The organism is Alicyclobacillus sp. SP_1, from assembly GCF_024706985.1.
Taxonomy (GTDB): Bacteria; Bacillota; Bacilli; order Alicyclobacillales; family Alicyclobacillaceae; genus Alicyclobacillus_I.
On the sequence record NZ_JAMCCX010000015.1, the window covers coordinates 1 to 57,671 of the forward strand.

Consider the following 57,671-nt stretch of genomic DNA (forward strand, 5'->3'; position numbering starts at 1 on the left):
ATGAATGGGTTGTTGCAAGGCGGTATTTCAGCCGAGAGTCTATGGCTAAACTAACCGGCAACGACGAACAACAATTGCTGGCGCTAACGTCAGTTTTGCATAAATAGCAGACACTGAGTAGTTGCACTCAATTTACACCACTTGACGGGACACTACCCTGGTGAACCGTGTGCGCAAGTCCCTTCAAGCCATCGACTCTGACATCGTTTCCATGGCAGAGCAGGCAGTCACCGACATCATTGCGAAAGTCGGGTGGAACCCTTATCCGACGGTCCGCTATACGGAACGCCCGGACGTAGCAGCCACGGCATTGGTGGATGGACACATTGTGATTGTCGTAGACACGAGTCCGGAAGTCATCATTGCACCCATCACGCTCTTTCAGTTGCTGCAACATCCTGAAGAATATCACTCTTATCCGACGGTTGGAACGTACATGCGCTGGGTCAGCATCATTGCCTGCTTGGTCAGCGTTCTCCTCCCAGGTATCTTTTTATTGGCAAATTTACACCCTAATGTGGTGCCTCCACAGTTCGGTTTCCTAAAAATCAAAAATAACGGGCCCATGCCACTGTGGGCAGAACTGTTTATCGCGGAGATTGCATTGGACATTTTGCGTATGGCGGTGCTCAACACCCCCGTCAACATTGCCGCGATGGTCAGTATCATTGCCGCTTTCGCATTTGGAGAATTAGCTCCGAACGTCAACTTTTTACCGCCGCAGGTACTTCTCTATGTGGCGCTTGTACTGGTGGCTCAATTGGCTCTCCCTTCCTACGAGCTGGCAACGGCCAATCAAATTAGCCGATTTTGGATTATTTTTTGGACGCAGGTAGGGCATTGGGTACATCTTCATGCATGGGGATTCGTCTTCTCTGTGGTCACTTGGATTGTTTTTTTGGCCACACGAAAATCGTTCGGTGTTCCCTACCTATGGCCCTTAATGCCGTTCAAATGGACCAACGGCATGCACGAGATTTTATTGAGACGACCGATGACTCGAGTTCAGGGCCGTCCAGAGGCACTTGGCCCGAAGATGCAGAACCGAAAGTGAGCATACGAGGAGGGCGCATAGGTGGATAACTTGCATCAACGAATGCAGGAGCTTAATCGCCAGATTGAACAGCAGCAAGCCGCTGCCAAACAGCAACAGTTCCTCTCCGAACTTCACACCAAGCGGACCACAGAGGCTGTCGCACATTGGTTCGAAAATGTCGCCAAGGAATACATCAAAACCGGGAAACATCTGTCGTTGGAAGAGGCACCACCAGGCACCACCGGATTTACGATTTCGTACAACAAACGGACCAACTCCGTCCGCCCAAATTTCGCCGTATCTGCCACGTGCAAAGGAGACAACGTCGACATTCACGTAACCGACGATGAGTGGGAACAAATACACGGTCAACTGGGGGGGTGGGCGGATTGGACGGACGATAAGTCCATTTACTCTGGTCCGGTTGAAGAAAGTGCACTCCGCAAGGTACTCGATAAAGCATTTCTTGAGTGGTACGAGCGGTCTGCCAAGGCCCCCGATGAAAATCCACAGTAGTTCCGGCGCTAGCGTGGACTGACGTAGTGACCGTGGTATGACGCAGGCAGTCGCACTGGTCATCGCAGCACACAACGAGAGACTATTGCCGCTGCGCGCGCAAGTGAGACTGGCGCACAATACTTCGGTAACGCAGTAACATCACAATTCGCCAGGGAAGAAGCATGCCAAACGCAAGTATGAAAAACATACCTCCGGTTTGAGGAAGAGTGACATACTTCGAAATGACGTTGTCTAAAATAAGTCGAACAATCAACAGGCCAATCAACACGAGAATAAAGGCTGGTGACCGTCTGAGATACACCTTGTCTCCCTCGACTCGCATCTGCGAAGTCCAAATCAACGGAGGCGACAACAGCCACCCTGCAGCAAAAGCAATCAGGGCATAGAGCCAGGGAACACGAAGAATGGGAATGACAAACATGAGAAACCCAGATATCATCCCCATCGCTGGAATCATAATTTTGCGCGCAGAAGTCGGCCGCTTGGCTGCCTGCCACCGCACGGCAATCACGACCAAGGCACCGATGATCAGAACAACCGTGCTAATCACCTGGACCGCTTGATTAGAAAGATGCATGACTGGCCTACTCCCTTTCGAATAATCTTCCGGGTTGTCTGCAATTGCCGAAGGCAATCCTCGTCCAATTTTAGCACGAATGAACGCCCAATGAAGAACGAATGAATTGTGCTTGCGCGTGCCTGCCAAGGCCTTCACCTGAGTCTCCCTCTCAAGCGCTCTACTTCAAGCTGAATTTTCTCAAGTTCCCCGCTTTTTGATTTCCACCAATTCCGACTCCATACCCGGTGAATTGACCATCCTTGCTGTTCAAGAAACCGTTGGCGATATAAATCCCGTTCCCGGGCGACTTTTGAAGAGTGATACATGGCACCATCGCACTCGATACCCAAGATAAATCGTTGCGGATCGTCAGGATGTACAATCGCTAGGTCGATTCGATACCCTGAAAATCCGATTTGACTCTGAACTTGATATCCAAGATTGCGAAGCCCTATCGCAACCTCTTCTTCAAACGGACTGTCGTAAATCGACACATTTTCAATGGATTGAACTGCTGTGGCATCCAAAACACCTTCAAGAACGGTATTCACTCGACGATAATCACCATCAGAAACGGCTTTGGCATACTCAAGATAACGTTTCAAAAGGCGTGGACCGCGAGAATATGTTTCAACCCGAGTCCACTCACTTGGCTCAAACGAGCATACAATATATATTTTGAACCTGGCCCGCGTTATTGCAACATTCAAGCGGTTTTCACCCATGTCTTTCGATAAAGCTCCAAACTGACTGACCATTTTCCCATCCTGATCGTTGGCGTACGCGACTGAGAACAAGATGATGTCTCGTTCATCACCTTGAACATTTTCTATATTTTTCACAAAAAGTCCAACATATTGGTCGCCATCTTTGCGGGAACGCGCTCGATCAATCAAGTCTTGAACAGATGGGTCGCTCTGTCCCCTTGCATCCAAGACGTCATGGATGAGTTCGGTCTGATCTGCATTGAATGTGATAATCCCTAGCGTTGGATGTTGTTGGTCGTATTTCAAGATGTCAATGACAACATCTGCAATTCTCTCTGCCTCTTTCTGATTCCGACGACCCATCCATTTTCCATCCACGCGAATGAACTCAATCGGTTTTTCCTTACCAAATCCGACGATTGGAGCCGTCTGCATCCGCTTTCCGTAAAAAGCATAGTTAGAAAAATTTATGAGGCCATCATTGACAGAGCGGTAATGCCAGGTCAGCCATTGGTCTGCCATCTTCGGCTTACTCCAATCGAGCAAATGCTGCGCCTTCCTGTGGTGGTCGCGGGCAAAATCCTCTATCTCATCATCGAGATCATCTTCGTCATCCGTGATGCGAAACAAATTAGTTGGTGGGAGTTGTTTTTCATCCCCTGCAACCACAACCTGCTTTCCTCGATAAATCGCAGGAAGGGCATTTTCAACAGGGCACTGGGAAGCCTCATCAAAAATAACGAGATCAAACAATCCATTCTCTGGTGGAAATATTGCGCTTACAGCTTCGGGAGTGCAAAGCCAGCATGGTACGAGCCTTAAAACGTCAGGCGTATACTCACGTAAGACTTTGCGCAGCGGTTTTAATTGACGTTTCTTACCGGCTTCGTGTTTTAAAGTTGTTCTTGCTTGACCACGCACGTTTGAAACCTCGAGTGCTAATTGTTGGTCAATCCACTCTGGAACCAATTTGCGCTTCTCTTGTAACAGCGAACCGTAGCGGCTTCGGGCTTGCTCGAACAGTCCTGTCGATACTTCCGACACATGTTTCTCCACCTGTTCAATGGCATCGATCCAAGCATGAATAAAACTGTTTTCGATCATTTGTGTCCATAGATCAACGACACTGGGCGTTGATTCTATAGGGGCTCGTTCGCGACATCGATTCATCAAGACTCGATTGAAGCCGTCGAGTTCGTCCTTCATTTGATCGAGACGCTGTAAACTGTCAAAGTCTCGAACTGCTTGATGTAAATCATCAAAACGTTTCGCATCGAAAATTCCCTGACGAATCATCTCATGGAGCTCGGTCAGGGCATCGCCATCTAGATACGGATTGAGGTCTTCAATATCAATGCTCGCCTGTTCAGTTAAGGATATCACTTGGAGAAGCCTGTCTACCGTTAAAGTGAAGCGAGGGTCTGTCAGTCGCGTTAAGTCCTCCTTCGTCATTAAATCAGGCAGCCAATCTTTAAAGCAAGTTTGCGCCTCAACGTATTTATCCAAAATTTCAAGTGCATGTTGTTTTCTTCGCGCCCAAGCTTCCCACTCTTCAATGGAATTTGTCATAGGTACATCGGAGAAAAAATGAACTTCGGCTAAATCTTCACGCATTTCTTGGAACAAAAGAAAACTTTTAATTGAATCGAGCTGCTTCTGTAGAGCTTTGCTAGTGAACTGAACTCCGAATTTGACGCAATATGCCTGTACCTCTTTTTTTAGTCCATACCAAGATGTTGAGACAAAGCGCGTCAGTTTTTGCTGATAGCCAAGAAAGTCAGCAATCTTTTTCGCACATTCCTTTGCTTCCAACACAGAGAGGTGATCCACAGAATCCGTCGACTCTTTCATGCGATTCAATTTTGGGCTAATTGTTTGGTGTTTCTGTTTTACTTTTCCGATTTGTTCCTTGGATTCAAATGACTTACCACCGCCCGCGTAAAACATAGACACATGTTCGTGAAGATTTGTACGCTGCAATCTCTGTACCGCACTCTTCAATTTAACCAATGCTATTTTGTTTTGCAGTAAAAACTGAGGCGTATAAGGCAATTCCACCTGCATCCATATCTCACTTGCTTGATGAACAGCACTAGATAGCCGTTTCGTTGTTCCCTCCAATTGCATGTGTTGCTGATTTCCAAAAGAGACAAATGATTTTCGCTTTGCCCAAGGATGTTTTGAATTATCAAACTTCTGCATCATCACGGTGATCGATCGAATCTCCAACAGACGCTTTTGCAATTCATCATAAGTCATGCTGCTTGCCAAGTCAGACACGTCAATGATCAAATTCTGATCCCATTTGGCATGGCCGTATAAATATTGAAGCGTCTTTCCGAATGGTCGTTCAACATGCAGCGAGTGAGCAATCATGTTAAGACTGTTAGCCAACGTATCCATTTCGGTGGATATGCGTTCAAGAGCCGTAACCCCAGCGGGTATATTCCTCTGCAAAATAGACCCGATTTTCCCGTAAACAACCGCTTTATCGCGATTGACATCGTGCACGAGCACCACTTGGTGATTTAAGTTAATTGCGGCAAGACGATTGTAGACGACTTCGAGCGCAACTGGTTTTTGACACACAACAAGAACCCGTTGGCCGCGAGCCAGCCGGTCTGCAATGAGATTGACGATCACTTGAGACTTTCCTGTACCCGGTGGTCCATGGACGATAAGTCCATCTCGCCCCCGCGAGGCGACTACTGCTGCTTCTTGACTCGCGTCCGTGTTCAGTACGAAAAATGCTTCCTCTTCCTTCTGCTGGTTCAAAAGTTCTGTCTTCACTTCCGACAACTGCTCATCGATTGGCTCTTTATCAAAGAGCCGGTATAACAAGCCATGCGTCGGCGGATTCTTCAATAATGCTTCATAATCGACGAGCAAGTTACTGGTCGATTGACGAAACTTACCGAAAATCATGAACGGCTGAATCCGAAATGGCACTGATTCTACTATAATATCGGACTTCGTTAACGACTGAAACGGAGCTAGTGATTCTTCGCCTCTCGTGACTTTCATATTTGCAGCTGAGAAAATCGAATCCACCCACGACCATACATCGTAGGTTGGGACTTCTTCACCCACTTGTTTCATGGCTTCACCCAAGTTAACGCCGAGAAACCTATTTAAAGCCAAATCCAACACAGGATTTAGGAAAGGCGGATTTTCAGATTCCAAGTCAATGACCCAATGAGGAACGCCACGGATTTTCTTTTTAAGCAAATGCCCAGGATACATTAGAATGGGGCTGCGGAGAAAAAAGTCTTCTACCAAGGTCCCCTCCAAAAAACCATACGCCACATGGAATGTATTCGCACCTGTCTCTTGTTCGATTAAATCCAACTCGCGCCTCAGCGTCGTTAACCGGCGATTCAAAAGAAGCTCTTCATCGGACTGCCCTAGCGCCGTCATCAGAACAATCTCCTGCTTCTGCTCCACGACTGCTTGAGCGATTCGAATGGAATGACCCTCTTCAGCAAACTCCATGGAACACATGTCCGCGTGATTTTTATTCGTTAATTTGAGTAATCGTAAACTGGGATTTCGCTTACTTAAATCGATAAGTCGATCACGATACAATTCAAAAATATCCTGCACAAACCCACCTCATTCTACAGCACAAAATAACATGTTATTCATAACTACACGACAAACTGGGCATTCAGAACGGGCATGTTGAACGAAACGGTGGCTCTTCACTAGCACTCAAGACGGACATTGAATCTGTTTTTGGTATTGCCTCGGACTCTTCTTTGCAAACGCTGTGCGAAAATTAATTCTCGAGGTAATCTGTAAGACCCTCAAAGAGTCTAAAAAAACCTTGTAATACGCTAGTTTTGCGCATTACAAGGTTCCCACGAATGTCATTCTGCGGTCATAGACGGACGCATACATTGACTACAGGATGTTCTCTGTCTTGTGCCATCGACACAACCAACCCTGGTGTCCTGTTCAACTACTCTACTGTCACCGATTTGGCCAAATTACGCGGCTTATCCACGTCATTGCCACGCGAAACTGCTGCATAGTAGGCCAACAGTTGTAACGGAATGACATGAAGAATGGGGGCAACATCGGGCGCTGTAAGAGGCAGGTAAATCACCGCATCGACCGATTTGGCCAAATCCTCATTGCCTACCCACGTAAGTCCAAGCACGAATGCTCCGCGCGCCTTGACTTCTTTGATATTGCTGACCGTCTTTTCATAAAGACTCGGCTGTGTGGCAAGGGCAATCACTGGGACACCCTCGGTGATGAGCGCAAGAGTCCCGTGCTTCAGTTCACCTGCTGCATAGGCTTCTGCATGGATATAGGAAATTTCTTTTAATTTTAATGCACCTTCTAGAGCGACAGAGTAGTCCAGTCCGCGACCGATAAAGAAGGTATGCTCGGCGTGAACCCATTCCTTTGCAAACTGTTCCATATGCGGCGCCGTATCCACAACCTGTTCCGCCAACTGTGGCAAACTGTCCAGGGCGACAAGAACATCTCGCGCCTGTGCCAGTGTCAATTCTGCACGAATCTGTCCAAGGTGCACCGCGAGTAGATAGAGCGCTATCAATTGAGTGGTGTAAGCTTTCGTCGAAGCAACAGCAATTTCCGGCCCAGCCCAAGTGACCAAAACATCGTTGGCTTCGCGTGCCGCAGAGCTTCCGACAACATTCGTGATGGCCAGCACGTGGAGCCCCCGCGCTTTACATTCGCGTAAAGCGGCTAACGTGTCCGCCGTTTCTCCAGATTGCGAGATGACCACAATCAACGTATTGTCCGTCCTGACCGCGTCCCGGTAACGATATTCACTGGCAATCTCTACATCCACCGGGATGCGCGCGTACTTTTCCAGAACTACCTTTCCTACGAGTCCCGCGTGCCAAGACGTACCACAGGCGACAATATGGATCCGATCTATCGCGCGGATTTTGTCGTCTGACAGGGTCAAATCCGGCAAAACGACTCTAGATAAATCTTCTGAAATACGTCCCGTCAACGTGTCGCGAATGGCCTTCGGCTGTTCGTGAATCTCTTTCAACATGAAGTGATCATATCCGCCGCGCTCCGCCGCCACTGCATCCCAGGTGACTTGATAGACGTCTTTCAGCACCGGTATTCCATCCAGAGTAAAACAGTCCACACGGTCCTTTCTAACCACGGCCATTTCACCATCGTCGAGCACGTAAACATTGCGCGTATACTCGAGAATGGCGGGAATGTCCGACGCGATAAAGTTTTCCTCTTGGCCCAATCCGACAATAAGCGGACTGGATTTGCGCATGGCGAATATGGTATCTGGATGGTCTTTGGCCAATACGACGAGAGCATACGCTCCGTGAATTCGTTCCCCCACAGCTATCATCGTTTGAAACAAATCGCCATTATATACTTCCTCTATCAAATGAGCCACCACTTCCGTATCGGTTTCCGAACGAAACGTGTGCCCAGCAGCCTCAAGTTCTTCCCTTAACTGCAGATAGTTTTCGACAATTCCGTTGTGCACAATCGCAAACCTACCACTGCAGTCCTGGTGGGGATGAGCATTGTCGTCGGACGGGCGTCCATGCGTCGCCCAACGCGTATGACCAATCCCAAGATGTCCATCCAAACTCTCCGTAACAAGCTTATCCTCCAAATTCACAAGTCGTCCAACCGATTTAATGACTTTAAGTTTGCCATCCTCTAAAGTGGCAATTCCAGCAGAGTCGTATCCTCGATACTCCAATTTGCGCAGCCCACCAACGACGACTTCTTTCACATTTCTCGATCCGATATAGCCCACAATCCCACACATTCACTTTTCCTCCTTGAGGTCTACTCACCCTTGTCTCGCGAGTCACCTCGCGACTTTCGGGTTTTGTTTACGGCGTGACCAACACCGGGAGGCATCCGCCGAATGCTTCGCCAACCTCCTCCGCGTCAACTGTTCATAGTGCACAGTCCGGGCGCTTTCCCATCGTCACGGTCAGATTTGCGACGACAGTCTTTCTCTGCTCGCATCTTATGACAAACCTCTGCATCCGCTCTCTTGACAGCATCACTCCTCTCCAACACGCATCCCATCGTCTGCGTACTTCTTTTCCTGCTTCGACAAAACGCGCATTGTCCCAGCATCCATCTCGATGGTCTGGATTCATTCTCGATGGTCTGGATTCATTCAGGATATTTAGTATGATTCATACATTTGTACGAGATGAACCTCTTGCGTGTGCATCAATCCGTTAGGATATTAGGCGACACCCAACTCTTCCCGCACGACAGCCACAAGCCTACTCACACAAGCCTGCAACAACAGTTCGTCTGGCCCCTCTGCCATGACACGCACAATCGGTTCTGTGCCTGACTCACGGACCAAGATTCGCCCCTCTTCACCTAGGTGAGCTACCTCTACCTCAAGCGCTGCTTGAATACGAGGATTGTTCCGCCATGCAGTCTTATCCGACACCCGCACATTTTCGAGCAACTGAGGATAACGACGCATCATCTGACGCAACTCTGCCAGCTGTCGCTGCGTGTCCTGCATGACATCCACCAACTGTAAGGCAGTTAAAATCCCATCTCCGGTCGTTGTGTGATTGAGAAAAATGATGTGTCCTGACTGCTCTCCGCCGAGAATCGCGGACGTCTCCCGCATCCGTTCCATCACATAGCGATCTCCCACCGATGTCACATCAACATGAATTTGTTCATCGGCCATCGCTTTTAAAAATCCTAAATTGCTCATGACTGTAGAGACCACTCGGTCTCCCACGAGTTGCCCTCGAGATTTGAGTGCTTTCGCGCAAATAGCAAGAATAAAGTCGCCATCCACCACTTCACCGCTTTGGTCAACTGCAATGAGTCTATCCGCATCTCCATCAAATGCCAGGCCAACATCAGCCCCTGTCGACAAAACAGCGCGCTGAACGACGTGCGGATGCGTTGAACCGCACGCCACATTGATGTTCACCCCATCTGGAGCAGCATGAATCACTGTCAGCTTTGCACCCAATCGCTCAAACAGGGCGGGCGCAATCTCTGAAGCAGCTCCGTTCGCACAGTCCAGAACAATGTGCAACCCCGTCATCGAATGCTGCACGGTACTGCTGAGAAAATCGATATAAGTTCCGAGAGCAGGCTCGTCGTACAAGCGTCCAACCGCCGCCCCAGTGGGTCTGGGCAGTTCATCCACGGCGAGGGACATCCATCGTTCCATCTCATCTTCGATGTGGTCCGGCAATTTGAATCCGTCTCCAGCAAAAAACTTTATTCCATTATCCTCTACCGGATTGTGCGAAGCGGAGATCATGACCCCCGCATCCGCTCTCAGATGCTTTGTCAAATAGGCCACACCAGGTGTCGGAATGACTCCCAGACGCATGGCATCCACTCCGACAGACAAAATACCACTGATCAGCGCAGTTTCCAGCAAATCTCCAGAAATGCGTGTGTCTTTACCGATAACAATCCGTGAAGATGGCTGACGGGCAGTCAACACGTACGCGCCAACGCGCCCTAATTTATAGGCCAACTCGGGAGTCAAGTCGCAATTGGCGACCCCCCGAACTCCATCTGTACCAAACCATTTGCCCACAGAGCAAATCCCCCTTTAAGCACCCACCCATTTTGCCACAAGTTGATTCCACAAGACAATGGATAGACTTTACGTCACTTTGACTGGCACCGATGTTGCAGACACGCCAGTCACCACAAGCCACTGTGGCACATGAACGGCCACCGTAGCCTCGTCGTCTCCAGCAGGTAGGTTCGCAGCATTGAGCGTCACCTGTATGTCGTCTGCCTGTAAATTGTCAACCAAGGAAACAGGTCCGTAGACATGGACGTCTTCCTTCTGAACCCTCAATAGCGTCACCGATTCTCCACTTGGAACATTGATAACTTGAATGGGTAGGTTCACAAAGCTACGCGTAGCTGCGGGCTCAATGTTGACCTGCACGACCACTTTCGCAGGATTGGCTCTCTCCACGCCCCTCGAGAGCGGGACAGCCAAGTGCAATGTGGTGCTGGAAGACAGTCCCTCTAATGAGACTGGAAGAGTCCAGTCGTCTACCGAGATCGCCGTTGGCATCCCAAACAGTTGCACATGACCTGGATTTAAGGACACGCCTGCAACCGCATAGCCTGCTGCCGGATTTCCTGACAACTGCGGAACCAAGGTCACGTGGTCATGCTGAGAGACAATCGGCACGGTGACCATGACTCGACTGGGAGACACCGCCACGCCCTGCACCGGATGACCGTCGCCGTCGACGGCCACGACGGGCACGGTTTCTGTTATGGTATGCGTAGCATGGTCGACCGAGACGTCTGCAATAACGGCCGCCACCTGCTTTACTTGAGGGTCTGGTCCAGTCACAGACACCACCGCCGGATTGACGGTCACGGTACCCAGCAGACCGCCGCTCGCCGGGTGTCCCGAAGTCTGCACTTGAACCGTTTCAGATGCAGACGCTTTTCCAGCCAGAACCACCTGCACGACTTTGGGCGACACACTGTACGCCTGCACCGAAGGCATTCCCTGCAAACTGACTCGCAGTTCATGCGTTCCGGCTGCCAAGCCAACCGCACTGACGGTGGCATCCACGTTCTGCATTTGCGAGGAAAGTAAGACAGCATTAGCTGCGCTGACGGTAACCGACACACTGACTTCACTCGGATGAATCGCTGCGAGCGTCATCGACGGGCCAATGGCCACGTGAATCGGGCGGTGGAATGTCTCCATCACGCTGGCAGCTCCGGTTGGGCTCGACGCAGGTGCATGGACAATCACCCACACGATGCAGGCCATCACGAGTGCCAAAATCTTTAGCACGGTGTTGTTCTGGAGGAACTTGTTCATATTCATCGCGCCACTCTCTTTCGAAAGAATGGGATGTTTCGCGCGCTCTTCGTCACCAGCAAATCTTTGAGCAGTTGACGCAGTGAGTTCTCACTCAAAAAGCGAACCAAACTGCCGTCCACTCCGACAGAAATTCCTCCCGTTTCTTCCGACACCACGATGGATACGGCATCCGACTGCTCGCTTACGCCAAGCGCCGCACGGTGCCTGGTCCCCAACTGCTTGTCCAACTCGCGATTTTCGGTCAGTGGGAGAAAGCATCCAGCCGCGAGAATTTCGTCCCCTCGAACCATCACGGCACCATCATGCAAAGGCGTATTGGGAACAAAAAGATTCAGTAGCAAAGCAGAACTGACGCGCGCTCCAAGAGCAGTGCCCGTCTCGACGTACTCGCTGAGACCTGTCTTTCGCTCCACGACAATTAACGCTCCCGTTCGCGTCTTCGCCAATTGAACGGCGGCAAAAACGATTTCGTCAATGGTCTTGGCAACGCCCTCCGTCGTCTGATGCTCTGAAAAGGAAAAGAAACCCCCTCTGCCCAATTGATCGAGTGCCCGCCGTAGCTCCGGTTGAAAGACGACTGGTATAGCGAAGAACCCGACCGTAATAATTTTGTTCAGCAACCAATTGAGCGCCTGCAAGTGCAAAGCACTGGAGAGCGCGGTGGCAATCAAAATAACGATGACTCCCTTGAGCAACTGGACAGCCCGCGTACCGCGAACAATCAACAGAACTCGATAGAGAACAAAAGCCACAATCAAGATGTCCAAAATGTTCAAGACATTAAAATTGCGGAGAATTTGAAGCCACGCACTCACTGTATTTCACCCATCTCTCTCACGTCACCCAAGTCTTCGAACTCTCCTTCGGTGTGTCGGCAGTGTACGGCGGTTAGACGGAGCACCAGTCTTTTGTTTTTGATTGTTGTGATATGCGCGATACGCATTCAACCACGCTTTCGCAATGGCAGCGTGGCCCGCGTCATTCGGATGAATGGGGTTTCCCTTCCATTTAAAATCACTGACCACGCCCCGGCGATACCCTTTAATATACTTGTCCTCGGCTTTGAAGAACAGTTTGTGTAGGTCGAGCAGAATAAGATTCTCCCGCCGCGCCACAAGGCGGATGGATTTGTTGATGAGCGAAGTGCACTCCTCCGCAACGAGAGAGTTCGGAAAGGGATTATAAATGGTGCCAATATAAATCTCCGAGCCAGGACGCTTTACAGTCCGCACAATGTCGGTCAAGTTGACCCTCAATTTCTCGGCAACACGCATCGAAGCTGCACTGTTTCCTTGAATGAGCCATGGCAGTGCCCATATAATATCATTTCCGCCGACCAGAATTGTGATGACTTTGGCTTCTTCCCACACGCAGTCAGGAACCGATTTTAGAGAGCGAAGAAGGTGCTTCGAGGTCCAGCCAGGCCGAGCTTGAACATGGAGAGAGACGCGCCTGCGGTTGCGGGAAAGCTCCCGTTGAATCCGCGCGACGAACCGCTTGCTGTCTGCGGTCGATTCGTATCCATGAGTGATGGAATCTCCGAGTGCCACGTAAAGCATGCCCAACTGGTCCCCCTTCATCGCTTTGGTTTTGGAGAAAGTGGAATTCGAGCGGGACCAGCGAGAAACAGTGTGGTCCCGAAGACTCGTGTGCTTTCCTCAAAACAAATAGCCCGCACCTTACATCACGGTCTTGCCAAAAAGAGATTCGAGCAATTCTACCGCCATGTTGGCTGTTTGATTATGACTGTCGAGGATTGGGTTCACTTCGACAACATCTACGGAACGAACTTTCTCCGAAGAGGACAGTATCTCCATCGCCAAGTGACCTTCTCTATAAGTCACACCCCCATTGACCGGAGTACCCACACCCGGAGCAAAGGTCGGGTCGAGAGAATCGAGATCGAGACTGAGATGGATGCCATCTGTTCCCGCAGATGCGATGCGAATGGCTTCTTCCATGACGGGGCCCATTCCGACGCGATCGATCTCGGCCATGGTGTAGACACGAATTCCCGACTTGCGAATCAATGTGGCTTCCCCTTCGTCAATAGAGCGAATGCCCACGAGCACCACATTCTCAGGCTTTACCTTGGGAGAGAAACCTCCCAAATGGACGAGTTGCTCATTGCCGATGCCCACATTCACGGCAAGCGGCATTCCATGAATGTTTCCAGACGGTGTCGTGTCTTCCGTATTCATATCGCCATGTGCATCAAACCAGATGACGCCGAAAGAGCGATTGGCGGACGCAATACCAGCAATGCTGCCAATCGAAATACTGTGGTCCCCGCCGAGAATGATGGGTATATGGCCCTCTTTCATAGCACTGCCGACTTGGTGAAACAAATTTTCGCAAACGGTTTTGACTTCATCGAAATACTTGAGTTTCTCATGCTTCACTGTATGCATCTCAGGTGTGGGCACGGCGACGTCCCCCAAGTCTTGGACGTGATGCCCCAGTCGTTTAAGGCGCTCTGTCAATCCGGCATACCGAATGGCACTAGGACCCATGTCTACACCACGGCGTCCTTGCCCAAAATCTGAAGGTGCACCTATAATCCGTAAATTTGCCATGACCAATCTCCTCCCAACATCCTTCTGAAAAATAGTACTACAAATACCCTGTAAACTCTCGTTGTACCTAACGGATCGAGTGGCCTATCCCGATTTGAATGAGAATTGGCGTAATCCGCGACTCAATAAAGGCAGCTACGAGTAAAAGTGCGACCAAAATCGGCAAGACGTGCAAGTTGTAGTCCAGAACTTCGCGAAAGTGTTGGACTGGCGTACTCTGACTTTGTTCGACGCCTCTGACCGCAACCGCCTTTCGTGGCAGCAGCACGCGACGGGCCAGACCGGCAATCACACGCAACACAGCCCACCCGTTCAGTAGTCCTACTGACGATGCCCAAAACACCGCCGTCAATTCAAAAATTCCGTGCGGAGCCAGTCCAAAGACAATCAGCCGCCATGGTGCGATGCCGTGCAATACGGCGTCGCTATGGAGAAGATAGCCAATAACCAACCCATTCAGACATAGATTCCACGCAGGATAAATACCGAGCACAAAGCCAAGCAACATCACCAGCGCGATGCTGACCGTATTGTGGACAAAAATCAACCAGAACAACCGGAGCCAGGCACCTTTTGCATAGACGTTTCCAAACGAATGCCGCATCTCGTGCAGTATTGGAAGTGCCAAGTGTCCGACATCTGCAGATGCAAAATAACCCAGTAGTGCACCTATGAGTAAAAACCCTAAGGATGCCAGAAACAGCGTACGGATTCCTTGCGGTCGAACTTTGGCCATCGGTGGTCCTCCCAGCAACGTGTGTCAACAAGCATTCATCCAGTGAATAGAGATTGGTCTGGAGGAGAACACTTCGCGTTGAGATGTTCTTGAAAACCAGAGCCAATCCCCTCAAAAAGGAGCGAACCAACCATGCCCAGTGGTCGAAAACACCCATCACTGTCCCGAGCACTCATTGCTGCAGTCTCTGCAGCCTGTTTCTTTGCACTCTCTGTTTCGAGTCCCGAAGCTCGCACCCAGAGCAGTCCAGGAGGCTCTGGAAAGCCCTCCGCCATCTACAAGGTAGACACCGACAAAAAAATCGTGGCGCTGACGTTCGACATCTCTTGGGGAAACAAGGTGCCGGAACCGGTTCTCGACATTCTGAGAAAAGAGAACGTCACAAAGGCTACTTTTTTCCTTAGTGGTCCTTGGACACTGCGACATCCCAAAATAGCCAAACGGATTCAGACCATGGGATATGAAATCGGGAATCACGGAAATCTGCACAAAGACTTCTCCAACTATCCAGACAGTTGGATACGAGAACAAGTCGCACAGTCGCAAAAGGCCATTCAGCAGACCACAGGAGTAAGAACTACGCTCATCCGCACACCCAACGGAGACTTTAATCCGCGCGTCTTAAGAACACTGCAAGGTATGGGATATAAAGTCATTCAGTGGAACACCGATTCGCTGGATTGGAAAAATCCAGGTGTCGACAACATCGTTCACCGGGTGGTCACTCGCGCCGTTCCGGGGGATATCATCCTGATGCACGCCAGCGATTCGTCGAAACAAATCACCCAGGCTCTTCCGCAAATCCTCCACCAACTAAGAAGCAAGGGATATCAATTTGTCACGGTCTCCGAGTTGCTGAGCAACGCCAAAGTCTCCACCAAGGTCCAGCAATGACTTGAAAATGCTGGGGAACGCGCCGCTTTCCTCATCATACCTCAGATACAGGATGGATGGTACCGGAATAGGGGGCGTGCGACAAAGCCATACTTTACTCGACACGCGTAGACAGAACGGGGGATGCACATGTCACAGCAGAGAGTATGGCTGGCGCTCGCCGTTACCTCCATCTTGGTTGCAGGATGTGGCGAAAATACGATGGGGATGGGCGCAGAAAACGGCGCTCAAACTTCCAGCAACACGCAGGACTACGGTACAACCAAGCAAATGGTCATTGATATTTTGCATTCATCCGAAGGCAAAGCGGCCCTTCTTGACATTTTGAAGGAACCGACCTTTAAACAGCAGTTAGCTGTGTCGAATACCGATGTGAGTAAGGCCGTCGCAGCCACGCTACAATCGTCTAAAAACAAGTCCTTTCTCGCTTCCGAGGCAGCCAATCCAGAATTTGCGGCAGCCTTAGCCAAAGCAACCCAACCAGAAATGATGTCTACCATGAAACAGCTTTTGAGAGATCCCGACTCGCAAAAGGATATCCTCGTGCTCCTCAAATCCAATGACTTTACGACGCACCTGCAGGACCAAATGAAAACTCCTGAGTTTCGCAAGAGTATGATGTCCGTGATGACTCAAGCTCTGGACAATCCGGCCTTTCGCATGAAGTTTCAGGATGCGTTGAAAAAAGCAGTCGCAGACGCCATCAAGAACGACTCAGGAAGTGGCGGAAAGAGTGGAGGCGGTAGCGGCGGAGATAGCGGGAAGAGCTCGGGTGGGGATTCACAATCGGGATCGGATAAAGAGGAAGGCGGTAGTGGAGGCGGCGGTAGTTAAAACAAGGTCCCACCCGAGGCGAGATGCTCAGTGGTGGGACCTTGTCTTTGACTGGTGAGGTGAATCGCGCGGGTTCCATCATGCTGAGCCATCAGTGCTTGCACCTCAGCCACCGGACGAGACCATAATGTCCTTCACCCTCGAAAGGTACTGCTCACGCCATCAGCTATCCGACTCAACCGTCACTCTGCACCTGTGCTTCCGAATTATCTTACGGATACAGGATTCGGTGTCTTTAATTGAAGTTTTTGGGCAACACGTTCTGCGAGTACTCGATATTCACTGCCTTGATCAGTCTCATTCTGGAACAGAGACTGCGCCTGCTGGTCCATGCTGGCGATGGGTATGTGTGCAATGACCTCGGTCTGCAGTGCCGCCGCAACCCGGTCGCCACCGCCACGTCCAAATAGATAATGGCGATCCCCGCAACCTCCACATTCAAAATATGCCATATTTTCTACAACACCAATAATTTCATGATGAGTACGAATCCCCATGATGCCCGCCCGCATTGCGACATCCGAAGCTGCCTCTTGTGGTGTCGTTACAATCAATTCCTTGCTCTGTGGCAGGAGAGTATGCACGTCGAGAGCCATATCTCCTGTACCGGGTGGCAGGTCGAGCAACACAATGTCAACCGAGCCCCAGTGCACTTCCCCAAAGAAGTTCCGTAGCATCTTCCCGAGCATGGGCCCACGCCACACGACTGGACTTTTATCTGGCACGAAATAATGCATGGAAATGAGTTTTACTCCGTCCACCTCGACCGGGATGATCAAGTTGTCAATCATCGTGGGTCGCTTCTCCTGCACGCCGAAAATTCCAGGCAAACTGAACCCATAGATATCGGCATCGATGACTCCTACGGAGTATCCAAGTTGCGCCAACTGACGAGCGAGATTCGCGGTGACAGTCGACTTTCCAACGCCACCTTTGCCCGAGGCTATCGCCAAAAACGTCACTCCTGCATCCGGAGCGAGCAAGGCTGGTGTAGCCATCGCAGCCTCAGGTGACTGTCCGCGGACTTTCGCAGCGAATGCAGCTCGCTCCTCGTCCGTCATGTGACCAATGGAGACGTCGACCTGAGTGACTCCGGGAACTTCGGACAAAGCGGACCGAACGTCCGCTTCAATGACTGAGTGCAGAGGGCACCCGCGAATCGTGAGCACAATTTCGAGAGATACTTTCCCGCCGCGGACCTCAATATTCCGGACCATGTCCAAATCGACGATGCTTTGATGGACCTCTGGGTCTTCCACCGGCCGCAGTGCGTCGAGTATTTGTTCCTTTGTAACCACCGAGACTCCCCCACTCTACCCAGTCTAATACCGTTACTAGTGTAACGCAGGAGGCACCTCTGTGCCAGCGTGTATGTTCTCGTATTCTTCTACCCCGGCTGCATCCCAGAGTACCGTGAAAGATGAAGCATCATGCCCAACTCCAGCTGGCGCTGCAAAGAGTATGGCATCGCCAGGTGACAAGTCGTAAGGGCCGTGGTCTTGCACGCGCAGTGGGGACGATGTCGCTCCTTGGGCCACGAACTGACCTTCGGTGGGGGTCGTCAAAAAAGGCAACAAACTTCCGCTCCAGGACTCCAAAATGAGGTGGTGCAGCGTGACTCGAGATTCATTGGCAAGGAGATACACAGGCTGCCCGTGCCACGTCTGTGCCATTTTAGTTGCTTCGAGGCGCGGTGGATGGTGCGCATTACTTCTTAAGACGACGGTCGCTGCCTTCGTCTCCGGATGCAGTACCAAGATACCCACCGCAACCACCGATGCCGCCACGAGCCACTTACCCCACCCGATGGGCCGATCCGTTTTCTGGCGCAACTTCATGATGGGATGCCCCCTCAAAATATCGAATCAATCCCGTATAGACGGAGAAGGCGATCAGCTCCTGGTAACGGGCGGTCTGCAGACGATGAAGCTCGGTTGGATGGGTGATAAAGCCTACCTCCACGAGAACTGCTGGTTCAGGAATTCTCTTCAATAAGTACAGTGTTTGGTTGGACTGAACGCTACGAACGCCATGCATCCCATTGGTCCGAAAAGCCTCTGTGACCGTCTCCGCCAACTCTTTTCCCTTTGGATTACGAGAAAAATACAGCACCTGTGCTCCGTACCAGGTAGGAGACGGATCGGCATTGCAGTGAATCGACACAAATCCGTCAATCGACTGTTTTCGAACCACCCGAAGTCTTCCTTGCAAGTCTCCCATATGTCGATGTCGCCGGCGTTCATCCGCATCGCTTGCCAAGTCGACGTCCTCTGTTCGGGTCATAACCACAAAGGCCCCGGCCTCTCTCAAATCCGTTGCCAGTCGCTTTGCGATGGCTAGATTCAAGCTCTTTTCGGTCGATCCGTCCGATGCCCGCGCACCAGTATCCTTGCCTCCGTGCCCCGCATCCACGACGATGGTCTTTCCGAACAAACCGTTCCAATTGTTTCCTTTCGACACTGCAAGCGGCTGTGCCGAGACAACATGACACGCAGACTGTGCGACAACCAAGGCACAAGAAACCAAGCCAAACAAACGGCTGCTCCAACGTTGCAACGTGCTACCCGTTCTCTTCGTGGCACTCACCCCACTTATCGCTCTGCGGTTTAAAACGGATGTCCTGGTATTCCATGCCGCTCAATGAATCCTATCCATGGAACTTAATCCATTTTCAATATCCCTGCGCCTAGCCTGCCACGTCTACGTCATTTTATTCGTGGTCATAAAAAAAATAGACAAAGCCATGAACTAGTATGTTCATGGCTTTGTCTATTATGAACAGTTTGTGCCAACCCTGCCGACGTGAAGGAAGAAACTCTTCCCCAAAATCGCGTGAAACTATCTCTTTGAAAATTGTGGGGCACGACGAGCAGCTTTCAAGCCATACTTCTTCCGTTCCTTCATTCGAGCATCTCGAGTCAACAAGCCAGCTTTTTTCAATGTTGGCCGAAGCTCTGGGTCCACGCGAAGTAAGGCTCTGGCAATGCCATGCCTAATGGCGCCAGCCTGACCAGATACGCCACCACCATAGACATTCGCAACCACGTTATAACGGCCCAAAGTATCCGTCAGCATCATAGGCTGCTTCACAATCAACTTCAGCGTCTCTAACCCGAAATAATCGTCCATATTTCGTTGGTTAATCTGAATGGTACCGTCACCCGGCAACAACCGGACTCTCGCCACGGACTGTTTCCGACGCCCGGTTCCCCAATACTGTAATTGAGCCACCTAGTGTCCCTCCTTCATCACTTCGTAGCCGGTGTAAAAGGCTCAGGTTTCTGCGCTGCATGCGGATGCTCCGGCCCAACGTATAATTTTAACTTCATGAACTGCTTACGGCCCAACGAGTTGTGAGGCAACATTCCGCGCACAGCCGCCTCCAGCACCCGCTCAGGATGTTTCTGAAGCATATCTACTGCCTTCACTTCTTTCAATCCACCAGGATATCCAGAATGCCGACGATACAATTTTTGTTGTAGTTTTCTCCCGGTAAAGACGACTTTTTCAACGTTGGTGACGATGACAAAGTCACCCGTATCCACATGAGGAGTAAACTCAGGCTTGTGTTTGCCCCGCAAGAGCGAAGCAATTTCCGTTGCTAAACGACCTACACGCCACCCTGTGGCATCTATGTGCAGCCATTTACGTTCCACGGCGTTCGGTTTCGCCATGTACGTCGTTGTCATAGGAGTCCCTCCCGAATCGATTCATTCTACATCCATTGTAACGGGGCTTACGATGGACAGAATGCACTAATCTTCATGATACGTCATGCGATTCGAAATAGCAAGCTTCAAGTCGGTCTCATCATAGTAGACGTTCCACAGACTCAAACCCCGAGCCGCCGCTGTCGGGCCAGCAAGTTTTCGGTCCCTCTCGTACAAAATGTGTTCCACTGCACCCGGGGCTATTCTCCCTCGTCCCACTTCCAATAAGGTGCCAACCATGATGCGAACCATGTGCTGAAGGAACCCACTTCCAGTAATGAAGAAATCGAGGTAACCACCAGAGGGTGCGATGTCAATCTCGTAGACCGTCCGCTCTTTGGTTTGACTTTGACTTGAAGTCGCGCAAAACGACGTAAAGTCATGCCGACCAAGAAGTGCGCGCGCTGCTTCCTCCATTCGTGACACATCCAGAGCGTACGGAGTGTGCTCCGCAAACCGATAGCCAAAAATGTCGGGAACACGACGGGTATCAACGCGGTAGCGATAGGTCTTGCCGATGGCCGAGTATTGGGCATGAAAAGCATCGTCCACAACCGTCGCGTCCAGAGCGATGATATCGCCTGGCAAACAGCGACGCAGGACATAGGTAAACCGCTCAGCTGGCGGCCCTACGTCCTGTTCCCAGTTCACAACCTGAGCTCGCGCGTGAACACCCGCATCAGTTCGGCCTGACCCATAAATTTCAATGGGGTGTCCAACCAATCTCTGTACAACCGCCTCGAGCGTGCCTTGTACCGTTCGGAGACCGTTTTGACGCGCAAATCCGTGAAAGTCCGTGCCATCGTATGCCACGACCAACTTGATGTTCGCCATGGTCCATCATCCCAGCGGTTCACTGAACCAGTTCTAACAGTACCATCGGTGCAGCATCCCCTCGACGGGGACCAATTTTGGTGATACGAGTATAGCCACCATTCCTTTCGGAATACCGCGGGCCAAGCTCAGAAAACAGTTTTTGAATGGCGTCGGGATTGCCTTCTTCCGCAGTGAGAAATTCGCGACGGACATAGCTCGCAACCTGACGGCGCGCATGAAGATCTCCACGTTTCGCCAGAGTAATCATTTTTTCCGCAATGGAGCGAAGTTCTTTCGCTTTCGCTTCCGTCGTCTGAATACGTTCGTAAAGGAATAAATCCGTCACCATGCTGCGAAACAACGCTTTTCGCGCAGACGAAGTGCGACCTAACTTACGATAAGGCACCGAGAGTCCTCCTTTTGCAGTAAATTGTTCTGTCGACCACTATCCAGAGCGCGGCCTTCCAGCCACGTCTCACGAAAGGGTTTGGGCCGACATTAATTCTCAGTCTTCCGGACGAAGGGACAGGCCCATCCCAATCAACTTCTCCATCACTTCTTCAAGGGACTTGCGACCAAGATTTCGGACTTTCATCATTTCATCTTCTGACTTTGCACACAGCTCCGCAACCGTGTTAATTCCAGCGCGTTTCAGGCAATTGTAAGAACGCACGGAGAGGTCCAGTTCTTCAATCGGCATATCTAAAACGCGCTCCGCGCCGCTGTCTTCTTTTTCAATCAACAGCTCCGCCCGCCGACCACTATCCGATAAAGCGGAAAAGAGCGACAGGTGGTCCGCTAAAATACGAGACGCCATCGAGACCGCCTCTTCAGGGCTCACACTACCATCCGTCCAAATCTCCAGGGTCAATTTATCGTAATCCGTGACCTGGCCAACGCGAGTGTTCTCAACAGAAAAATTCACCCGCGTTATCGGGGAATAGAGGGAGTCGATAGGAATAACTCCAATCTCTTGCTCCTCCAACTTATTTCGATTGGCCGGTTGATAGCCGCGTCCCTGACCTGCGCGTAATTCCGCATAAATGCGTCCGCCTTCTGTCAAAGTGGCGATGTGCATTTCCGGATCGATAATATCCACATCAGAGTCGGCCCGAATGTCGCTCGCCGTCACGGGACCTGGTTGGTCCGCATCGATGACCAGCAACTTCTCTTCGTCGGAGTGTATCTTCAACGAGAGGCGCTTCAGATTCAGAATAATTTCGGTCGTGTCTTCGACCACTCCAGGCACTGTGGAGAATTCATGCAACACGCCTTCAATCTTTACCGAGCGCACGGCGGCACCAGGTATAGACGAGAGAAGAATTCTTCGCAACGAGTTGCCGAGTGTCGTCCCGTATCCTCGTTCAAGCGGCTCCACAATGAACTTACCATAGACAGGAGTGTGCTCGACCGTCTGAATGCTGGGCTTCTCCATTTCGATCATCCGTTACCCTCCTCTTCGACGCTACGGACCGACCGCCAGACGCATCGTCGCCCGCTTAGCGCGAATAGTACTCAACTATCATCTGTTCAGCCACCGGCGTATCAATCTCTTCGCGTGCTGGCTTGCGAACGACTTTCGCGGTAGCTTTTTCTGCATCCAATTCCAGCCACTGCGGTATGGTTTTGCTAGCCGACAACTCAATAAGTTCTTTCATTCGAGCCAGTCCCTGACTCTTCTCGCGCACGGCGATGACATCGCCGACTTTGACCATGAAGGATGGGATGTCCACTCGTTTTCCATTGACCGTAAGATGACCATGGCGTACGATTTGCCGTGCTTCCGCGCGCGATGCACCAAAGCCCAGACGGTGAGCCACATTGTCCAATCGGCTTTCCAAAATTTGAAGAAGATTTTCGCCTGTGACGCCGCGATGCTTGGCTGCTTCTTCGTAATAGTGCTCAAATTGCTTTTCTAGCACACCGTAGAAGCGACGAGCTTTTTGCTTCTCACGCAACTGAGAACCATATTCTGAACTGCGCTTCCGGCCTTGACCATGCTGTCCCGGTGGAAATGGGCGCTTGTCAACCCCGCACTTTTCGCTATAGCACCGCTCTCCCTTGAGGTACAACTTGATTCCCTCGCGACGGCAGAGACGGCAAACAGGTCCCGTGTATCTCGCCATTCTAGTGTTGACACCTCCAATATTACTTATACCAATTTGTGCATAGTTTCCGCGGATTTATGGAACAATCTTGAGTCGGCGCCTGAAGGACTTGATGCATCGCGTCAGACGCGGCGACGTTTCGGTGGACGGCATCCATTATGCGGAATGGGTGTCACATCGCGAATTCCGCTGACTTCCAACCCCGCAGCCTGCAAGGAGCGAATGGCCGCTTCGCGCCCAGCTCCAGGTCCTTTTACCGACACCTCGACCTGCTTCATCCCATGTTCCATCGCCGCGCGTGCGGCTGCCTCTGCTGCCATCTGTGCCGCAAAAGGCGTGCTTTTGCGAGAACCTTTAAAACCGACATTCCCGGCACTCGACCACGAGATGACGTTACCGGTCAAATCCGTGATGGAAACAATCGTGTTATTAAAAGTTGAGCGGACATGCGCAACGCCAATCTCGACATTTTTTCTGTCGCGACGCTTTGTGCGCGGCGCTGGTCCGCCTTTTCGTTGTTGTTTGACCTTCGCCATCAGTCACACTCCCTCCTATTTCTTCTTGCCAGCAACCGTACGGCGTGGCCCTTTGCGTGTACGAGCGTTCGTCTTCGTGCGCTGCCCACGAACTGGCAAGCCGCGGCGATGACGATATCCACGATAACAACCAATCTCCACAAGACGCTTGATGTTCAGCGCAATTTCTCGGCGCAAATCGCCTTCTACCTTGCAATTCTTGTCAATGTAGTCACGAAGACGAATGACCTCTTCTTCAGTCAAATCTTTGACACGGCGATTTGGGTCGATCTCCGTCGCCTTCAACACCTTATTCGATGTGGTCCGACCTATCCCAAAGATATACGTCAGGCCGATTTCTACGCGCTTATCGCGCGGCAAGTCTACGCCAGCGATACGGGCCATGCTGAATATCCACCTCCAAGGACTTTTCAATCTATAGAAACATGGATACAGCTCCGTAGATACGGCAGCCGCGCTGCATTCCATGGCGGAAACAAGAGACAAAAAGGGATGCGGTCATAGGACGCGCTATCCTCAACCTTGACGTTGCTTGTGTTTCGGGTTTTCACAAATCACCATGACATTGCCCTTGCGTCGAATCACCTTACACTTTTCACACATTGGTTTCACCGACGGACGCACCTTCACGGAAATCCCTCCTCACTCGCCAAATGATACCCTAGTCCAATCGACCATGCCAGTCTAGCTTATTTGAAACGATAGGTAATCCTACCACGACTCAAGTCGTAGGGAGAAAGTTCTACTGTAACGCGATCACCTGGCAAAATTTTAATGTAATGCATTCTGATTTTTCCAGAGACATGGGCCAATATCTTATGCCCATTCTCCAACTCCACTCGAAACATGGCATTGGGGAGTGGTTCTATCACTTTGCCCTCGACTTCGATGACATCATCTTTCGCCATGGTCGCTATCTCCTTCCCGCCCGTATGCCGCGTGGAATCGCCGCATGTCATAGCGCAGCACTGCATTCGTCAACCGCTGTCCATTTTGAAGCAGAGACTCTGTATCCAGTCCGACATACCCAGTACTGCGCACATGGAGAACATTTTTTCTCTTCGGCTGTTCGACTCGACGAACCTCTCCATCCGCCAAATAGACGAATCTCTCCTGCGCGTGAGCGATAACCACGAAATACAGACCAGTGTCTCTGCCTCTCATGACTTCGACGACGCTTCCCAGCTTCGGCAACTCTCGCTTCATCCTCAAGTCCATTCCTACTTTCGCAGGCCATTCAGGATGACGCAAACCTGATGAAAGACTTCGTCAATAGGCAACAGTCCATCGACTTCATACAATAGACTCCTGTCGCGATAGTAGTTCACCAGTGGCGCCGTCTGGGCGTACTGTTCTAATCGCGTGCTTACCGCCTCAACTGTATCGTCCGGGCGCTGGTAGAGAGTCGCTCCACAGACGTCACAGATGCCCTCCCGGCTGGGCGGATTGTACTCCAGATGATAAGTCGCACCACAGGACGAGCATATCCGCCGGCCAGTCAATCGCCGCATCAGTACGTCTTCTGGAACATGAAGATACAGGACAGCATCGAGTCGTTTTTGAAGGTTCTCGAGGAGTTCACCGAGAGCATCTGCCTGTGCAAGAGTCCTCGGAAAGCCATCCAACAGAAACCCAGACTGGACATCCTCTTCGATGAGACGACTACGAACCACTTCAATGGTCAGTTCGTCGGGAACGAGTCGACCACTATCCAGGTATTCCTGGACAGTGTTACCGAGTGAGCTGCCGCTCGCAATCGCCCGACGAAACATGTCTCCCGTAGAGATATGCGCTATTCCGTATTCGCTCTGAATGCGAGCTGCCTGCGTGCCTTTTCCAGCACCGGGTAGCCCGAGCAACATGATCTGCACGCTTTGGCCCCCTCGCACTTAGCGGATGAATCCGCGATACTTTCTCTGTAGCACTTGGCCTTCCAATTGCTGCAGCGTCTGAAGAGACACACCGACGATAATCAGCAGGGAAGTACCGGTAATCGCAAACGACTGTAGTCCCATGCCCTCCAACAGAACAAAGGGCAACACGGCGATAATGCCCAGGAACAGTGAGCCAAACACCGTAATACGATTGACAACCCCTATAATGTACTCCTCTGTCTCAGCACCCGGTCGCACTCCTGGAATATATCCCGCATGCTTTTGCAACTGCTCCGCTAACTGCTGTGGGTTGATTTGGATGTGCGTATAGAAGAACGTAAAGGCAATAATCAACAGCACTTCCAGCCCCACAAACCACCACGATGACGGATACAGGTACCGCAGCACAAGGGTCGACCACTCGTGGCCGGGAAAATAAGACGCGATGGTGTACGGCAAAATCAACAGGGAGATTGCGAAAATAACAGGAATAACGCCCGCCGCATTGACCTTGAGCGGAATATGCGTCTGTTGCCCACTATACACTGTGCGCCCTACCACGCGTTTGGCATATTGCACTGGAATCCGGCGCTCTGCCTGCTGAACATAGACAATCACAGCGAACAGAATCACCGCTCCCACGAGCAAAATGACGACGCGCAGAATGCTCAAGAACAAGTGCTGATGTTGGCCAACAAACCACTTCTCATAGACGGCCTGGCCAAACTGCCCGAACTGAGAAATGATGCTGACAAAGATGAGAATGGAAATACCGTTTCCCACGCCTTTTTCAGTAATCATCTCTCCAAACCACATCAGCAACGTCTCACCAGCGGCTAAAGAAATGACGATGACCGCGTATTCCCACCAACTATTGGAGAGCAACACGCCACTTCTGTGAAAGGTGAATGTCAAGCCAGCCGCTTGTAGAATACCGAACGAGACCGCCAGATAACGAGTGACTTGAGTCAATTTCTGGCGCCCCGACTCCCCCTCTTTTTGCCACTCCTCAAATCGTGTAACTACACCCGATTGAAGTAGTTGCATGATGATGGAGGCCGTGATGTAGGGCGTCACGCTCATCGCGAAAATGGAGAACCGATAAAACGCACCGCCAGAGAACATGTTCAAAAGGTTGAACAAAGCATTGTGATCACCGGACGTCAGCGTGCTCGTATTAATCCCAGGAACGGGGATATAGGTGCCGATACGATAGACTGCTATCACAAACAAGGTGAACAAAATGCGATTTCGCAGATGCTTTAGTCGCCACAGGTTCGCGATGGTTTGCCCCACTTTAAATCACCTCGACCGTGCCACCCGCCGCCTCAATTTTTTCCTTGGCGGAATTCGAGAAGGCATGCGCATGCACCGTCAACTTCACCGTAAGTTCTCCGGTGCCAAGAATCTTGACCCCATCCAGGACCTTCCGGACGATCCGATGCTGACGAAGCAATTCCGGCGTAATAATGGTACCCTCTGCGAAATCATTCAAAGACTCCAAGTTGACCACAGCATATTCCTTCTTGAAAGGCTCATTGCTGAAGCCGCGTTTGGGAAGGCGTTTGAAGAGCGGATTTTGACCACCTTCAAAACCTGGACGCACGCCGCCTCCAGACCTGGCCCACTGTCCCTTATGTCCACGTGTCGAGGTTTTACCGTGTCCGGAACTGGTACCGCGCCCCACCCGTTTCGGTGACTTACGAGAGCCCGGATTGCCTTTCAACTCGTGCAATTGCACCACACACACCTCCTATTCTGTGACAACTTCCTGTTCTATCTCTTCGACGGTCACGAGATGGCGAATACGATTCACCATGCCGCGAATCGTCTCCGTATCCGCATGTACAGCGGTCTTGTGCATCTTTCTCAGGCCAAGAGCGTAAGCCGTGCGTCGCTGATTTTCCGGACGACCGACCGTGCTGCGCGTCAGTGTGATAGCCAAGAACCTCGCCATGTGGCACCCTCCTTAACCTTGAATTTCCTCCACCGTCTTACCGCGCAAACGCGCTACCTCTTCTGCTCGTTTCAATTGGCGCAGCGCCTGCAATGTGGCGTGCACCATGTTGATTGGGTTTGCGGACCCAAGCGATTTGGTGACAATATCTTTCACTCCGGCCAACTCCAAAACGGCGCGAGCAGGCCCACCGGCAATCACGCCGCTTCCTTCCGGAGCGGGTTTAATCAAAACTTGCCCTGCACCAAAGTGACCGAGAGACTCATGCGGAATACTCGTACGCTTCATCGGCACATGAATTAAATTCTTCTTGGCGTCTTCGACGCCTTTTCGAATAGCATCTGGAACCTCTTGTGCTTTACCTAGACCGGCGCCCACATGTCCATTCCCATCGCCGACTACAACAAGTGCGGAGAACGAAAACCGACGACCACCTTTGACGACTTTTGCCACACGGTTGACGGAAACCACGCGTTCCGACAGTTCTAACTGACTTGGATCGATTCGCACACTGGCACCTACCTTTCTTTTAGAATTCCAGCCCTGCTTCTCTCGCTGCATCTGCGAGCGCTTGAACGCGGCCATGATAGAGATATCCGCCGCGGTCGAAAACAACCGCCGTTACTCCCTTTGCCTTTGCACGCTCCGCCACTAAGCGACCGATTTTCTTCGCAGCTTCAACCGTTCCACCATTCGCTTGACCATCGCGCAATTCTTTATCCAAGCTGGACGCACTCACCAGCGTGACACCCGTCACGTCGTCGATCACTTGTGCGTAGATGTGCTTGTTGGACCGAAACACGTTCAAGCGCGGCCGCTGAGTTGTCCCAGACACTTTCGCTCGAACTCGAATGTGCCGCCGTTGGCGTGCCTCATTGCGATTTTCCTTTGTAATCAAAGGAACCCCTCCTTCCAATCAGGACATTACTTCTTACCAGTCTTACCAACCTTGCGGCGAACAACCTCGTTCTCATAGCGGATACCCTTACCCTTGTACGGCTCAGGACGACGCAAGTCACGAACCTTTGCCGCATACTCGCCAACCAATTCTTTATTGATACCCCGAACAAGAAGCTTTGTTTGGGTAGGAACCTCTACTTCGATACCCTCTACCGTCGGCAATTCGACAGGATGGGAGAAACCGAGGGAAAGCGTTACTTTGTTGCCTGACTTGGCGGCGCGATATCCGACACCGACTAAGTCGAGCCCCTTAGTGTATCCTTCCGTCACACCTTGTATCATATTGTAGACCACACTGCGCGTCGTGCCATGCAGACTGCGATGCACTTTTTCATCGGATGGTCTTTCCACTACAACCTGCCCGTCCGAAACCACTAATTTCATGTCCGGATGAATATTGCGGGACAACGTCCCCTTTGGTCCGCTCACGCTCACCAAAGTGCCATTCACGGTGAATTCTACACCTTGCGGCAGCGGAATTGGTTTTCTACCGATACGAGACATCCGTCTCAACCTCCTCTCCTTGCGACATTACCAAATGTAGCACAGCACTTCGCCGCCAACACCGTTTCTACGCGCCTCTTTGTCGGTCATGACACCACGGGATGTCGACAAAATGGCGATTCCAAGTCCGCCCAGGACGCGCGGTATATTGTCATGATTCACGTACACACGAAGGCCCGGCTTGGAAATACGCTTCAAACCAGTAATCACTCGTTCTTGCGCTTTGCCGTACTTTAAAAAGACACGAATAACACCCTGCTTTTCGTCACTGATAAACTCGGCGTCGCGAATGAAACCCTCATTTTTCAAGATTTCAGCGATGGACCGTTTAATGTTTGAACCTGGGACTTCCACTTTTTCATGACCGACCTGATTCGCATTACGAATGCGAGTGAGCATGTCGGCGATTGGATCGCTCACAACCATCTTTCGTAAACCTCCTTCCTGTTCAACAACTTACCAGCTAGCCTTGCGAACACCAGGCAACTGACCCTTATGCGCAAGATTTCGGAAGCAAATCCGGCAGACACCGAATTTGCGAAGTACTGAATGCGGACGACCACAGACGCGACACCGTGTATACGCCTGAGTACTAAACTTGGGTTTGCGTTGAGATTTCACAATCATGGACGTCTTCGCCATGAACTCGCCCTCCTCTCCGTGTGAATCGACTTATGACTGACGGAACGGCATTCCCAACACTGTCAACAAAGCTCTGGCTTCCTCATCAGAAGGTGCAGTGGTTACAACCACAATTTCCAGACCGCGCACTTTATCGACTTTGTCGTAGTCAATTTCCGGAAAGATCAACTGTTCGCGGAGTCCCAAAGTATAGTTACCGCGACCATCAAATGCGCGTGGTGATACTCCACGGAAGTCTCGAACGCGAGGTAAGGCCACGTTCACCAGCTTGTCTAGGAACTCGTACATCCGATCTCCGCGCAGCGTCACCTTCGTACCAATCGGCATCCCTTGGCGCAAGCGAAACTGAGCAATGGACTTTTTCGCCCGCGTCACAACTGGCTTCTGCCCTGAGATGAGCGTTAAATCTCCCACGGCAGCGTCAATGATTTTTGGGTTCTGAGTGGCTTCACCCAAGCCCATATTAATAACGACTTTCTCTACACGAGGCACTTGCATGATGGTCGTGTAATTGAATTGCTTCATGAGTTCCGGTACAGCTTGACTTGTATATCGATCCCGCAGACGGGCCATCTTGAAACCTCCCTTCACCTGGCTACTCAGTCAATCACTTCGCCAGACTTTTTCGCATATCTTACTTTCGTTCCGTCTTCCAAAAACTTGTGTCCTATCCGGGTCGCTTTGCCACTTTTCGGGTCAACCAATGCGACATTCGACGCGTGAATGGACGCCTCTTTTTCAATAATCCCGCCGTCCGGGTTATTCTGATTGGGCTTCGTATGGCGTTTGACCACCTGAACGCCCTCCACAATCACGCGGTTTTCTTTGGGTAGTACAGCCAATACCTGCCCCACCGACCCTTTGTTCTTACCCGCAATGACTATGACTTTATCGCCTTTCTTGACAAACATTTTCGGCAATCTTGCCACCTCCTCTTCGCGTCACTCCGACTCACAGCACTTCGGGCGCCAGGGAGATGATTTTCATGAAATCACGCTCGCGCAATTCCCGCGCCACAGGGCCAAAGATACGAGTACCACGTGGACTTTTGTCATCACGAATGATGACTGCTGCATTCTCATCAAAACGAATGTGCGATCCGTCATTTCGGCGCAACCCTCGGCGGGTACGGACCACCACCGCCTTGACTACATCGCCTTTCTTGACAACGCCTCCTGGTGTTGCACTCTTGACAGAGGCTACGATGACGTCACCAATATTGGCAGTCTTGCGATTCGATCCTCCGAGCACACGAAAGCACATGATCTCCTTCGCTCCGGAGTTGTCAGCGACCAACAGCCGCGTTTGCGGTTGAATCACAACTTTCCCCTCCTCTCAAAAGCAATTCGCTCAAATAACGACAGCCTTCTCGACAATCTCGACGAGTCTCCAGCGTTTTTCTTTAGAAAGCGGGCGAGTCTCCATAATCCGGACTGTGTCGCCGATTTTTGCCTCATTGTGTTCGTCATGCGCTTTGAATTTCTTCGTGCGGCGAATGGTCTTTCCATAGAGACGATGCTTGATGTTCTCCTCTACGGCTACAACGATGGTCTTCTCCATTTTGTCACTGACAACCTTGCCAACTCGCACCTTGCGATAATTCCGTTCCAACCAGGATTCCTCCTCTCTCAGCTGATGCCGAGCTCCCGCTGCCGCAATATGGTCTTCGCGCGAGCAATGTCCTTTCGAACCTGACGAATCCGCGTCGGATTCTCCAATTGCCCTGTGGCGTGCTGGAAGCGCAGGTTGAACAATTCATCTTTCAATTGATCGACGCGACCGACAATCTCATCACTGCTCAGTTCACGGAAATCCTTAGCTTTCATCAGATTCACCACCCTCTTGACCACGAACAATAAATTTCGTCTTGATAGGCAGCTTATGTGCGGCCAGACGCATAGCTTCACGCGCTGTTTCCTCTGAAACGCCAGCAATCTCGAAAAGAATGCGGCCAGGCTTAACCACTGCAACCCACTTTTCTGGCGAACCTTTGCCGCTACCCATACGGGTCTCCGCTGGCTTTTGGGTTACGGGCTTACTCGGAAAGATCTTTATCCAAACCTTTCCGCCACGACGCATGTAACGGGTCATCGCGATACGAGCGGACTCGATTTGCCGGTTGGTGATCCAAGCTGGCTCGAGAGCCTGTAACCCGAATTCGCCAAACGCGACCTCGTTGCCACCTTTTGAAGCACCCGTCATGCGCCCGCGATGTTCTTTGCGGTGCTTGACCCGCTTTGGCATCAACATGATTAGTTACCCCCTTCTTCGGCGCCCTTTCTCGTCCGTTGCGGGAGAATTTCGCCACGGTATATCCACACTTTTACTCCAATGCGACCATAGGTCGTGTGCGCCTCAGACAGAGCGTAGTCAATGTCCGCACGCAGGGTGTGCAACGGAACAGTACCTTCCGCATAGCCCTCCGTGCGGGCAATTTCCGCGCCTCCCAAGCGACCGGACACCTGAACACGGATCCCTTTGGCCCCAGAGCGCATACTGCGCTGGATGGCTTGCTTCAGCGCGCGGCGAAATGAAACTCTTCGAACGAGTTGGCTAGCAATGTTGTCAGCCACCAATTGAGCGAATAGGTCTGGATTTTTGATTTCCGAAATCGAGATGTGAACACGTTTACCAGTGAGATGACTCAACTGATTTCGCAAATTATCGACTTCCGTGCCGCCCTTGCCAATCACCATGCCTGGTTTCGCTGTGTGAACAGTCACATTCAAGCGATTTGCGGCGCGTTCAATGTCAACACTCGCCACAGCTGCGTCGCGGAGGCGACGGAACACATATTTGCGAATCTCAATGTCTTCATGAAGCAAATCCTGGTAGTCTTTCTTATTCGCAAACCATTTGGACTCCCAGTCGCGAATGATGCCAATACGCATTCCTACGGGGTTGATCTTTTGACCCATGAACTCTTATCCCTCCCTTTCGGCAACCACGACAGTGACATGGCTCGTGCGCTTCAAGATACTGTAGGCGCGGCCTTGAGCGCGTGGATGGAAACGTTTCAATGTGGGGCCTTCGTCAACATAGATTTCCTTCACGAACAATCGCTCGCTGTCCATGTTGTGATTGTTCTCAGCGTTTGCCACGGCCGATTTGACCACTTTAGCCACCACCGGAGACGCACCTCGTGGCGTGAACTCGAGAATCGCCAGAGCTTCGCGAATGTTCTTCCCCCGAATCAGGTCGACTACAAGACGAACTTTACGCGGCGCAATACGAATATACTTAGCAACCGCTCGTGTCTGTGTCATTTCCACGGAACTCCCTCCTTTCTTGTGCCATTCAATTACCTCGAACGAGAAGCCTTCTCGTCGCCAGCGTGACCCTTAAACGTGCGTGTTGGCGCAAATTCACCCAACTTGTGGCCCACCATGTCCTCAGACACATACACCGGCACATGCTTACGACCATCGTGCACAGCAAAGGTATGTCCTACAAACTGTGGAAAAATCGTCGAACGGCGCGACCAAGTCTTAATGACTTTCTTCTCGCCACTACTGTTCTGAGTCTCCACCTTCTTCATCAGGTGACCGTCACAGAAAGGACCTTTTTTTAAAGAACGTCCCATAAAACTCGAACCTCCTTCCAAACTCCGGCCCCCATACAGCCGGTCGATGGCACTTTACTTCTTGCGGCGGCGCACAATATACTTGTCCGTCCGGTGATTCTTTTTGCGAGTTTTCTTACCCAGCGTTGGCTTTCCCCAAGGAGACATAGGCGACTTGCGTCCAATCGGCGCTCGGCCTTCGCCACCACCATGAGGATGGTCTACCGGGTTCATGACCAAGCCGCGAACCGTAGGACGTTTGCCCATCCAGCGCGACCGCCCAGCCTTACCGATGTTGATATTTTCATGGTCTAAGTTCCCGACCTGCCCAATCGTAGCTCGGCACTCCATGCGTACCAAACGGACCTCGCCGGACGTAAGACGAATTTGAGCATAGGCACCTTCTTTGGCCATCAACTGCGCCGAAGCTCCGGCAGCACGCACCAGTTGCCCGCCTTTGCCCGGTTTCAATTCGACGTTATGAATGACCGTTCCGACCGGAATGTTAGCAATCGGCAAAGCATTACCCACTCGAATATCCGCACCCGGACCAGAAACGACAACATCACCGACTTTTATACCGTGCGGGGCGATAATGTAGCGCTTCTCTCCATCCGCATAGTGCAACAGAGCAATGCGAGACGAGCGATTCGGGTCGTATTCAATCGTTGCTACCTTTGCGGGTATACCGTCTTTTAATCGCTTGAAGTCGATAATTCGGTACTGGCGTTTATGTCCGCCCCCTTGATGCCGAACCGTTATCTTTCCCTGATGATTGCGCCCGGCCCGCCGATGCAGCGGAGCCAACAATGATTTTTCAGGTTTGTCCGTTGTCAACTCCTCGAACGTGGAAACGGACATGAAACGGCGGCCCGGGGAGGTTGGACGATACTTTTTAATAGCCATTGACCAACATCCTCCTACCTAAATTGCCAAAATCAGTTCTCGCCAAATATCTCAATACCCTTAGATTCCGGAGTCAATGCGACGATTGCTTTTTTCTTTTCAGGCGTCATGCCGACATAGCGACCCACACGCTTCTTCTTACCAGGCGTACGCATCGTGTGAACAGATGCGACTTTAACGCCGAAAATTTTTTCAACAGCTTGACGAATCTCAATTTTATTGGCGCGCTTATCGACTTCGAACACGTATTTATTGTCCTCCATCATCGCGGTAGACGCCTCTGTGATAATTGGGCGCTTGATGACATCACGCGGATCCACTACGCGAACACCTCCTGAACTTTAAGCACGGCGTCCTTGGTCAACACAACATGATCGTAGTGAAGAAGGTCGTACACATTGACCCCATTGGCACCTACGTATTTGACACCTTGGAGGTTACGCGCCGACAACATGACGTCCTCTTCGCGCTCAGCATCGACTACCAAAACTCGATTGAGGTCGAATTTCTGTAACAACGTGACCATGTGTTTCGTCTTGATGTTCGGAACGGAAAGTTGATCAAGCAACACCACTTTACCTTCGCCCACTTTCGTCGACAAGGCACTGTACAGCGCCAAGCGGCGAACCTTCTTAGGTAGGCGGTAGTGGTAATCCCGCGGCTTGGGGCCGAAGACCACGCCCCCACCCTTCCACTGTGGAGCGCGGATACTGCCTTGACGGGCGCGACCCGTACCTTTTTGACGCCACGGCTTCCGACCGCCGCCAGATACTTCAGAACGCCCTTTGACTTTATGAGTACCGCGGCGCTGACCCGCCAAGTACATAAGAACGACGTCATGCATCAAATCGGGTCGTACCGACGCAGCAAACACGCGGTCGCTCAATTCCATTTCGTCCACTTGTTCGCCGGACATATTGTAAACAGGTAACTTCGGCACAGAGTTTCCTCCTTTCTAATTGATTATTTCCCGTCGGACTTAATCGCGGAACGCACTGTCACGTAGGAGTTTTTCGGGCCTGGTACCGAACCCTTGATAAGCAGCAAATTGCGCTCGGCATCTACTTTGACCACTTCGAGATTTTGAACTGTAACTCTTTCAGCACCCATGCGGCCAGCCATGGTTTGACCTTTGAACACGCGGTTGGCAGCAATCGAACCTAGCGAACCGACTCCCCGGTGATATTTGCTACCATGAGCCATCGGGCCGCGGGATTGATTGTGACGCTTTACTGGACCTGCAGTACCTTTGCCCTTGGAGACACCAATGACATCTACGAGTTCGCCCGACTGAAAGACATCCGCCTTTAACTGCTGGCCGAGTTGATACCCAGAGATATCCACCCCGCGAAATTCGCGAACATAACGCTTCGCAGCCGTATTTGCTTTTTGCGCGTGCCCCTGTTCAGCTTTCGTGGAGCGGCTCAGCTTCTTGTCTGAAAAGCCAAGTTGCACTGCTTCATAACCGTCAGTTCCCTTGTTCTTGACCTGCAACACCGCACACGGCCCAGCCTCAATGACAGTGACCGGCACGACTGTGCCATCTTCCGTAAAGACCTGAGTCATACCAAGCTTACGGCCTAAAATACCTTTCACGCGCGCACCTCCTCCGAAAACCATCGTTAACCATTTCCCTGAACAGAAAATCAAAGTTTGATCTCGATATCAACACCGGACGGCAAGTCCAATCTCATCAAGGAATCGACCGTTTGTGATGTCGGATTCAAAATATCAATGAGGCGCTTGTGAGTGCGCATCTCGAACTGCTCCCGTGAATCTTTGTACTTATGCGGAGCTCGCAGAATTGTAAAGACTGACCGCTCCGTCGGAAGCGGAATAGGCCCGGCTACGTGTGCACCAGAACGCTTGGCCGTCTCCACAATTCGCTCAGCGGACTGGTCAAGAATCTGATGGTCATACGCTTTCAAACGGATACGGATCTTTTGATTCGCCATATGTTTCCCCCCTCGCTGTACGGGCTTTGACAGTGTCTCGCGGACACCAGTCGACAGTCGCCCAATGAATTGGACATACTCTGCAGAAATTTCCTCAGCGGTGCCTCATATGGCGAAAGCACATAAGCAACCTTCTGCCTCATCGCTGTCAGAGACCAACGTTCGATATTATACTAGAAGAGTCGGCAAAGCACAAGAAAATCTTTTCGGCAGCATGTATGACGACAGCCAAGGGTGTCGGGAAAGTCGGGAAGGCACTAAAAAAGCAGAGGAACCACAGTGGTTCCTCTGCTAACGGGACTTCAAGCGACGGGCAGCACGCTTCCTAAACGCTAGCTAACTCCGTCTTGTCAACTCACTTCTTAATGGAAGCCACGACGCCCGCGCCGACCGTGCGACCACCTTCGCGAATAGCGAAGCGGGTTCCATCTTCCAAAGCAATCGGAGCAATCAATTCCACTTCCATGGTGATGTTGTCGCCAGGCATGACCATCTCTGTTCCTTCTGGCAATTCGCAAACACCCGTGACATCGGTTGTCCGGAAGTAGAACTGCGGACGATAGCCGTTGAAGAACGGCGTATGACGTCCACCTTCTTCTTTGGTCAACACGTACACTTCAGCCTGAAATTTGGTGTGTGGCTTGATGGAGCCCGGCTTAACCAAAACCTGGCCGCGTTCTACATCCTTACGCTCAACACCGCGAAGCAAGGCACCGATGTTGTCACCAGCTTGCGCCTGGTCGAGCAATTTACGGAACATCTCAATACCGGTCGCGACAGTTTTGCGGCTGTCTTCAACCAAGCCGACAATCTCGACCTCGTCGCCAACCTTCAACACACCACGCTCCACGCGACCCGTAGCAACTGTACCGCGTCCGGTAATGGTGAACACGTCCTCCACCGGCATCAAGAAGGGCTTGTCAGTGTCGCGCTCTGGCGTTGGGATGTAGCTGTCGACCGCTTCCATCAATTCTTCAATTTTAGCCACATACGCAGCATCGCCTTCCAAAGCCTTTAACGCAGAGCCGCGAATCACCGGGATGTCGTCGCCAGGGAAGTCATACTCGCTCAGCAACTCGCGCACTTCCATCTCAACTAATTCCAGAAGTTCCTCGTCATCAACCATGTCGCACTTGTTCAAAAACACAACCAAATGTGGAACGCCCACTTGACGAGAGAGCAAAATATGCTCGCGAGTCTGCGGCATGGGGCCGTCAGCTGCAGACACCACCAAAATGGCACCATCCATCTGGGCGGCTCCCGTAATCATGTTCTTCACGTAGTCGGCATGACCCGGGCAATCGACGTGCGCATAGTGACGAGCATTCGTCTCATACTCGACGTGCGCTGTGTTAATCGTGATACCACGCTCACGCTCTTCTGGAGCCTTGTCAATCTCGTCGTACTTCTGAGCTTGTGCCTGGCCTTTCGACGCTTGAACACTAGTAATAGCAGCCGTTAAAGTCGTCTTGCCGTGGTCAACGTGTCCGATGGTACCAACATTCACATGCGGTTTCGAACGATCAAATTTAGCCTTTCCCATTACGCTTCACTCCCTGTTCTCATTCGCCCTTACTTTTGGCGATAATCTCTTGCGCAATTGACTTCGGAACTTCCTCGTAAGCCGCAAGTTCCATTGAATATGTTCCTCGGCCTTGCGTCCTGGAACGCAAGGACGTCGAGTACCCAAACATCTCGGACAACGGTACGAAGCCCCGAATGACGCGAGCATTTGCACGTTGTTCCATGCCCTCAATTCTTCCGCGACGAGAGTTGATGTCGCCCATGATATCACCCATGTACTCTTCGGGCACTGTCACTTCCACTTTCATGACAGGCTCGAGTAGAACGGGACCAGCTTTCACCGCGCCAGCTTTGAGCGCCATGGAACCGGCAATTTTGAACGCCATTTCAGAAGAGTCGACGTCGTGGTAAGAACCATCAAACAACGTGACCTTGACGTCCAACATCGGATAACCAGCAATAACACCGTTTCGAAGCGCCTCTTGAATTCCTTCATCGACAGGTGCGATGTATTCCTTCGGCACCACGCCACCGACAATTTTGTTCTCGAATTGGTAGCCTTGACCACGTTCGAGTGGTTCGAGAATGATTTTAACATGGCCATACTGCCCACGACCACCCGATTGGCGAACGAACTTCCCTTCTTGCTCAACCCGTTGAGTAATCGTTTCTTTGTAAGCAACCTGCGGACGGCCAACGTTACACTCGACTTTGAACTCACGTTGCAGGCGGTCGACGATGATTTCAAGGTGCAATTCACCCATGCCCGAAATAATGGTTTGACCCGTCTCTTGGTCCGTATACGTGCGGAAAGTCGGGTCTTCCTCGGTGAGTTTTCCCAGGGCGACGCCTAGTTTGTCTTGGTCAGCCTTCGTCTTCGGCTCAATCGATACGGAAATAACCGGGTCCGGAAATTCCATCGATTCCAGGACGACCACTTGCTTCTCATCACAGAGTGTGTCACCAGTGGTCGTGTCTTTCAGACCGACCGCCGCCGCAATGTCCCCGGCGTACACCTGAGCAATCTCTTCTCGGTGATTTGCATGCATTTGCAGAATGCGGCCAATACGCTCTCGTTTGCCTTTGGTCGAGTTCAAAACGTACGATCCGCTGCCCAAGACTCCGGAATACACTCGGAAGAATGCGAGCTTCCCAACAAATGGGTCGGTCATAATTTTAAAGGCAAGTGCGGAGAACGGTTCTTCGTCACTGGAGTGCCGTTCAATTTCCTGCCCTTCCGCCGTCACACCCTTAATCGCCGGCACATCTGTAGGCGAAGGGAGGTAGTCAACCACCGCATCCAGCATCGGCTGTACACCCTTATTGCGATAGGAGGAACCACACAGGACAGGGAAAAGTTGCACAGAGCATGTACCCTTGCGCAGTGCGCGTTTAATTTCAGGAACCGAGACCTCTTCGCCATCCAAATACTTGACCATCAATTCCTCATCGACCTCAGCACACGCCTCAATGAGTTCTACGCGGTATTTTTCCGCAAGTTCTCGCATGTCATCGGGGATGGCAGCCTGCTCAGAAGTTGTACCGAGATCATCCGTATAGAGGATGGCTCGATTTTCGACCAAATCCACCATGCCTTTAAAATGGTCCTCCGCGCCGATAGGAAGCTGAATGGGCACCGCCTTGGCACCAAGACGAGTCCTCATTTGCTCCACACACATAAGGAAGTCGGCACCAATGATGTCCATTTTGTTCACGTAAGCGATTCGAGGAACGTGGTATTTGTCCGCTTGACGCCACACAGTCTCAGACTGCGGCTCGACGCCACCTTTTGCATCGAATACGCCACAGGCACCGTCCAGAACACGGAGAGAGCGCTCAACCTCGACGGTAAAATCCACGTGCCCTGGTGTATCGATGATATTGATGCGATGTCCGTTCCACTGAGCTGTGGTTGCTGCCGAAGTAATGGTGATGCCACGTTCTTGCTCCTGCACCATCCAGTCCATTGTGGCCGCACCGTCGTGAACTTCGCCGATTTTGTGAACACGACCCGTATAGAACAAAATTCGTTCTGTCGTCGTCGTTTTTCCGGCGTCTATGTGCGCAATAATGCCGATATTGCGCGTCTTTTCCAAAGGAAACTGACGGCTCACAGGGCAACCTCCTTGTCTACTTCTAATGTCCTAGCGATGCTCCTACCAGCGATAATGAGCGAAGGCTTTATTCGCCTCGGCCATGCGGTGTGTGTCTTCCCGCTTCTTCACGGCACCACCTGTATTGTTGAACGCGTCCATCAATTCATTCGCCAGTTTTTGCTCCATCGTCTTTTCGCCACGGAGGCGGGCGTAATTCACGAGCCAGCGAAGGCCCAAGGTAGAGCGCCGGTCGGGACGAACCTCGATGGGCACTTGGTAGTTGGAGCCACCCACACGACGAGCTTTGACTTCAAGCACTGGCATGATGTTTCTCATTGCAGCTTCAAACACTTCCATCGGGTCTTTCCCGGAGCGCTCGCGCACTGTGTCGAGCGCAGAGTAAACAATTTTCTGGGCAGTCCCGCGTTTGCCATCTAACATCACCTTGTTAATCAGGCGAGTCACCATTTTGTTACTGTAGATTGGATCAGGCATCACATCGCGCCTCGGTACTGGTCCTTTACGCGGCATGACTGTCCCCCCCTTCAAATTTCTCGAAAATATGATTGATGTTCACAGCGTATACTGGCCTGCTCGCCAGTTACTTCTTGACCTTCGGACGCTTAGCCCCATATTTCGACCGTGCTTGCTGACGGTCTTTTACTCCAGCCGTGTCCAAGGCCCCACGGACAATGTGATAGCGCACACCAGGAAGGTCCTTGACACGCCCACCGCGAACAAGCACAACAGAGTGCTCCTGAAGATTATGGCCGATACCAGGAATATAGGCAGTCACTTCGATGGTGTTCGTCAGGCGGACACGCGCGTACTTCCGAAGCGCCGAGTTCGGCTTCTTTGGGGTCATAGTACCCACGCGCGTACAGACACCGCGCTTTTGTGGTGCTGGCAAGTCCGTCTGTTCCTTGTCAAAACTGTTGTAGCCTTTTTGCAGCGCTGGAGCCGTCGACTTGTACGTCACTGGCTTGCGACCTTTGCGTACTAACTGATTAATGGTCGGCATCGCTGCACCTCCCTCCACATATTTTTAAGTCCACAGTGCCTGGTGATTCATACAAACACAAGAAAAATCGTCGCATGAGACCGACTTGAATGAACTCGCGTCCGTTCTTCCGTCTCCACGAGTGATTAATCAAGAATCGCTGCAGTTGCTGCACCAACTTCTATGCCGCACGCCTTACCGAGCATCCGCATAGAGTCGACCCAGACCAAAGACAATCCTTGTTGTTCGGCCAATTGAAGTACGGGCTGTAGGACTCTGGGTTCTGCATCCCGTGCAACGTAAACTTCTCTCGCCGCCAACTGTTGCATTGCCTTTAGAGTCTGATTCAAGCCGATGGTACGGTTCTTCGCAAGGCGGATGCGATCTAAAGACACCGCAGTAGCCTCCTTTTACACAGCTACTTGGCGAACCGCGCTTTGGCGCACCCTGAGATTCTATCATCCGGAATTTATGCCTGTCAACCGCCCATGCGCGAGCGAGTCGACAGGCATCGTCCAGATTCCCTGTTACTCTCCGACAGGTACCGCAGCTTCTGCAGAAGTCAGATTTGGCTCCTCGACATCAGCGCCATCTACGAGCCGAATATTCCGGTAGCGAGCCATTCCGGTTCCGGCGGGAATGAGCTTGCCAATGATGACATTTTCCTTCAGTCCAAGAAGTCTGTCGACTTTGCCCTTGATGGCGGCCTCTGTAAGAACGCGCGTAGTTTCCTGGAAAGAGGCCGCGGAAAGGAAGGAATCCGTTTCAAGCGACGCTTTGGTGATACCGAGCAGTGCTGGACGAGCAACTGCCGGCTCCCCTCCGGAAAGCAATGCACGCCGGTTCGCTTCCTCGTAGTCGAAGAGGTCCACATATGTGCCAGGCAAGAGATCCGTATCGCCAGCATCCAAAATACGCACTTTACGAAGCATCTGCCGTACCATCACTTCGACGTGTTTATCATTGATGTCCACGCCTTGCAGACGGTAGACGCGCTGCACTTCGCGGAGGAGGTAGTTCTGTACGCCTTGAAGCCCGCGAACACGGAGCATTTCTTTCGGATCGACCGAGCCCTCCGTCAACTCGTCACCAGCCTCAACCATCTGCCCGACGTGTACCCGAATTCTCGAACCATACGGAATAGGATAGACCTTCGTCTCGCTCTCACCGTTCAGTTCGACTTCCCGCTTGTCTTTACCATCCCGAATATCGGTGATTTCTCCTTCAAACTCGGCAATAACGGCCTGGCCTTTCGGATTGCGTGCCTCGAACAACTCTTGAATCCGAGGTAGACCTTGCGTGATGTCATCGCCCGCCACGCCACCGGTATGAAACGTACGCATGGTTAGCTGAGTGCCCGGCTCGCCAATCGACTGCGCAGCGATAATACCTACTGCTTCGCCAATCTCCACCATTTTCCCGGTCGCCAAATTCCGTCCGTAACAGTTGATGCAAACGCCATGGCGAGAACGACATGTTAGGACAGACCGAATATAAATTTCCTTAATGTCCGCTTGAAGAATGGCAGCAGCTTTTTCTTCATCGATCAACTCATTCTTAGCGACAAGAACCTGACCAGTCTTCGGATGCAGGATGTCTTGGAATGCGACACGACCTTCCAGACGGTCCGCAAATTCTTCGATGACTTCTTTACCGTCCCGAATTTCCGCAATTCGCAGCCCTTTATCCGTACCACAATCCACTTCACGGACGATAGTATCTTGCGCTACATCCACTAGGCGACGCGTCAGGTATCCTGAGTCCGCCGTGCGAAGCGCTGTGTCTGCAAGTCCCTTCCGCGCACCATGGGTGGAAATGAAGTATTCCAAGACCGTGAGGCCTTCTCGGAAGTTCGACTTGATGGCCAACTGGATGATCTCGCCAGCAGGATTGGCCATCAGTCCTCGCATGCCTGCCAACTGTGTAATCTGCGAGTTGGAACCGCGCGCACCGGAGGTCGCCATCATGTAAATCGGATTGAACTCATCCATGCTGGTCATCAGCGTGTGCGAAATATGTTCTTTGGCTTCCGACCAGATTTGGCTGAAGGTCATGTACTGCTCTTCCTCCGTGATGAGCCCACGCCGATACTGTTGCTTCAGCTTGTGCTCGCGCTCATTCGCCTCCTCCGTAATGCGGTACTTCTCTTCCGGAACAATGATATCGGCCACAGAAATAGTGATACCTGCGCGCGTGGAGTAGTTGAATCCGAGACGCTTGACGCGGTCAAGGATTTCCGCAGTGACGGTAGTTCCGTAACGGCGGAAGCACTCTCCTAGAATATTCCCCAAGTCTTTCTTGATAATCGCTTTAGGAATCGGTCGATTTGCCACGCACTCTCGCAAGTGCAACCCTTTTTCCAAGACGAACGTCTCGTCTGGCGCACCCTCCAGCAGGTTCTTGCGAGACCCGGAGTGTAAGTACGGGAAGTCCGCTGGAAAGACTTCATTGAATATTAACTTCCCGAGTGTTGTAATTAAAAATCCGTTTTGCTGTGCAGCAGTGAGCGATGTCTTGCCAAGCGCTTTGGCGGGCAAAGCGATGCGAGAATGTAGGGTGATAAGGTTTTGCTGATAGGCGAAGTGGGCCTCGGCAACGTCCGCAAAGACTGACCCTTCCCCTACTGCGCCTTCTTTTTCAACCGTTAAATAGTACGGTCCGAGCACCATGTCTTGCGTCGGCGTGACGACTGGTTTGCCGTCCTTCGGATTGAGAATGTTGTGAGCCGCCAACATCAAGAGTCTCGCTTCAGCCTGTGCCTCAGCAGAGAGCGGTACGTGCACGGCCATCTGGTCACCGTCAAAGTCGGCGTTGTAGGCCGTGCAGACGAGCGGGTGCAATTTGATAGCGCGGCCCTCCACGAGAATGGGCTCGAACGCTTGAATACCCAGTCGATGCAATGTGGGTGCTCGGTTCAGTAAAACAGGGTGCTCGCGAATGACGTCTTCGACCACATCCCAAACCTCAGGCGAAACGCGCTCGACTTTGCGTTTAGCACTCTTGATATTGTGAGCAAGCCCGCGCGCCACCAACTCTTTCATGACAAACGGCTTGAACAACTCAAGCGCCATCTCTTTCGGTAGTCCGCATTGATACATGCGGAGTTCAGGCCCGACGACAATGACGGATCGGCCAGAGTAATCCACACGCTTGCCAAGGAGATTCTGGCGGAACCGCCCCTGCTTTCCCTTGAGCATATGAGACAGCGACTTGAGCGGTCGGTTGCCAGGCCCCGTTACGGGTCGACCCCGGCGCCCATTGTCGATGAGCGCATCCACCGCCTCTTGGAGCATGCGTTTTTCATTCTGGACAATGATGTCCGGCGCCCCGAGGTCAAGCAGGCGTTTGAGACGGTTGTTTCGGTTGATGACGCGTCGATACAGGTCATTCAAATCAGACGTTGCAAAACGCCCACCATCCAATTGCACCATTGGGCGCAAATCCGGCGGAATGACTGGGAGCGCGTCAAGAATCATCCAACTCGGATGGTTCCCCGATGCGCGAAACGCTTCCAAGACTTCCAGCCTCTTGATTGCGCGATTCCGACGCTGTCCTTGAGCCGTCCGCAATTCTTCTTTCAACTGCTCGACTTCACGGTCCAAGTCAATTTCGAGAAGTAACCGCCGAACCGCTTCCGCCCCCATGCCCGCTTGAAACGCGTAGCCATACTTCTCACGATAAGAACGGTACTCTTTCTCACTCAGCAACTGCTTCTTGTCGAGCGGAGTATCTCCAGGGTCTGTCACCACGTAGGACGCAAAATAGATGACCTCTTCGAGCGACCTCGGTGACATGTCCAGAACAAGCCCCATGCGGCTGGGAATACCCTTGAAGTACCATATGTGTGACACTGGTGCAGCCAGTTCAATGTGACCCATGCGCTCCCGGCGAACTTTCGCCCGCGTGACTTCTACGCCACACCGGTCACACACCACGCCCTTGTAGCGGATGCGCTTGTACTTACCGCAGTGACACTCCCAGTCCCGCTGCGGGCCAAAGATTTTTTCGCAAAACAGACCCTCTTTTTCCGGACGCAAAGTACGATAATTGATGGTTTCCGGTTTCTTTACCTCGCCATGCGACCAAGACCGAATTTTTTCCGGTGAGGCCAGGCCAATTTTCATGAACTCGAAGTTGTTGACGTCCAGCAACCGCACACCCTCCGTTTCGATGAATGGCTAGTACACAATACAGCGGCAGATTCGGGCGGCACTACTCGCCAATTTCGTGATATTCCAAATTGAGGTTGAGCTTTTCTCCCGTATCCTCTTCTTCGTCGCTCTCGCGCATGACAATTTCTTGCTCGTCACCCGTCAATATCTTGACGTCCATACCTAAGCTTTGAAGCTCCTTGATGAGGACCTTGAACGACTCTGGCACGCCGGGTTCAGGGACATTTTCACCCTTCACAACCGCCTCATACGTCTTGACACGTCCCACTACGTCATCTGACTTAACCGTCAAAATTTCTTGGAGGGTATACGCTGCCCCGTAGGCTTCGAGCGCCCACACCTCCATCTCTCCAAACCGCTGTCCACCGAACTGAGCCTTGCCGCCGAGAGGCTGCTGAGTGACGAGAGAGTAGGGGCCCGTGGAACGAGCGTGAATCTTGTCGTCCACCAAATGGTGAAGCTTCAACATATAGACATACCCGACCGTGACGCGATTATCAAATGGCTCGCCGCTACGACCGTCATATAGCACGTGCTTTCCGTCGCGAGAGAAATTGGCTTCTTCGAGTGTTTCGAAGACGTCCTCAGCGTGCGCGCCATCAAACACAGGTGTAGCGATGCGAATCCCGAGAGCAGCAGCAGCCATCCCCAAATGCGTCTCCAGCACCTGTCCGATGTTCATACGGGAAGGCACCCCAAGTGGATTGAGCACAATCTGAACGGGCGTTCCATCCTCTAAAAATGGCATGTCCTCTTCCGGTAAGATGCGTGCGACCACGCCCTTATTACCGTGACGACCAGCCATTTTATCACCCTCTGAAATCTTCCGTTTTTGGGCGATATAGACTCGGACCAACTGATTGACGCCGGCAGGTAGCTCGTCGCCATTTTCACGCGTAAAGACTTTGACATCAACGACAATCCCCGCTCCACCGTGAGGTACCCGCAAGGACGTATCGCGAACTTCACGCGCTTTTTCACCAAAAATCGCATGGAGCAATCGCTCTTCAGCAGTCAACTCCGTGACACCTTTCGGAGTGACTTTCCCAACCAAGATATCGCCAGTACGAATTTCCGCACCAATTCGAATGACTCCGCGGTCATCCAAGTTTTTGAGCGCATCTTCGCCGACGTTCGGAATGTCCCTCGTGATTTCTTCAGGCCCAAGTTTGGTGTCACGAGACTCCAACTCGTACTCCTCAATGTGAATTGAAGTGTACACATCTTCCTTAACCATTTTCTCGGAGAGGAGGATGGCATCTTCGTAGTTGTACCCTTCCCATGTCATGAAAGCCACGAGCACATTCCGCCCCAAGGCCAATTCGCCATGGTCTGTCGCTGGTCCATCGGCAAGAATGGTGCCGGCAGTCACTTGCATTCCTTCACGGACAATCGGCCGCTGGTTAATACAAGTATTCTGGTTCGACCTCGTAAACTTCTGCAGCTTGTATTTGTCGAGATCGCCACGCACCAGTTTCCCGTCCACCATCTGCTGATGGCGTACCCAGATTTCTCTAGCAGTCACACGTTCCACCACACCAGCACGGCGCGCTACAACACACACACCAGAGTCTCGAGCCGCCTGGTGTTCCATGCCAGTCCCGACATAAGGTGAATCAGGAACGAGGAGCGGTACCGCCTGCCTCTGCATGTTCGACCCCATCAGTGCTCGGTTCGCATCGTCATTTTCGAGAAATGGAATCATCGCCGTTGCAACTGAGACAACCTGCTTCGGAGAAACGTCCATATAGTCAATGCGAGAGCGCGGAACAGTAATGACATCCTCGCGGTAGCGCACGGTAATCTCTTCAGAGACAAGTCGTCCATCCTCACCCAGAGGCTCGTTCGCTTGAGCGACGACATAGTTCTCCTCTTCGTCAGCAGTCAAGTAATCAATCTGTGCGGTGACAATTTCCGTCTCTGGATCGACACGGCGATACGGAGTCTCAATAAAACCATACTCGTTAATGCGAGCGTAGGACGAAAGTGAGTTAATCAAGCCAATATTGGGGCCCTCAGGTGTCTCAATTGGGCACATCCGGCCGTAGTGTGAGTAATGAACGTCACGAACTTCAAAGCCTGCGCGTTCTCTGGTGAGACCACCCGGGCCAAGCGCAGACAATCGACGCTTATGGGTCAATTCCGCGAGCGGATTTGTCTGGTCCATAAATTGCGACAACTGACTGGACCCAAAGAACTCTTTGATAGCCGCAATGACGGGTCGAATGTTAATCAGTGCTTGCGGTGTAATGGTGCTCGCATCTTGAATGGACATACGCTCGCGCACGACTCGCTCCATACGCGACAGACCAATGCGAAACTGATTCTGAAGCAACTCTCCGACAGAACGGAGTCGGCGGTTACCAAGATGATCGATGTCGTCGGTCGTGCCCACACCTCTCAACAAGTTGAAGAAGTAGGATACGGCCGCAAGAATGTCACTTGGCGTAATATGCTTGATTGAGCGATCAATCTCGCCGTTCGAGATGACATGGAGTATTTTACCATCCTCGGTCGGACTAAAAATTTTCACCATCTGAACAAACGTCGTATCGGACCCTGTCAAATCCGGAGTGCACGGCACGGTCACACGGCCGACGTTGCCTTCAAGCGCCGGAATGATGCGGTCCAGAAGACGGCGGTCAATGACAGCTCCCGCTTCCGCAATGATTTCTCCAGTGTCGGCATCCACGAGAGTTTCGGCCAAGCGCTGGTTCAGCAGGCGATTCTTCAGGTGGATTTTCTTGTTGATTTTGTAGCGGCCAACGCTAGCTAAATCGTATCGTTTTGGGTCAAAGAACCGAGCTGACAACAAAGCTCGCGCATTCTCATACGTTGGTGGCTCACCGGGACGCAAACGCTCGTAAATTTCCAGAAGCGCTCTCTCAGTTGAATCCGTGGTGTCCTTATCCAAAGTGTTCTGAAGATATTCATCTTCGCCGATAAGCTGCACAATTTCCGCATCCGAAGACAATCCTAGAGCCCGGAGCAAAACGGTAATGGGTAACTTGCGCGTCCGGTCAATGCGCACATACACAATATCCTTCGCGTCAGTCTCAAATTCCAACCATGCTCCGCGATTCGGAATGACGGTTGCAGAATATGCTTTTTTTCCGTTTTTATCGATTTTTGCATGATAGTAGACACTCGGGGAACGGACCAATTGGCTGACGATAACCCGTTCAGCGCCATTAATGATAAAAGTCCCCGTCTCCGTCATCAACGGAAAGTCTCCCATAAATACTTCTTGTTCTTTAACCTCGCCAGTTTCTTTGTTGAGCAGGCGAACTTTCACGCGGAGAGGAGCTGCGAAGTTTACATCTCTCTCTTTGGACTCATCTACATCGTATTTAGGTTCCCCCAGACTATAGTCGATGAATTCCAGAATGAGATTACCGGTAAAGTCTTGAATTGGTGAGATATCCGCGAACATTTCGCGTAACCCTTCCCGCAAAAACCACTCATAAGACTTTTGTTGGATCTCAATAAGATTCGGAAGATCCAGCACTTCATGGATCCGAGAGTAGGAGCGACGTTCACGCCACCCGTACTTGACCATGTGACCCTGCAAACTCTTCACCCCTTGAGTTGTAGACTCCAATGATGCGCGAGAGACGGACACGTAAAAACAAAAAAGAAAATGAGGCTACAGGTAACCACATTTTGGTGCCAAGGATACTTTATTCACCTATTCCCTATCGGTACGGTTTTTATTCATAGCGTGGTGGCAACCGTCCCATCTAATCCAGTATGCAATAAATGATAATATCACAGTTGCAATGACAACGCAAGAAACAAAGTCGGAAAATCACACATATTTCTCTACCCTTTTACTTCTGCGCACAACAGATGATAACCACCATCCCGAGCTACTCGCTCCACCTTCGAGAACAGAGTCCGTAGAAATTCGGCCGCACTTTCCGCACCCTGCTTTTTCGCCATGACGACCCACAGGCGGCCACCCGGGAGCAGTACTTCCCGAGACTCTCGAAAAAATCGATACACAACGGGCTTCCCAGCGCGAATCGGTGGATTGGTCAAAACATCCGTAAACCGATACCCCTGTAGCTTTGTCAAACCATCACTCTGGACAAACTTCACACGGGTTAGACCCACACAGTTCTCTTCGGCCAACGCCAACGCCCGCTCATTGATATCGACGGCAATCCATTGACTGTTTGGATAGACAGACGCAAGAATCGCTACAATCGGTCCATAACCGCATCCTAAATCCACTGCTTGAGCTTCTGCAGGCAACGAGACTTTGTCCAAAAGCAACCTCGTCCCAAAGTCTAAACCTCGCTTTGAAAAAACGCTGCTGTCCGTCCAAAACTCCCGCTCCACACCACGCACAGAGACTCGAATCCGCTGGCGATCCGTTGAGGACGACGGCTTCTCAGTGAAATAGTGTTCGCTCAAAGACATCCCCTTCAAATGAGACAAATCAGGCACCCAGATTTCAGGCGCCTGACCGCTCCGACATAAAGGCTCACTTTACTTCGACAGAAGCTCCTGCCTCTTCCAACTTGGCCTTGAAGTTGTCCGCATCTTCTTTGGACACCTTTTCCTTGATAGCCTTCGGGGCATTGTCTACGAGGTCCTTCGCTTCTTTCAAGCCAAGTCCTGTAATTTCGCGAACCGCTTTGATGACGTTGATTTTCGAACCACCTGCACTGGTCAAAATAACGTCAAACTCGGTCTGCTCAGCCACTTCTTCCGCACCCGCACCAGCGCCAGCTCCACCCATCATAGCGACCGGAGCTGCTGCTGTTACTCCAAACTCTTCCTCGATTGCTTTCACCAAATCATTCAATTCCAGAACTGTCATCGCCTTAATCGATTCAATCATTTCTTCTTTCGTCACGCCAATGACCTCCTCAAATCAATCATGTTTTTTCACAATCTCAACGCATTCGCACACAGAATTCGCATCCGGTTATCGCGAACCAACACACGCCCTACTCTGCTGCTGACTCTTGCTTTTCTGCCACTTGTGAGACGGCATAAGCCAAATTCCTCATAGGAGCCTGCAACACACTGAGCAACATGGACAGCAGCCCTTCACGAGATGGCAGGGTCGCCAATTCGGACACACCTTGTGCGTCGATGACGCGCCCTTCGACAACCGCACCTTTCAATTCCAACGCTTTATGGCGTCGCGCGAAATCACTCAGAATTTTCGCTGGACGCACCGGATCGTCATAACTAAAGGCGATGGCCGTTGGACCCTTCAGATATTCGTCTAAGTCTGAAAGTGAAGTCAGCGCGGTCGCACGGCGTGCCAGTGTATTTTTCAACACTTGGAAATCAATCCCGGCATCCCGCAACTGCTTCCGAAGTTCTGTCACTTCCGCCACGGTCAGGCCGCGGTAGTCGGTCACTACAGTTGCTTTACTGCGAGAAAGGCGCTCGACAATCTCGTCAACTTGCTGCGCCTTTTCTTGATGCACCGCTGTGGACATTTCAACACCTCCCGTAAGTACTCCTATGAAAATCCGCTGCCTCACAAAGTCATTGTTTCCACCCAAAGAAGTGAGGCATTAAAAAGGGCGCCGCCGCAGAAGCGAAGACGCCCAATCCACAAGAAAGGATTGTTGCGAACCTCGGTAGGCGGTTTCCCATTATCCCAAACTCGGACCTACGGTCTACGGCTCATACTGGAAACAAGTTTGCTTGCGTTACTCTTGCACCGCGCCCACTCGCGATGGATTCACGCGAATGCCGGGGCCCATTGTGGAAGAAACGGTGATACCCCGTACATACTGACCTTTAGCACCCGAAGGCTTTGCTTTCTGCAGTGCGTCCAACAGTGTTTCGAAATTACCTAGCAAAGCCGTCACATCGAAAGATGCTTTGCCGAGCGGGACATGCACAATACCCGCTTTGTCCAGGCGATACTCAATCTTACCTGCCTTAGACTCCGCAACCGCACGAGCAACATCAAAGGTCACCGTTCCAGTTTTAGGGTTTGGCATGAGTCCTTTTGGCCCAAGCACGCGTCCCAGACGACCCACGGCACCCATCAGGTCCGGAGTCGCGATGACTACATCAAATTCGAACCAACCCTGGCTGATACGCTGGATAAGGTCGTCATCGCCCACATAGTCTGCTCCAGCAGACTCAGCTTCTTTGGCCTTGTCTCCTTTGGCAAAAACCAAGACGCGCACAGTCTTACCAGTACCATGCGGAAGCACCACCGCACCGCGCACCTGTTGATCCTGCTTCTTTGGGTCAACGCCCAAACGCACAGCTGCCTCGACTGTCTCATCAAACTTGGCAGTCGCTATTTGCTTCACCAAGTCAAACGCCGTCGATGCATCGTACACCTGATTTTTATCAATCAATTTCGCGATTTCCGCGAAACGCTTTGACTTTCTCGCCATCCATTCCACCTCCTTGTGGTCTCAGGTCCGAAAACCTCCCACTTTGTTTCCCTAATGACACGAAGGAAACCTCTTACTCTTCGACTACGATACCCATGCTCCGGGCCGTGCCTTCAACCATTCGCATAGCAGCTTCTACAGAAGCAGCATTCAAGTCCACCATTTTTTGCTCCGCAATCTCGCGAACTTTGGCTTTCTTGACAGTGGCAACTTTTTTCTTGTTCGGTTCTGCCGAACCCGACTCAATGCCTGCAGCCTTTTTCAGGAGCACCGCTGCAGGAGGTGTCTTTAAGTCAAAAGTGTACGAACGGTCTTCATACACGTACAGAACCACAGGAATAACGAGTCCCACTTGGTCTGCCGTGCGAGCATTAAACTCCTTACAAAACCCCATAATATTTCCCACCTGAGCTTGGCCTAGAGCAGGCCCTACCGGCGGAGCAGGAGTAGCTTTCCCTGCTGCAATCTGCAGCTTTACAACTTTCACAATTTTCTTCGGCAACGTGTCCACCTCCTTTGCCGTAAAATGTGGTCTGACGGGCACAGGACCCTCCCACGCACCAGGTGGAACACCATAGCGCATCTATGGACGCCACCCAAGAAGGCAAGGCGTCACAGAAAAGGTCGCCATCAAGGCGCCTACTCTGCCACTAGGATAATTTCTCAACTTGCGCGTAGTCTAATTCCATTGGAGTTTCTCGACCAAACATCGACACCAAGACGCGCAGTTTCTGATTCATTTCATGGACTTCCTCAACCGTGCCGACCATATCTGCGAAGGCTCCGCCAATCAAGCGAACGGCCTCGCCAACCTCAAAGTGAAGCACCGCTTTCGACTCGCCTACACCCATCTGCCGCATGATAGACTGCACTTCATCCCCGAGCAAAGGAGTGGGCTTAGAGCCAGAGCCGGACGACCCCACAAAACCGGTCACACCAGGCGTATTTCGGACCACGTACCAAGAATCGTCGGTCATAATCATCTCGACCATGACATACCCCGGATAGACTTTCCGCTGGACAACTTTACGCTTGCCATTTTTTACTTCCATTTCTTCTTCTGTGGGTACAAGCACCCGAAAAATCTTATCTTCCATACCCATCGTCTGGACACGGCTTTCCAGATTGTTCTTGACTTTGTTCTCGTAGCCCGAGTAGGTATGAATGACAAACCATTGTTTTTCTAGATTTTCCATCATTCCAAGGACGGTCGCCCCGCACCTCCCTCGCTCTCAGGTTAGACAAGGCCAATCATCGACAGAAGTTTCGCAATCCCCACATCAAAGCCCCAAACCATCAGGCCAATAATGATACACGTCAGCAGTGCTGCTGTCGTGTAATTGACAACCTCGTGTCTGGTAGGCCAGCGTACTCGCTTTATCTCTCGATAGGATTCGGAAAAGAAAGATACCAGCCCGCCGCGATGTTTGCGAGGTTCCAGAGTCGTTTCGTCCGGCTTCGCCATTCAATAAAACCTCACTTTGCAAGGCGTGACGTCAGCGCGTTTCACGATGAACGGTCTGTCCATTGCAGTATCGGCAGAACTTCTTGAGCTCAACCCGGTCAGGGTCGTTTTTCTTGTTTTTTGTCGACGTGTAGTTTCTCTGTTTGCACTCGGTGCAAGCGAGCGTGACAATGACGCGCATAATAGTGCACCTCCTTCGACAGGCATCACCTGTCCAAAAACATAAACAAACGAACCCCATCCATTCGGGACCCGTACACCCAGTGTACTGTAGCACAGACACACTGCTACGTCAATCATCTTTAGGCGAGTTTGGACACGATGGTTACGTAAACAGACAACGAACCTCTCCTGTAAAACATCCAGGGCAAATTTCCCGTAATGGCAAAGGTAGCAGAGGATGTAGAAGCGTAGGTACAGACATCTAGCACTCACACATAGACATTTCGATAATCTAAATATTTTTCAAGTTTTCTCTTGACACGCTGAAGAGCATTGTCAATCGACTTCACATGCCTCTCTAAGTCCACTGCGATCTCTTGATAAGAGCGCCCATCCAAGTAGAGCATTAGCACCTTCCTCTCAAGGTCGCTCAAGAGTTCAGACATTTTAACCTCGATGTCGTCAAATTCTTCTTGGTGGATGACGAGTTCTTCCGGGTCTGTCACACGAGCGGTGCAGATGACATCCATCAACGTGCGATCCGACTCACCTTCAAAGACGGGTTTATCAAGGGAGACATAAGAATTGAGAGGTATATGCTTCTGGCGAGTGGCAGTTTTGATAGCGGTAATAATCTGGCGGGTGACACAAAGTTCGGCAAATGCTTTAAAGGAAGCGAGCTTGTCCTCTCGAAAGTCGCGAATGGACTTATACAAGCCAATCATACCTTCTTGCACAATGTCCTCACGGTCGGCGCCAATCAGGAAGTAGGAGCGGGCTTTCGAGCGCACAAAATTCCTATACTTATAAATCAAGTATTCCAGCGCCAACGAGTCGCCATTTCGAACGCATTCGACCAACACCTCGTCCGCCAGACATTCTAACGCGGCGAAATCTGAGTTGTGTAAGGTGGTCAAGCCGAAACCCCCCGGACCCGTAGGATGCCGACATTATACATTATGTAGCCTAGCGGAATCAACGCTAGTTTTCCCCACGCCGCAAGGCTTCTAATTTTTCAGCGACCGATTTCGACAGTTTGTCTGCCAATCCCACCTTTGCAGACGAACCGCTTTCCTTCGCGTTGGCAGAAATCTTATCCATAACATGGCCTAGGCGAGCACTGAATTCTCGGGCGGAAATACGGAGCGCGCCGCCACCAAAAGTAATCTGCTGTTCCAGTGCATCCGATGTGACTACCGTGATGTATCGATAGACGCCGGAGAGCTCGCGAACCAAGCGCTCAATGCGCTCATCGGCGGTCTCTCCACGGTCTGTATATATCACAGACACACTGCCTCTTAGCGACTCTTCACGAGGCCGCTGAAGCGTCTGGTGCGCGTCAAAAACCAGCAGTACATCTTCGCCGGTAATGGAGGAATACTCCATCAGGCGCCCAGCTAAGTTCAACCGGGCACCTTCCAAGTCAATCATCTTCGGCAAAGGAATACCCAGCCATTGCGGCAGAAAATTGTATCCGTCGACAATCAAACACCGATGGTGCCCCGTTTCACGACCGTTGTCTGACCGCTTCATAGAGCATCACGCCTGCGGCAACTGACGCATTCAGACTCTGCAACTGTCCCATCATGGGTAGTGAGACAACGTGATCACAAGTGGATTCCACAAGTCGTCCGAGGCCCTTGCCCTCAGCTCCGATGACGAGCGCTATCTTTCCTTTCATATCCACTTCAGTGTGCCTCTGTTCGGCACCGACAGAGGCTCCCACTATCCAATACCCCTGTTTCTTAAGGTATTCCATCGTCTGGACCAAATTGGATACGCGCGCGACAGGAACGTATTCTAGAGCGCCTGCCGCCGCTTTTGCAACCGTGCCAGTCAAGGGGACGGCACGCCTCTTAGGAATGATGACCCCCTGCACTCCAGTAGCATCCGCAGTCCGAAGAATCGCTCCGAGATTGTGCGGGTCTTCGACCTCATCCAAAATCAGGACAAGCGGAACCTGCCCTGTCTCCCTCGCCACAATCTCGTCCACCTCCGCGTAAGCGCGCGGAGATACGTAGGCAACGATGCCTTGATGGCGCTCGCCAGCGAGACGAGTCAGAGACGCTCGCGGGACGTTCTGAATGACAATTCCAGACTCCTTGGCGCGGGCGATAATTTCCGCTAGCGAACCGCCTTCGGCCCCTTCTGCAAGCAACAACTTATTCATAGGTCGACCTGCTTTGAGTGCTTCCAGCACAGGATGACGACCCGATAGAATTTCGTCGGACGTTTCCACTGTTTTGCGTTCGACTTCCTTCACTCTTCTCGCGGCCCGAGGTGCCTCTTCATATGCGCTACGCCTTGAAGTCTTTCCGACCGGCGTGCGCGTGAACTTCTTGTCCGAGCCTACCGATGCTCTGCCTTGCCCCTTACTCCTTCTCTCCACGGAGAGCGCCCCCCTCATTCACCTGGTCAATCCAATCCAACGCAGACCCGGCCAGTATGTGCAATCGTTCCCATTGGCTCGTCATCGCCAAATAGCCAATGAGAGCTTCAAACCCTGTCCCATGTCGATAGTCCGCCATGGTAGCATTTTTGCGGATACTCTTTGACTTCGAGTTTCTACCCCGTCTTGCAATATCCCGTTCTTCGTTGGTCAACAGGGGATCGATACCACGTAGCGCCTCTGCTTGCCCGGCAGCGCATACGTATCTCGTACACTGCTGATGCAGTTTCGAGGGACGACGAATGTCCCCATGCATCGTGCGCTCCCTTGCATACACTTCCCAAATTGCATCGCCGATGTACGCCATTGCGAGCGGAGACCAATCCGAGACACGCAAATTTAAAAATAAGTTAGACATCATGCTTTACTCCAACGCGTACCTTGCGGCGTATCTTCGATAACGATCCCTTTGGCGAGTAACTCGTCGCGAATTTTATCGGATGTGACAAAATCTCGATTTTTCCGAGCTTGTGCACGTTCCTCGATGAGAGACTGGATGTAGACTTCGGCGACATCCACGTCATGCTCAGGGCTACCTATGCCGAGGACATCAAGAAACTCGAGTACAATATCCTTCCAAGCCGTCACATCTCCTAAAGTCACATTATCTTCTAACGCAAGATTTGCTTGGCGAACCGCATCGAACATGACGCTGATTCCTTCCGCCGTATTAAAGTCATCATCCATGACACGAATAAAAGCAGCTCGTATCGCTTCTATTGCGCGCTCCGTTTCCCTCCTAACATCCCCATGAACAGAGAGAAACTGTGGGGCAGCCTGAATCGAATCCGCACGAAAAGATAAGTTCTTGAGCGCTCTGTCCACGCGCGCCAGCGCATTCTCCCAGTGGTCGAGCGCCTCTTCCGTGTAGTTCAATGGATGGCGATAATGGGCGCTGAGTAGGAACAGCCTCAAAGCGCGCGCATCTCTCCGTTCCAACAAATCTCGCGTCATAATAAAATTGCCGGTGGACTTGGACATCTTTTCCCCATTGATATTGAGAGTGCCATTATGCAACCAATACCGGGCAAAAGTTTTTCCGGTTTTCGCTTCAGTCTGGGCGATCTCGTTTTCATGATGAGGAAACACCAAATCTCGCCCGCCCGCATGAATATCAATCTGTTCTCCTAAATACTTTTCATTCATGACCGAGCACTCAATGTGCCAACCGGGCCGACCAGGTCCCCAAGGGCTCTCCCAAAATTCTTCGCCGGCCTTTGCGGCTTTCCAAAGCGCGAAATCAGTCGCGTCGTGTTTCTCGTCCAGCACATCGACACGAAATCCGGCCTGCATACTGTCCAAAGACTGATGCGACAGTTTCCCGTAATCTGCGAAAGTAGACGTATCAAAGTATACCGTCCCCGCTTCTTCATAAGCGTGCCCTTTATCGATTAGCTCTTCAATAAAACGTATGATGTCCGGGATACATTCGGTCACCCGCGGATGCACTACGGCGCGCTGAATGTGTAATTTGTCGGCATCTTCGAAGTAGGCCTCGATATAGCGGTTGGCAACCTCGCGCACGCTGTCCCCCGTCTCATTGGCACGGTGAATAATGCGATCATCGACATCGGTAAAATTTTGTACATACCGAACTGCATAACCCCGATATTCAAGATACCTTCGAACCGTATCGAAAATCACAAACATTCGACCGTTACCGATATGAAACAAGTTGTACACAGTTGGGCCACACGCATAAAACCGCACCTTACCTGGTTCCAGCGTGTGAAGCTCTTCTTTTTCTCCGGACAGAGTATTATACAGCCGAATGCCCATTGTTTCCCCTCCTTTGCAACAAGACCACAGCCAGAGCCGCTATCCCTTCTTCGCGACCAACGAAACCCAGACGCTCGGTAGTGGTCGCCTTGACTGACACCGAAGACACGGACGTGCGCAGATAGTGTGCCATTGCAGAACGCATCTGCGGAATATGCGGTGCCAGTTTCGGCACCTGTGCCATGATGGTACAATCCACATTGCCCACTTCATATCCTTCTGCTTCGACCAAGTCCATCACCGAGCTTAATAACTGCGCGCTGTCTGCATCCTTATAACGTGGATGGGTGTCGGGAAAATGCTGACCTATATCACCGAGCGCCAACGCCCCTAGAAGAGCATCCATCACGGCATGCAAGATTACATCTGCGTCAGAATGCCCCAATAGTCCTAAGTCATGTGGAATATTCA

71 protein-coding genes (1 of these 71 running past the window's edge) are annotated in these 57,671 nt (G+C 51.5%); 4 read left to right on the forward strand and 67 right to left on the reverse strand.

Annotated elements, in window-relative coordinates:
* Positions 1–160 precede the first annotated feature (160 nt).
* Positions 161–1,054, forward strand: a complete 894-nt coding sequence (locus M4I36_RS03590; protein ID WP_258110303.1) for a spore germination protein — start codon at positions 161–163, stop codon at positions 1,052–1,054.
* A 21-nt stretch (positions 1,055–1,075) separates the two neighbouring features.
* A complete protein-coding gene (locus tag M4I36_RS03595) occupies positions 1,076–1,552 on the forward strand; it encodes a hypothetical protein (protein WP_258110304.1) in 477 nt (158 codons plus the stop codon).
* A gap of 82 nt (positions 1,553–1,634) precedes the next feature.
* Here the strand turns inward: M4I36_RS03595 and M4I36_RS03600 are convergent, their stop codons facing one another.
* The 9 genes from M4I36_RS03600 to M4I36_RS03640 form a co-directional block, all read right to left on the reverse strand.
* Positions 1,635–2,270, reverse strand: a complete 636-nt coding sequence (locus tag M4I36_RS03600; protein WP_258110305.1) for a CcdC family protein — start codon at positions 2,268–2,270, stop codon at positions 1,635–1,637.
* Positions 2,267–6,424, reverse strand: a complete 4,158-nt coding sequence (locus M4I36_RS03605; protein ID WP_258110307.1) for an AAA domain-containing protein — start codon at positions 6,422–6,424, stop codon at positions 2,267–2,269. Before M4I36_RS03605 ends, M4I36_RS03600 begins: the two co-directional genes overlap by 4 nt.
* Before the next feature lie 358 nt (positions 6,425–6,782).
* Positions 6,783–8,612, reverse strand: coding sequence for a glutamine--fructose-6-phosphate transaminase (isomerizing) (glmS, locus tag M4I36_RS03610; protein ID WP_258110308.1), 1,830 nt, complete (start codon positions 8,610–8,612; stop codon positions 6,783–6,785).
* Between the two features lie 435 nt (positions 8,613–9,047).
* Positions 9,048–10,391, reverse strand: coding sequence for a phosphoglucosamine mutase (gene glmM / locus M4I36_RS03615; protein WP_258110309.1), 1,344 nt, complete (start codon positions 10,389–10,391; stop codon positions 9,048–9,050).
* Positions 10,392–10,460: 69 nt separating this feature from the next.
* Positions 10,461–11,663 (reverse strand): CdaR family protein, encoded by a 1,203-nt coding sequence (locus tag M4I36_RS03620; RefSeq protein ID WP_258110310.1) that lies wholly within the window; start codon positions 11,661–11,663, stop codon positions 10,461–10,463.
* The gene (gene cdaA / locus M4I36_RS03625) at positions 11,660–12,475 is read right to left on the reverse strand and encodes a diadenylate cyclase CdaA (RefSeq protein WP_258110311.1); all 816 of its coding nucleotides are present in this window, start codon (positions 12,473–12,475) and stop codon (positions 11,660–11,662) included. Before cdaA ends, M4I36_RS03620 begins: the two co-directional genes overlap by 4 nt.
* A gap of 24 nt (positions 12,476–12,499) precedes the next feature.
* Positions 12,500–13,219 (reverse strand): SGNH/GDSL hydrolase family protein, encoded by a 720-nt coding sequence (locus M4I36_RS03630; RefSeq protein ID WP_258110395.1) that lies wholly within the window; start codon positions 13,217–13,219, stop codon positions 12,500–12,502.
* A 120-nt stretch (positions 13,220–13,339) separates the two neighbouring features.
* A complete protein-coding gene (gene rocF / locus M4I36_RS03635; protein ID WP_258110312.1) occupies positions 13,340–14,236 on the reverse strand; it encodes an arginase in 897 nt (298 codons plus the stop codon).
* 67 nt (positions 14,237–14,303) lie between these two features.
* Complete coding sequence (locus tag M4I36_RS03640; RefSeq protein WP_258110313.1) at positions 14,304–14,972, reverse strand: stage II sporulation protein M; 669 nt, start codon at positions 14,970–14,972, stop codon at positions 14,304–14,306.
* Positions 14,973–15,104: 132 nt separating this feature from the next.
* Between M4I36_RS03640 and pdaB the strand changes: the two genes are divergently transcribed.
* Positions 15,105–15,866 (forward strand): polysaccharide deacetylase family sporulation protein PdaB, encoded by a 762-nt coding sequence (pdaB, locus tag M4I36_RS03645; RefSeq protein WP_258110315.1) that lies wholly within the window; start codon positions 15,105–15,107, stop codon positions 15,864–15,866.
* 129 nt (positions 15,867–15,995) lie between these two features.
* Positions 15,996–16,700 (forward strand): spore germination lipoprotein GerD, encoded by a 705-nt coding sequence (gerD, locus tag M4I36_RS03650; RefSeq protein WP_258110316.1) that lies wholly within the window; start codon positions 15,996–15,998, stop codon positions 16,698–16,700.
* A 206-nt stretch (positions 16,701–16,906) separates the two neighbouring features.
* Here gerD and M4I36_RS03655 read toward each other — a convergent pair whose 3' ends face one another.
* The 58 genes from M4I36_RS03655 to ispF all read right to left on the reverse strand — a co-directional run.
* Positions 16,907–17,998 carry an Mrp/NBP35 family ATP-binding protein gene (locus M4I36_RS03655; protein ID WP_258110317.1) on the reverse strand — a complete coding sequence of 364 codons (1,092 nt, stop codon included), beginning with the start codon at positions 17,996–17,998 and terminating at the stop codon, positions 16,907–16,909.
* Positions 17,999–18,034: 36 nt separating this feature from the next.
* Positions 18,035–18,538: a hypothetical protein gene (locus M4I36_RS03660; RefSeq protein WP_258110318.1), complete on the reverse strand. Its 504-nt coding sequence runs from the start codon at positions 18,536–18,538 to the stop codon at positions 18,035–18,037.
* Positions 18,495–19,286, reverse strand: coding sequence for an N-acetylmuramoyl-L-alanine amidase (locus M4I36_RS03665; RefSeq protein ID WP_258110319.1), 792 nt, complete (start codon positions 19,284–19,286; stop codon positions 18,495–18,497). The genes M4I36_RS03660 and M4I36_RS03665 overlap by 44 nt, the downstream gene beginning before the upstream one ends.
* Before the next feature lie 252 nt (positions 19,287–19,538).
* Positions 19,539–19,931, reverse strand: a complete 393-nt coding sequence (gene rpsI, locus M4I36_RS03670; RefSeq protein ID WP_258110320.1) for a 30S ribosomal protein S9 — start codon at positions 19,929–19,931, stop codon at positions 19,539–19,541.
* Between the two features lie 17 nt (positions 19,932–19,948).
* On the reverse strand, positions 19,949–20,389 hold the full coding sequence (rplM, locus tag M4I36_RS03675) for a 50S ribosomal protein L13 (protein ID WP_258110321.1): 441 nt from the start codon (positions 20,387–20,389) through the stop codon (positions 19,949–19,951).
* 66 nt (positions 20,390–20,455) lie between these two features.
* A complete protein-coding gene (gene truA / locus M4I36_RS03680; protein ID WP_258110322.1) occupies positions 20,456–21,244 on the reverse strand; it encodes a tRNA pseudouridine(38-40) synthase TruA in 789 nt (262 codons plus the stop codon).
* A 19-nt stretch (positions 21,245–21,263) separates the two neighbouring features.
* A complete protein-coding gene (gene rplQ, locus M4I36_RS03685) occupies positions 21,264–21,632 on the reverse strand; it encodes a 50S ribosomal protein L17 (protein WP_258110324.1) in 369 nt (122 codons plus the stop codon).
* A 99-nt stretch (positions 21,633–21,731) separates the two neighbouring features.
* The gene (locus M4I36_RS03690) at positions 21,732–22,670 is read right to left on the reverse strand and encodes a DNA-directed RNA polymerase subunit alpha (protein WP_258110325.1); all 939 of its coding nucleotides are present in this window, start codon (positions 22,668–22,670) and stop codon (positions 21,732–21,734) included.
* 55 nt (positions 22,671–22,725) lie between these two features.
* Positions 22,726–23,352 carry a 30S ribosomal protein S4 gene (rpsD, locus tag M4I36_RS03695; RefSeq protein WP_258110326.1) on the reverse strand — a complete coding sequence of 209 codons (627 nt, stop codon included), beginning with the start codon at positions 23,350–23,352 and terminating at the stop codon, positions 22,726–22,728.
* Between the two features lie 104 nt (positions 23,353–23,456).
* Positions 23,457–23,870, reverse strand: a complete 414-nt coding sequence (rpsK, locus tag M4I36_RS03700) for a 30S ribosomal protein S11 (RefSeq protein ID WP_258110327.1) — start codon at positions 23,868–23,870, stop codon at positions 23,457–23,459.
* A gap of 15 nt (positions 23,871–23,885) precedes the next feature.
* Positions 23,886–24,254: a 30S ribosomal protein S13 gene (gene rpsM / locus M4I36_RS03705; RefSeq protein WP_258110328.1), complete on the reverse strand. Its 369-nt coding sequence runs from the start codon at positions 24,252–24,254 to the stop codon at positions 23,886–23,888.
* Positions 24,255–24,386: 132 nt separating this feature from the next.
* Positions 24,387–24,500, reverse strand: coding sequence for a 50S ribosomal protein L36 (rpmJ, locus tag M4I36_RS03710; protein ID WP_008339738.1), 114 nt, complete (start codon positions 24,498–24,500; stop codon positions 24,387–24,389).
* A gap of 59 nt (positions 24,501–24,559) precedes the next feature.
* Entirely contained in the window at positions 24,560–24,778 is a 219-nt protein-coding gene (infA, locus tag M4I36_RS03715) for a translation initiation factor IF-1 (RefSeq protein ID WP_258110329.1), read from the reverse strand.
* Complete coding sequence (locus M4I36_RS03720) at positions 24,765–25,064, reverse strand: KOW domain-containing RNA-binding protein (RefSeq protein ID WP_258110331.1); 300 nt, start codon at positions 25,062–25,064, stop codon at positions 24,765–24,767. Before M4I36_RS03720 ends, infA begins: the two co-directional genes overlap by 14 nt.
* A 26-nt stretch (positions 25,065–25,090) precedes the next feature.
* Positions 25,091–25,741 carry an adenylate kinase gene (locus M4I36_RS03725; RefSeq protein ID WP_258110332.1) on the reverse strand — a complete coding sequence of 217 codons (651 nt, stop codon included), beginning with the start codon at positions 25,739–25,741 and terminating at the stop codon, positions 25,091–25,093.
* A gap of 18 nt (positions 25,742–25,759) precedes the next feature.
* Positions 25,760–27,040: a preprotein translocase subunit SecY gene (gene secY, locus M4I36_RS03730; protein ID WP_258110333.1), complete on the reverse strand. Its 1,281-nt coding sequence runs from the start codon at positions 27,038–27,040 to the stop codon at positions 25,760–25,762.
* 1 nt (position 27,041) lies between these two features.
* A complete protein-coding gene (gene rplO / locus M4I36_RS03735; RefSeq protein ID WP_258110334.1) occupies positions 27,042–27,485 on the reverse strand; it encodes a 50S ribosomal protein L15 in 444 nt (147 codons plus the stop codon).
* A 12-nt stretch (positions 27,486–27,497) separates the two neighbouring features.
* Complete coding sequence (gene rpmD / locus M4I36_RS03740) at positions 27,498–27,701, reverse strand: 50S ribosomal protein L30 (protein ID WP_258110335.1); 204 nt, start codon at positions 27,699–27,701, stop codon at positions 27,498–27,500.
* Between the two features lie 12 nt (positions 27,702–27,713).
* Positions 27,714–28,211, reverse strand: a complete 498-nt coding sequence (gene rpsE / locus M4I36_RS03745; protein ID WP_308661029.1) for a 30S ribosomal protein S5 — start codon at positions 28,209–28,211, stop codon at positions 27,714–27,716.
* Positions 28,212–28,230: 19 nt separating this feature from the next.
* A complete protein-coding gene (gene rplR, locus M4I36_RS03750; RefSeq protein WP_258110336.1) occupies positions 28,231–28,599 on the reverse strand; it encodes a 50S ribosomal protein L18 in 369 nt (122 codons plus the stop codon).
* Positions 28,600–28,625: 26 nt separating this feature from the next.
* Positions 28,626–29,165, reverse strand: a complete 540-nt coding sequence (gene rplF, locus M4I36_RS03755; protein ID WP_258110337.1) for a 50S ribosomal protein L6 — start codon at positions 29,163–29,165, stop codon at positions 28,626–28,628.
* Between the two features lie 27 nt (positions 29,166–29,192).
* Positions 29,193–29,591, reverse strand: coding sequence for a 30S ribosomal protein S8 (rpsH, locus tag M4I36_RS03760; RefSeq protein WP_258110338.1), 399 nt, complete (start codon positions 29,589–29,591; stop codon positions 29,193–29,195).
* A 30-nt stretch (positions 29,592–29,621) separates the two neighbouring features.
* Positions 29,622–29,807, reverse strand: coding sequence for a type Z 30S ribosomal protein S14 (locus M4I36_RS03765; protein ID WP_258110340.1), 186 nt, complete (start codon positions 29,805–29,807; stop codon positions 29,622–29,624).
* 30 nt (positions 29,808–29,837) lie between these two features.
* Complete coding sequence (gene rplE, locus M4I36_RS03770; protein ID WP_258110342.1) at positions 29,838–30,380, reverse strand: 50S ribosomal protein L5; 543 nt, start codon at positions 30,378–30,380, stop codon at positions 29,838–29,840.
* 26 nt (positions 30,381–30,406) lie between these two features.
* Positions 30,407–30,718 carry a 50S ribosomal protein L24 gene (gene rplX, locus M4I36_RS03775; protein WP_258110399.1) on the reverse strand — a complete coding sequence of 104 codons (312 nt, stop codon included), beginning with the start codon at positions 30,716–30,718 and terminating at the stop codon, positions 30,407–30,409.
* Between the two features lie 40 nt (positions 30,719–30,758).
* The gene (gene rplN, locus M4I36_RS03780) at positions 30,759–31,127 is read right to left on the reverse strand and encodes a 50S ribosomal protein L14 (protein ID WP_258110343.1); all 369 of its coding nucleotides are present in this window, start codon (positions 31,125–31,127) and stop codon (positions 30,759–30,761) included.
* Positions 31,128–31,157: 30 nt separating this feature from the next.
* Complete coding sequence (gene rpsQ / locus M4I36_RS03785; RefSeq protein ID WP_258110345.1) at positions 31,158–31,418, reverse strand: 30S ribosomal protein S17; 261 nt, start codon at positions 31,416–31,418, stop codon at positions 31,158–31,160.
* A gap of 17 nt (positions 31,419–31,435) precedes the next feature.
* The gene (gene rpmC / locus M4I36_RS03790) at positions 31,436–31,633 is read right to left on the reverse strand and encodes a 50S ribosomal protein L29 (protein WP_258110346.1); all 198 of its coding nucleotides are present in this window, start codon (positions 31,631–31,633) and stop codon (positions 31,436–31,438) included.
* Positions 31,623–32,057 carry a 50S ribosomal protein L16 gene (gene rplP / locus M4I36_RS03795; protein WP_258110347.1) on the reverse strand — a complete coding sequence of 145 codons (435 nt, stop codon included), beginning with the start codon at positions 32,055–32,057 and terminating at the stop codon, positions 31,623–31,625. The genes rpmC and rplP overlap by 11 nt, the downstream gene beginning before the upstream one ends.
* 2 nt (positions 32,058–32,059) lie before the next feature.
* Positions 32,060–32,725, reverse strand: a complete 666-nt coding sequence (gene rpsC, locus M4I36_RS03800; RefSeq protein ID WP_258110349.1) for a 30S ribosomal protein S3 — start codon at positions 32,723–32,725, stop codon at positions 32,060–32,062.
* A gap of 6 nt (positions 32,726–32,731) precedes the next feature.
* Positions 32,732–33,073 (reverse strand): 50S ribosomal protein L22, encoded by a 342-nt coding sequence (gene rplV, locus M4I36_RS03805; RefSeq protein ID WP_258110400.1) that lies wholly within the window; start codon positions 33,071–33,073, stop codon positions 32,732–32,734.
* Between the two features lie 35 nt (positions 33,074–33,108).
* Entirely contained in the window at positions 33,109–33,390 is a 282-nt protein-coding gene (gene rpsS, locus M4I36_RS03810) for a 30S ribosomal protein S19 (RefSeq protein WP_258110350.1), read from the reverse strand.
* A 54-nt stretch (positions 33,391–33,444) separates the two neighbouring features.
* Positions 33,445–34,275 carry a 50S ribosomal protein L2 gene (gene rplB / locus M4I36_RS03815; RefSeq protein WP_258110352.1) on the reverse strand — a complete coding sequence of 277 codons (831 nt, stop codon included), beginning with the start codon at positions 34,273–34,275 and terminating at the stop codon, positions 33,445–33,447.
* 32 nt (positions 34,276–34,307) lie between these two features.
* Positions 34,308–34,595, reverse strand: a complete 288-nt coding sequence (rplW, locus tag M4I36_RS03820) for a 50S ribosomal protein L23 (protein ID WP_258110353.1) — start codon at positions 34,593–34,595, stop codon at positions 34,308–34,310.
* The gene (gene rplD, locus M4I36_RS03825) at positions 34,595–35,215 is read right to left on the reverse strand and encodes a 50S ribosomal protein L4 (RefSeq protein WP_258110354.1); all 621 of its coding nucleotides are present in this window, start codon (positions 35,213–35,215) and stop codon (positions 34,595–34,597) included. Before rplD ends, rplW begins: the two co-directional genes overlap by 1 nt.
* Before the next feature lie 23 nt (positions 35,216–35,238).
* Positions 35,239–35,871, reverse strand: coding sequence for a 50S ribosomal protein L3 (gene rplC, locus M4I36_RS03830; RefSeq protein ID WP_258110355.1), 633 nt, complete (start codon positions 35,869–35,871; stop codon positions 35,239–35,241).
* Between the two features lie 50 nt (positions 35,872–35,921).
* Positions 35,922–36,230, reverse strand: coding sequence for a 30S ribosomal protein S10 (gene rpsJ / locus M4I36_RS03835; protein ID WP_258110356.1), 309 nt, complete (start codon positions 36,228–36,230; stop codon positions 35,922–35,924).
* A 355-nt stretch (positions 36,231–36,585) separates the two neighbouring features.
* Entirely contained in the window at positions 36,586–37,773 is a 1,188-nt protein-coding gene (gene tuf, locus M4I36_RS03840) for an elongation factor Tu (RefSeq protein WP_258110358.1), read from the reverse strand.
* A gap of 19 nt (positions 37,774–37,792) precedes the next feature.
* On the reverse strand, positions 37,793–39,868 hold the full coding sequence (fusA, locus tag M4I36_RS03845) for an elongation factor G (RefSeq protein WP_258110359.1): 2,076 nt from the start codon (positions 39,866–39,868) through the stop codon (positions 37,793–37,795).
* A gap of 42 nt (positions 39,869–39,910) precedes the next feature.
* Positions 39,911–40,381 (reverse strand): 30S ribosomal protein S7, encoded by a 471-nt coding sequence (gene rpsG / locus M4I36_RS03850; protein ID WP_258110360.1) that lies wholly within the window; start codon positions 40,379–40,381, stop codon positions 39,911–39,913.
* Between the two features lie 70 nt (positions 40,382–40,451).
* Positions 40,452–40,871 carry a 30S ribosomal protein S12 gene (rpsL, locus tag M4I36_RS03855; protein ID WP_258110361.1) on the reverse strand — a complete coding sequence of 140 codons (420 nt, stop codon included), beginning with the start codon at positions 40,869–40,871 and terminating at the stop codon, positions 40,452–40,454.
* Positions 40,872–40,996: 125 nt separating this feature from the next.
* Positions 40,997–41,245 carry a ribosomal L7Ae/L30e/S12e/Gadd45 family protein gene (locus tag M4I36_RS03860; RefSeq protein ID WP_258110362.1) on the reverse strand — a complete coding sequence of 83 codons (249 nt, stop codon included), beginning with the start codon at positions 41,243–41,245 and terminating at the stop codon, positions 40,997–40,999.
* A gap of 132 nt (positions 41,246–41,377) precedes the next feature.
* Positions 41,378–45,001 (reverse strand): DNA-directed RNA polymerase subunit beta', encoded by a 3,624-nt coding sequence (gene rpoC, locus M4I36_RS03865; protein ID WP_258110363.1) that lies wholly within the window; start codon positions 44,999–45,001, stop codon positions 41,378–41,380.
* 61 nt (positions 45,002–45,062) lie between these two features.
* Entirely contained in the window at positions 45,063–48,581 is a 3,519-nt protein-coding gene (rpoB, locus tag M4I36_RS03870; protein ID WP_374985403.1) for a DNA-directed RNA polymerase subunit beta, read from the reverse strand.
* A gap of 263 nt (positions 48,582–48,844) precedes the next feature.
* Complete coding sequence (locus M4I36_RS03875) at positions 48,845–49,441, reverse strand: class I SAM-dependent methyltransferase (protein ID WP_258110365.1); 597 nt, start codon at positions 49,439–49,441, stop codon at positions 48,845–48,847.
* A 70-nt stretch (positions 49,442–49,511) separates the two neighbouring features.
* Positions 49,512–49,886, reverse strand: a complete 375-nt coding sequence (gene rplL / locus M4I36_RS03880) for a 50S ribosomal protein L7/L12 (protein WP_258110366.1) — start codon at positions 49,884–49,886, stop codon at positions 49,512–49,514.
* 94 nt (positions 49,887–49,980) lie between these two features.
* Entirely contained in the window at positions 49,981–50,484 is a 504-nt protein-coding gene (rplJ, locus tag M4I36_RS03885) for a 50S ribosomal protein L10 (RefSeq protein WP_258110367.1), read from the reverse strand.
* 216 nt (positions 50,485–50,700) lie between these two features.
* Complete coding sequence (gene rplA / locus M4I36_RS03890) at positions 50,701–51,405, reverse strand: 50S ribosomal protein L1 (protein ID WP_258110368.1); 705 nt, start codon at positions 51,403–51,405, stop codon at positions 50,701–50,703.
* Between the two features lie 73 nt (positions 51,406–51,478).
* Positions 51,479–51,907: a 50S ribosomal protein L11 gene (gene rplK, locus M4I36_RS03895; protein WP_258110369.1), complete on the reverse strand. Its 429-nt coding sequence runs from the start codon at positions 51,905–51,907 to the stop codon at positions 51,479–51,481.
* A 148-nt stretch (positions 51,908–52,055) separates the two neighbouring features.
* On the reverse strand, positions 52,056–52,601 hold the full coding sequence (nusG, locus tag M4I36_RS03900; protein WP_258110402.1) for a transcription termination/antitermination protein NusG: 546 nt from the start codon (positions 52,599–52,601) through the stop codon (positions 52,056–52,058).
* 41 nt (positions 52,602–52,642) lie between these two features.
* Positions 52,643–52,870: a preprotein translocase subunit SecE gene (secE, locus tag M4I36_RS03905; RefSeq protein ID WP_258110370.1), complete on the reverse strand. Its 228-nt coding sequence runs from the start codon at positions 52,868–52,870 to the stop codon at positions 52,643–52,645.
* A gap of 31 nt (positions 52,871–52,901) precedes the next feature.
* On the reverse strand, positions 52,902–53,051 hold the full coding sequence (gene rpmG / locus M4I36_RS03910) for a 50S ribosomal protein L33 (RefSeq protein ID WP_258110371.1): 150 nt from the start codon (positions 53,049–53,051) through the stop codon (positions 52,902–52,904).
* A 250-nt stretch (positions 53,052–53,301) separates the two neighbouring features.
* On the reverse strand, positions 53,302–53,949 hold the full coding sequence (gene sigH, locus M4I36_RS03915; protein ID WP_258110373.1) for an RNA polymerase sporulation sigma factor SigH: 648 nt from the start codon (positions 53,947–53,949) through the stop codon (positions 53,302–53,304).
* 64 nt (positions 53,950–54,013) lie between these two features.
* Positions 54,014–54,565 carry an NYN domain-containing protein gene (locus M4I36_RS03920; RefSeq protein ID WP_258110374.1) on the reverse strand — a complete coding sequence of 184 codons (552 nt, stop codon included), beginning with the start codon at positions 54,563–54,565 and terminating at the stop codon, positions 54,014–54,016.
* Positions 54,540–55,421 (reverse strand): 23S rRNA (guanosine(2251)-2'-O)-methyltransferase RlmB, encoded by an 882-nt coding sequence (gene rlmB / locus M4I36_RS03925; RefSeq protein ID WP_374985393.1) that lies wholly within the window; start codon positions 55,419–55,421, stop codon positions 54,540–54,542. Before rlmB ends, M4I36_RS03920 begins: the two co-directional genes overlap by 26 nt.
* A complete protein-coding gene (locus M4I36_RS03930) occupies positions 55,405–55,842 on the reverse strand; it encodes a Mini-ribonuclease 3 (protein ID WP_258110375.1) in 438 nt (145 codons plus the stop codon). The genes rlmB and M4I36_RS03930 overlap by 17 nt, the downstream gene beginning before the upstream one ends.
* On the reverse strand, positions 55,839–57,260 hold the full coding sequence (cysS, locus tag M4I36_RS03935) for a cysteine--tRNA ligase (protein WP_258110377.1): 1,422 nt from the start codon (positions 57,258–57,260) through the stop codon (positions 55,839–55,841). The genes M4I36_RS03930 and cysS overlap by 4 nt, the downstream gene beginning before the upstream one ends.
* Positions 57,241–57,671: the 3' portion of a 2-C-methyl-D-erythritol 2,4-cyclodiphosphate synthase gene (gene ispF, locus M4I36_RS03940; protein ID WP_258110378.1), read on the reverse strand. It continues 67 nt past the right edge of the window; the window shows 431 of its 498 coding nt (coding positions 68–498); the start codon falls outside the window, past its right edge; its stop codon occupies positions 57,241–57,243. Before ispF ends, cysS begins: the two co-directional genes overlap by 20 nt.

Bases quoted from the DNA above. Each gene is read 5' to 3' on its own strand.
- glmS (WP_258110308.1), bottom strand. From the start codon at position 8,612: ATGTGTGGGATTGTGGGCTATATCGGATCGAGAAATGTGAAAGAAGTC.
- M4I36_RS03620 (WP_258110310.1), bottom strand. From the start codon at position 11,663: ATGAATATGAACAAGTTCCTCCAGAACAACACCGTGCTAAAGATTTTG.
- M4I36_RS03630 (WP_258110395.1), bottom strand. From the start codon at position 13,219: ATGCTTTACGTGGCACTCGGAGATTCCATCACTCATGGATACGAATCG.
- rocF (WP_258110312.1), bottom strand. From the start codon at position 14,236: ATGGCAAATTTACGGATTATAGGTGCACCTTCAGATTTTGGGCAAGGA.
- M4I36_RS03640 (WP_258110313.1), bottom strand. From the start codon at position 14,972: ATGGCCAAAGTTCGACCGCAAGGAATCCGTACGCTGTTTCTGGCATCC.
- pdaB (WP_258110315.1), top strand. From the start codon at position 15,105: ATGCCCAGTGGTCGAAAACACCCATCACTGTCCCGAGCACTCATTGCT.
- gerD (WP_258110316.1), top strand. From the start codon at position 15,996: ATGTCACAGCAGAGAGTATGGCTGGCGCTCGCCGTTACCTCCATCTTG.
- M4I36_RS03660 (WP_258110318.1), bottom strand. From the start codon at position 18,538: ATGAAGTTGCGCCAGAAAACGGATCGGCCCATCGGGTGGGGTAAGTGG.
- rplM (WP_258110321.1), bottom strand. From the start codon at position 20,389: ATGACAACGACGTACATGGCGAAACCGAACGCCGTGGAACGTAAATGG.
- truA (WP_258110322.1), bottom strand. From the start codon at position 21,244: ATGGCGAACATCAAGTTGGTCGTGGCATACGATGGCACGGACTTTCAC.
- M4I36_RS03690 (WP_258110325.1), bottom strand. From the start codon at position 22,670: ATGATCGAAATGGAGAAGCCCAGCATTCAGACGGTCGAGCACACTCCT.
- rpsD (WP_258110326.1), bottom strand. From the start codon at position 23,352: ATGGCGAGATACACGGGACCTGTTTGCCGTCTCTGCCGTCGCGAGGGA.
- rpsK (WP_258110327.1), bottom strand. From the start codon at position 23,870: ATGGCGAAGGTCAAACAACAACGAAAAGGCGGACCAGCGCCGCGCACA.
- rpsM (WP_258110328.1), bottom strand. From the start codon at position 24,254: ATGGCCCGTATCGCTGGCGTAGACTTGCCGCGCGATAAGCGCGTAGAA.
- infA (WP_258110329.1), bottom strand. From the start codon at position 24,778: ATGGCGAAAGATGATGTCATCGAAGTCGAGGGCAAAGTGATAGAACCA.
- rpmD (WP_258110335.1), bottom strand. From the start codon at position 27,701: ATGGCGAGGTTCTTGGCTATCACACTGACGCGCAGCACGGTCGGTCGT.
- rplF (WP_258110337.1), bottom strand. From the start codon at position 29,165: ATGTCTCGTATCGGTAGAAAACCAATTCCGCTGCCGCAAGGTGTAGAA.
- rpsH (WP_258110338.1), bottom strand. From the start codon at position 29,591: ATGGTTGTGAGCGATCCAATCGCCGACATGCTCACTCGCATTCGTAAT.
- M4I36_RS03765 (WP_258110340.1), bottom strand. From the start codon at position 29,807: ATGGCGAAGACGTCCATGATTGTGAAATCTCAACGCAAACCCAAGTTT.
- rplE (WP_258110342.1), bottom strand. From the start codon at position 30,380: ATGGCCCGTCTGCGGGATCGATATACAAGTCAAGCTGTACCGGAACTC.
- rplX (WP_258110399.1), bottom strand. From the start codon at position 30,718: ATGTTTGTCAAGAAAGGCGATAAAGTCATAGTCATTGCGGGTAAGAAC.
- rpmC (WP_258110346.1), bottom strand. From the start codon at position 31,633: ATGAAAGCTAAGGATTTCCGTGAACTGAGCAGTGATGAGATTGTCGGT.
- rplP (WP_258110347.1), bottom strand. From the start codon at position 32,057: ATGTTGATGCCAAAGCGGGTCAAGCACCGCAAAGAACATCGCGGGCGC.
- rpsC (WP_258110349.1), bottom strand. From the start codon at position 32,725: ATGGGTCAAAAGATCAACCCCGTAGGAATGCGTATTGGCATCATTCGC.
- rplV (WP_258110400.1), bottom strand. From the start codon at position 33,073: ATGACACAGACACGAGCGGTTGCTAAGTATATTCGTATTGCGCCGCGT.
- rpsS (WP_258110350.1), bottom strand. From the start codon at position 33,390: ATGGGACGTTCTTTAAAAAAAGGTCCTTTCTGTGACGGTCACCTGATG.
- rplB (WP_258110352.1), bottom strand. From the start codon at position 34,275: ATGGCTATTAAAAAGTATCGTCCAACCTCCCCGGGCCGCCGTTTCATG.
- rpsJ (WP_258110356.1), bottom strand. From the start codon at position 36,230: ATGGCGAATCAAAAGATCCGTATCCGTTTGAAAGCGTATGACCATCAG.
- tuf (WP_258110358.1), bottom strand. From the start codon at position 37,773: ATGGGAAAGGCTAAATTTGATCGTTCGAAACCGCATGTGAATGTTGGT.
- rpsG (WP_258110360.1), bottom strand. From the start codon at position 40,381: ATGCCGCGTAAAGGACCAGTACCGAGGCGCGATGTGATGCCTGATCCA.
- rpsL (WP_258110361.1), bottom strand. From the start codon at position 40,871: ATGCCGACCATTAATCAGTTAGTACGCAAAGGTCGCAAGCCAGTGACG.
- rpoB (WP_374985403.1), bottom strand. From the start codon at position 48,581: ATGGTCAAGTACGGGTGGCGTGAACGTCGCTCCTACTCTCGGATCCAT.
- rplJ (WP_258110367.1), bottom strand. From the start codon at position 50,484: ATGTCCACAGCGGTGCATCAAGAAAAGGCGCAGCAAGTTGACGAGATT.
- rplA (WP_258110368.1), bottom strand. From the start codon at position 51,405: ATGGCGAGAAAGTCAAAGCGTTTCGCGGAAATCGCGAAATTGATTGAT.
- nusG (WP_258110402.1), bottom strand. From the start codon at position 52,601: ATGGAAAATCTAGAAAAACAATGGTTTGTCATTCATACCTACTCGGGC.
- secE (WP_258110370.1), bottom strand. From the start codon at position 52,870: ATGGCGAAGCCGGACGAAACGACTCTGGAACCTCGCAAACATCGCGGC.
- rpmG (WP_258110371.1), bottom strand. From the start codon at position 53,051: ATGCGCGTCATTGTCACGCTCGCTTGCACCGAGTGCAAACAGAGAAAC.
- M4I36_RS03920 (WP_258110374.1), bottom strand. From the start codon at position 54,565: ATGAAGCGGTCAGACAACGGTCGTGAAACGGGGCACCATCGGTGTTTG.
- M4I36_RS03930 (WP_258110375.1), bottom strand. From the start codon at position 55,842: ATGATGTCTAACTTATTTTTAAATTTGCGTGTCTCGGATTGGTCTCCG.
- cysS (WP_258110377.1), bottom strand. From the start codon at position 57,260: ATGGGCATTCGGCTGTATAATACTCTGTCCGGAGAAAAAGAAGAGCTT.